At 38.1% G+C, this 56,873-nt stretch carries 59 protein-coding genes and 1 pseudogene (1 of these 60 running past the window's edge); 45 read left to right on the forward strand and 15 right to left on the reverse strand.

Annotation, left to right across the window (positions count from 1 at the left end; genetic code table 11):
• Positions 1-353 precede the first annotated feature (353 nt).
• The 11 genes and pseudogenes from PWP26_RS01405 (at position 354) to PWP26_RS01460 (ending at position 10,158) form a co-directional block, all read left to right on the forward strand.
• Positions 354-980 (forward strand): class I SAM-dependent methyltransferase, encoded by a 627-nt coding sequence (locus PWP26_RS01405; protein ID WP_301398865.1) that lies wholly within the window; start codon positions 354-356, stop codon positions 978-980.
• A 5-nt stretch (positions 981-985) separates the two neighbouring features.
• Positions 986-2,182, forward strand: a complete 1,197-nt coding sequence (locus PWP26_RS01410; protein WP_301398826.1) for a glycosyltransferase family 4 protein — start codon at positions 986-988, stop codon at positions 2,180-2,182.
• 17 nt (positions 2,183-2,199) lie between these two features.
• Positions 2,200-3,232: pseudogene (gene gmd / locus PWP26_RS08185) on the forward strand (GDP-mannose 4,6-dehydratase).
• Between the two features lie 271 nt (positions 3,233-3,503).
• Positions 3,504-4,604, forward strand: a complete 1,101-nt coding sequence (locus tag PWP26_RS01425; protein WP_301398829.1) for a glycosyltransferase family 2 protein — start codon at positions 3,504-3,506, stop codon at positions 4,602-4,604.
• A 1-nt stretch (position 4,605) separates the two neighbouring features.
• The gene (locus PWP26_RS01430; protein WP_301398830.1) at positions 4,606-5,781 is read left to right on the forward strand and encodes a hypothetical protein; all 1,176 of its coding nucleotides are present in this window, start codon (positions 4,606-4,608) and stop codon (positions 5,779-5,781) included.
• Complete coding sequence (locus PWP26_RS01435) at positions 5,778-6,875, forward strand: glycosyltransferase family 1 protein (protein WP_301398831.1); 1,098 nt, start codon at positions 5,778-5,780, stop codon at positions 6,873-6,875. Before PWP26_RS01430 ends, PWP26_RS01435 begins: the two co-directional genes overlap by 4 nt.
• Positions 6,872-7,330 carry a glycosyltransferase gene (locus PWP26_RS01440; RefSeq protein WP_301398832.1) on the forward strand — a complete coding sequence of 153 codons (459 nt, stop codon included), beginning with the start codon at positions 6,872-6,874 and terminating at the stop codon, positions 7,328-7,330. Before PWP26_RS01435 ends, PWP26_RS01440 begins: the two co-directional genes overlap by 4 nt.
• 30 nt (positions 7,331-7,360) lie before the next feature.
• Positions 7,361-7,981 carry a glycosyltransferase gene (locus PWP26_RS01445; RefSeq protein ID WP_301398833.1) on the forward strand — a complete coding sequence of 207 codons (621 nt, stop codon included), beginning with the start codon at positions 7,361-7,363 and terminating at the stop codon, positions 7,979-7,981.
• A 26-nt stretch (positions 7,982-8,007) separates the two neighbouring features.
• Positions 8,008-8,781: a YveK family protein gene (locus PWP26_RS01450; protein WP_301398834.1), complete on the forward strand. Its 774-nt coding sequence runs from the start codon at positions 8,008-8,010 to the stop codon at positions 8,779-8,781.
• Positions 8,782-8,840: 59 nt separating this feature from the next.
• Positions 8,841-9,041 carry a hypothetical protein gene (locus PWP26_RS01455; protein ID WP_301398835.1) on the forward strand — a complete coding sequence of 67 codons (201 nt, stop codon included), beginning with the start codon at positions 8,841-8,843 and terminating at the stop codon, positions 9,039-9,041.
• A gap of 46 nt (positions 9,042-9,087) precedes the next feature.
• The gene (locus PWP26_RS01460) at positions 9,088-10,158 is read left to right on the forward strand and encodes a glycosyltransferase (RefSeq protein WP_301398836.1); all 1,071 of its coding nucleotides are present in this window, start codon (positions 9,088-9,090) and stop codon (positions 10,156-10,158) included.
• Positions 10,159-10,194: 36 nt separating this feature from the next.
• On the opposite strand, the gene waaF is transcribed toward PWP26_RS01460, so the two are convergent.
• On the reverse strand, positions 10,195-11,160 hold the full coding sequence (gene waaF, locus PWP26_RS01465; protein ID WP_301398837.1) for a lipopolysaccharide heptosyltransferase II: 966 nt from the start codon (positions 11,158-11,160) through the stop codon (positions 10,195-10,197).
• Positions 11,141-12,313, reverse strand: a complete 1,173-nt coding sequence (truD, locus tag PWP26_RS01470; RefSeq protein WP_301398838.1) for a tRNA pseudouridine(13) synthase TruD — start codon at positions 12,311-12,313, stop codon at positions 11,141-11,143. The genes waaF and truD overlap by 20 nt, the downstream gene beginning before the upstream one ends.
• A gap of 141 nt (positions 12,314-12,454) precedes the next feature.
• Between truD and secA the strand changes: the two genes are divergently transcribed.
• Together secA and PWP26_RS01480 are read left to right on the forward strand one after the other, a co-directional pair.
• The gene (gene secA / locus PWP26_RS01475) at positions 12,455-15,211 is read left to right on the forward strand and encodes a preprotein translocase subunit SecA (protein ID WP_301398839.1); all 2,757 of its coding nucleotides are present in this window, start codon (positions 12,455-12,457) and stop codon (positions 15,209-15,211) included.
• Positions 15,198-15,440, forward strand: a complete 243-nt coding sequence (locus PWP26_RS01480; protein WP_022855408.1) for a hypothetical protein — start codon at positions 15,198-15,200, stop codon at positions 15,438-15,440. Before secA ends, PWP26_RS01480 begins: the two co-directional genes overlap by 14 nt.
• Before the next feature lie 31 nt (positions 15,441-15,471).
• On the opposite strand, the gene PWP26_RS01485 is transcribed toward PWP26_RS01480, so the two are convergent.
• The 6 genes from PWP26_RS01485 to PWP26_RS01510 all read right to left on the reverse strand — a co-directional run bounded on the left by PWP26_RS01485 (position 15,472) and on the right by PWP26_RS01510 (position 19,057).
• Positions 15,472-16,254 carry an outer membrane protein assembly factor BamD gene (locus PWP26_RS01485; RefSeq protein WP_273025847.1) on the reverse strand — a complete coding sequence of 261 codons (783 nt, stop codon included), beginning with the start codon at positions 16,252-16,254 and terminating at the stop codon, positions 15,472-15,474.
• Between the two features lie 5 nt (positions 16,255-16,259).
• Entirely contained in the window at positions 16,260-16,583 is a 324-nt protein-coding gene (gene trxA / locus PWP26_RS01490) for a thioredoxin (protein WP_273019028.1), read from the reverse strand.
• A 67-nt stretch (positions 16,584-16,650) separates the two neighbouring features.
• Positions 16,651-17,340: a MotA/TolQ/ExbB proton channel family protein gene (locus PWP26_RS01495; RefSeq protein ID WP_301398840.1), complete on the reverse strand. Its 690-nt coding sequence runs from the start codon at positions 17,338-17,340 to the stop codon at positions 16,651-16,653.
• Complete coding sequence (locus PWP26_RS01500) at positions 17,341-18,168, reverse strand: 1,4-dihydroxy-6-naphthoate synthase (RefSeq protein ID WP_301398841.1); 828 nt, start codon at positions 18,166-18,168, stop codon at positions 17,341-17,343.
• Positions 18,150-18,770: a hypothetical protein gene (locus PWP26_RS01505; protein WP_287568137.1), complete on the reverse strand. Its 621-nt coding sequence runs from the start codon at positions 18,768-18,770 to the stop codon at positions 18,150-18,152. Before PWP26_RS01505 ends, PWP26_RS01500 begins: the two co-directional genes overlap by 19 nt.
• Complete coding sequence (locus PWP26_RS01510) at positions 18,770-19,057, reverse strand: hypothetical protein (RefSeq protein ID WP_038060131.1); 288 nt, start codon at positions 19,055-19,057, stop codon at positions 18,770-18,772. The genes PWP26_RS01505 and PWP26_RS01510 overlap by 1 nt, the downstream gene beginning before the upstream one ends.
• A gap of 104 nt (positions 19,058-19,161) precedes the next feature.
• Here PWP26_RS01510 and PWP26_RS01515 point away from each other — a divergent pair, with 104 nt between their 5' ends.
• Positions 19,162-19,887, forward strand: coding sequence for a DUF72 domain-containing protein (locus PWP26_RS01515; protein WP_287568135.1), 726 nt, complete (start codon positions 19,162-19,164; stop codon positions 19,885-19,887).
• On the opposite strand, the gene PWP26_RS01520 is transcribed toward PWP26_RS01515, so the two are convergent.
• From PWP26_RS01520 to smpB, 4 genes are read right to left on the reverse strand one after another with little or no spacing between them, the layout of a single operon-like run.
• Entirely contained in the window at positions 19,884-21,047 is a 1,164-nt protein-coding gene (locus PWP26_RS01520; RefSeq protein ID WP_022855416.1) for an HD domain-containing phosphohydrolase, read from the reverse strand. The genes PWP26_RS01515 and PWP26_RS01520 overlap by 4 nt on opposite strands.
• Positions 21,029-21,661, reverse strand: a complete 633-nt coding sequence (locus tag PWP26_RS01525; protein ID WP_301398842.1) for a molybdenum cofactor guanylyltransferase — start codon at positions 21,659-21,661, stop codon at positions 21,029-21,031. The genes PWP26_RS01520 and PWP26_RS01525 overlap by 19 nt, the downstream gene beginning before the upstream one ends.
• Before the next feature lie 4 nt (positions 21,662-21,665).
• A complete protein-coding gene (locus PWP26_RS01530; protein WP_287568129.1) occupies positions 21,666-24,668 on the reverse strand; it encodes an SMC family ATPase in 3,003 nt (1,000 codons plus the stop codon).
• Between the two features lie 4 nt (positions 24,669-24,672).
• Positions 24,673-25,122, reverse strand: coding sequence for an SsrA-binding protein SmpB (gene smpB, locus PWP26_RS01535; RefSeq protein ID WP_022855419.1), 450 nt, complete (start codon positions 25,120-25,122; stop codon positions 24,673-24,675).
• 112 nt (positions 25,123-25,234) lie between these two features.
• On the opposite strand from smpB, the gene ppsA reads away from it, so the two are divergent.
• The 25 genes from ppsA to rbr all read left to right on the forward strand — a co-directional run bounded on the left by ppsA (position 25,235) and on the right by rbr (position 49,990).
• Entirely contained in the window at positions 25,235-27,670 is a 2,436-nt protein-coding gene (gene ppsA, locus PWP26_RS01540; RefSeq protein WP_301398843.1) for a phosphoenolpyruvate synthase, read from the forward strand.
• On the forward strand, positions 27,667-28,512 hold the full coding sequence (locus PWP26_RS01545) for a hypothetical protein (protein ID WP_301398844.1): 846 nt from the start codon (positions 27,667-27,669) through the stop codon (positions 28,510-28,512). Before ppsA ends, PWP26_RS01545 begins: the two co-directional genes overlap by 4 nt.
• 152 nt (positions 28,513-28,664) lie before the next feature.
• On the forward strand, positions 28,665-28,844 hold the full coding sequence (locus tag PWP26_RS01550) for a septum formation initiator family protein (protein WP_200870694.1): 180 nt from the start codon (positions 28,665-28,667) through the stop codon (positions 28,842-28,844).
• 15 nt (positions 28,845-28,859) lie between these two features.
• Positions 28,860-29,336 (forward strand): 6,7-dimethyl-8-ribityllumazine synthase, encoded by a 477-nt coding sequence (gene ribE / locus PWP26_RS01555; RefSeq protein ID WP_038060139.1) that lies wholly within the window; start codon positions 28,860-28,862, stop codon positions 29,334-29,336.
• A gap of 12 nt (positions 29,337-29,348) precedes the next feature.
• On the forward strand, positions 29,349-30,518 hold the full coding sequence (gene pgk / locus PWP26_RS01560) for a phosphoglycerate kinase (protein ID WP_038060140.1): 1,170 nt from the start codon (positions 29,349-29,351) through the stop codon (positions 30,516-30,518).
• A gap of 23 nt (positions 30,519-30,541) precedes the next feature.
• Entirely contained in the window at positions 30,542-31,303 is a 762-nt protein-coding gene (gene tpiA / locus PWP26_RS01565; RefSeq protein WP_038060141.1) for a triose-phosphate isomerase, read from the forward strand.
• 30 nt (positions 31,304-31,333) lie between these two features.
• The gene (locus tag PWP26_RS01570) at positions 31,334-31,783 is read left to right on the forward strand and encodes a CoA-binding protein (protein WP_287568123.1); all 450 of its coding nucleotides are present in this window, start codon (positions 31,334-31,336) and stop codon (positions 31,781-31,783) included.
• Positions 31,784-32,485 carry a hypothetical protein gene (locus PWP26_RS01575; protein WP_038060143.1) on the forward strand — a complete coding sequence of 234 codons (702 nt, stop codon included), beginning with the start codon at positions 31,784-31,786 and terminating at the stop codon, positions 32,483-32,485.
• A gap of 119 nt (positions 32,486-32,604) precedes the next feature.
• Positions 32,605-33,033 carry a 4Fe-4S dicluster domain-containing protein gene (locus tag PWP26_RS01580; RefSeq protein ID WP_038060144.1) on the forward strand — a complete coding sequence of 143 codons (429 nt, stop codon included), beginning with the start codon at positions 32,605-32,607 and terminating at the stop codon, positions 33,031-33,033.
• Complete coding sequence (locus PWP26_RS01585; RefSeq protein WP_038060145.1) at positions 33,034-33,387, forward strand: NADH-quinone oxidoreductase subunit A; 354 nt, start codon at positions 33,034-33,036, stop codon at positions 33,385-33,387. It abuts the gene before it with no gap.
• Positions 33,378-33,893: an NADH-quinone oxidoreductase subunit B gene (locus tag PWP26_RS01590; protein WP_273010643.1), complete on the forward strand. Its 516-nt coding sequence runs from the start codon at positions 33,378-33,380 to the stop codon at positions 33,891-33,893. Before PWP26_RS01585 ends, PWP26_RS01590 begins: the two co-directional genes overlap by 10 nt.
• A 3-nt stretch (positions 33,894-33,896) precedes the next feature.
• On the forward strand, positions 33,897-34,409 hold the full coding sequence (locus PWP26_RS01595) for an NADH-quinone oxidoreductase subunit C (protein WP_301398845.1): 513 nt from the start codon (positions 33,897-33,899) through the stop codon (positions 34,407-34,409).
• Between the two features lie 3 nt (positions 34,410-34,412).
• The gene (locus PWP26_RS01600; RefSeq protein WP_038060149.1) at positions 34,413-35,642 is read left to right on the forward strand and encodes an NADH-quinone oxidoreductase subunit D; all 1,230 of its coding nucleotides are present in this window, start codon (positions 34,413-34,415) and stop codon (positions 35,640-35,642) included.
• 9 nt (positions 35,643-35,651) lie between these two features.
• Complete coding sequence (nuoH, locus tag PWP26_RS01605; RefSeq protein ID WP_273010642.1) at positions 35,652-36,632, forward strand: NADH-quinone oxidoreductase subunit NuoH; 981 nt, start codon at positions 35,652-35,654, stop codon at positions 36,630-36,632.
• A gap of 13 nt (positions 36,633-36,645) precedes the next feature.
• Positions 36,646-37,197, forward strand: coding sequence for an NADH-quinone oxidoreductase subunit I (locus tag PWP26_RS01610; RefSeq protein WP_273010641.1), 552 nt, complete (start codon positions 36,646-36,648; stop codon positions 37,195-37,197).
• 2 nt (positions 37,198-37,199) lie between these two features.
• Positions 37,200-37,745, forward strand: coding sequence for an NADH-quinone oxidoreductase subunit J (locus PWP26_RS01615; RefSeq protein WP_051754537.1), 546 nt, complete (start codon positions 37,200-37,202; stop codon positions 37,743-37,745).
• A gap of 7 nt (positions 37,746-37,752) precedes the next feature.
• Positions 37,753-38,055: an NADH-quinone oxidoreductase subunit NuoK gene (nuoK, locus tag PWP26_RS01620; RefSeq protein WP_038060150.1), complete on the forward strand. Its 303-nt coding sequence runs from the start codon at positions 37,753-37,755 to the stop codon at positions 38,053-38,055.
• Positions 38,056-38,060: 5 nt separating this feature from the next.
• Positions 38,061-40,013 carry an NADH-quinone oxidoreductase subunit L gene (gene nuoL / locus PWP26_RS01625; protein WP_273019124.1) on the forward strand — a complete coding sequence of 651 codons (1,953 nt, stop codon included), beginning with the start codon at positions 38,061-38,063 and terminating at the stop codon, positions 40,011-40,013.
• Between the two features lie 16 nt (positions 40,014-40,029).
• Positions 40,030-41,499, forward strand: coding sequence for an NADH-quinone oxidoreductase subunit M (locus PWP26_RS01630; protein ID WP_273010639.1), 1,470 nt, complete (start codon positions 40,030-40,032; stop codon positions 41,497-41,499).
• A 13-nt stretch (positions 41,500-41,512) separates the two neighbouring features.
• A complete protein-coding gene (locus PWP26_RS01635; protein ID WP_287568112.1) occupies positions 41,513-42,961 on the forward strand; it encodes an NADH-quinone oxidoreductase subunit N in 1,449 nt (482 codons plus the stop codon).
• Between the two features lie 178 nt (positions 42,962-43,139).
• A complete protein-coding gene (locus PWP26_RS01640) occupies positions 43,140-44,780 on the forward strand; it encodes a flagellar hook-length control protein FliK (RefSeq protein ID WP_038060154.1) in 1,641 nt (546 codons plus the stop codon).
• Between the two features lie 14 nt (positions 44,781-44,794).
• A complete protein-coding gene (locus tag PWP26_RS01645) occupies positions 44,795-45,475 on the forward strand; it encodes a flagellar hook assembly protein FlgD (protein WP_287568111.1) in 681 nt (226 codons plus the stop codon).
• Between the two features lie 3 nt (positions 45,476-45,478).
• Positions 45,479-46,882 (forward strand): flagellar hook protein FlgE, encoded by a 1,404-nt coding sequence (locus PWP26_RS01650; protein WP_301398846.1) that lies wholly within the window; start codon positions 45,479-45,481, stop codon positions 46,880-46,882.
• Between the two features lie 32 nt (positions 46,883-46,914).
• Positions 46,915-49,191: a flagellar hook-basal body complex protein gene (locus tag PWP26_RS01655; protein ID WP_301398847.1), complete on the forward strand. Its 2,277-nt coding sequence runs from the start codon at positions 46,915-46,917 to the stop codon at positions 49,189-49,191.
• Between the two features lie 223 nt (positions 49,192-49,414).
• Positions 49,415-49,990 carry a rubrerythrin gene (gene rbr, locus PWP26_RS01660; RefSeq protein WP_038060158.1) on the forward strand — a complete coding sequence of 192 codons (576 nt, stop codon included), beginning with the start codon at positions 49,415-49,417 and terminating at the stop codon, positions 49,988-49,990.
• Positions 49,991-50,037: 47 nt separating this feature from the next.
• Here rbr and PWP26_RS01665 read toward each other — a convergent pair whose 3' ends face one another.
• The 3 genes from PWP26_RS01665 to PWP26_RS01675 all read right to left on the reverse strand — a co-directional run bounded on the left by PWP26_RS01665 (position 50,038) and on the right by PWP26_RS01675 (position 53,012).
• Complete coding sequence (locus tag PWP26_RS01665) at positions 50,038-51,807, reverse strand: TonB-dependent siderophore receptor (protein ID WP_038060159.1); 1,770 nt, start codon at positions 51,805-51,807, stop codon at positions 50,038-50,040.
• Between the two features lie 275 nt (positions 51,808-52,082).
• Positions 52,083-52,316, reverse strand: a complete 234-nt coding sequence (locus PWP26_RS01670) for a helix-turn-helix domain-containing protein (RefSeq protein WP_038060161.1) — start codon at positions 52,314-52,316, stop codon at positions 52,083-52,085.
• Between the two features lie 12 nt (positions 52,317-52,328).
• On the reverse strand, positions 52,329-53,012 hold the full coding sequence (locus tag PWP26_RS01675) for a peroxiredoxin (protein ID WP_038060162.1): 684 nt from the start codon (positions 53,010-53,012) through the stop codon (positions 52,329-52,331).
• A 220-nt stretch (positions 53,013-53,232) separates the two neighbouring features.
• Here PWP26_RS01675 and PWP26_RS01680 point away from each other — a divergent pair, with 220 nt between their 5' ends.
• The 6 genes in view from PWP26_RS01680 to feoB are tightly spaced (at most 60 nt apart) and all read left to right on the forward strand, a layout consistent with a single transcriptional unit that may run on beyond the window.
• Positions 53,233-53,511 carry a DUF2325 domain-containing protein gene (locus PWP26_RS01680; RefSeq protein ID WP_301398848.1) on the forward strand — a complete coding sequence of 93 codons (279 nt, stop codon included), beginning with the start codon at positions 53,233-53,235 and terminating at the stop codon, positions 53,509-53,511.
• 60 nt (positions 53,512-53,571) lie between these two features.
• Positions 53,572-53,904: a FeoA family protein gene (locus tag PWP26_RS01685; protein WP_038060163.1), complete on the forward strand. Its 333-nt coding sequence runs from the start codon at positions 53,572-53,574 to the stop codon at positions 53,902-53,904.
• Between the two features lie 20 nt (positions 53,905-53,924).
• Positions 53,925-54,683: a GGDEF domain-containing protein gene (locus PWP26_RS01690; RefSeq protein WP_051754534.1), complete on the forward strand. Its 759-nt coding sequence runs from the start codon at positions 53,925-53,927 to the stop codon at positions 54,681-54,683.
• Between the two features lie 5 nt (positions 54,684-54,688).
• Complete coding sequence (locus PWP26_RS01695) at positions 54,689-55,363, forward strand: HD-GYP domain-containing protein (RefSeq protein WP_038060164.1); 675 nt, start codon at positions 54,689-54,691, stop codon at positions 55,361-55,363.
• A gap of 16 nt (positions 55,364-55,379) precedes the next feature.
• Positions 55,380-55,610 (forward strand): ferrous iron transport protein A, encoded by a 231-nt coding sequence (locus PWP26_RS01700; RefSeq protein ID WP_038060166.1) that lies wholly within the window; start codon positions 55,380-55,382, stop codon positions 55,608-55,610.
• Positions 55,607-56,873, forward strand: the 5' portion of a protein-coding gene (feoB, locus tag PWP26_RS01705; protein WP_301398849.1) for a ferrous iron transport protein B. The gene runs 878 nt beyond the window's last position; the window shows 1,267 of its 2,145 coding nt (coding positions 1-1,267); it begins with the start codon at positions 55,607-55,609; its stop codon lies off the right edge, out of view. The genes PWP26_RS01700 and feoB overlap by 4 nt, the downstream gene beginning before the upstream one ends.

The following is a 56,873-nucleotide window of genomic DNA, read 5'->3' on the forward strand; positions in this document are numbered from 1 at the left end:
TGGTATAGTAAAAGTCCCTCGCTCCATCCTCCCATGTGGCAGAGGCTTAGGAAGCCTAACCAACTTATTGGGAGTTGAGGGACAGGGGGACAGACTCCTTTTGAGGCTTTTAAGCCTAAGGCACATGGAGTCCTTGTCCCTCTTTTTTTTGAGGTATCTCATGCTTTTACTCTATAACACAAAGTGCATTAAACAAAACCTAACATAAAAAATTGCAGGGGAAATAAATGAGCAGGAATTTGATAACTCAATATTATTCAACGCACTATGAGCGATTTATACCAAAAACATCTGAAGAATGGGAATGAGTTTTAAAGAGAATTGAACTAAACTTTGGTAACTTCTTTGACTCTATTCCTAAAAATAGCTTAATACTTGATATAGCCTGTGGTGTTGGATATATGGAACATTATCTTCTAAAGAAAGGTTTTACACAAATTCACGCTGTTGATATCTCAGAAGAGCAAATTCAAGTTGCTAAAAGCAAACTTAATGAGCACGGGTTTGATTTTGCTGATAAGGTTCAATTCTACCTCTCAGATGCCTTTGAATTCCTAAAAAGAAAAAATAAAAACAGTTACGATGTGGTAACAATAATTGATTTCCTGGAACATCTTGAAAAAGATAAAGTCATTGAATTGTTAGACCTTGTCAATAATGCCTTACATTGCGGTGGATTTATTTTTGTGAGAGTTATTAATGCGGACAATCCTATGTGGGGACGCTATTTTTATCATGATTTCACACATCAAACACCTTTTACCCCGGATGCTTTACAACAATGCCTAAGTGCCACGAATTTTGAGGTTGTCAAGTTAAGTTATGAGGTGATGCCCTTGATGAAGAAAAACAAGTTAGACCTGATAACGGAACTTAAGCGGTCTATTCGGTGGGCTGGCCTTTGGTTTTTGGGGAAGTTTCTTGGCATTCCACCTCAAGCTTTTACAGAAAATTTAATAGCTGTGGCAAAGAAAAGGTAGAAAACATGAAAGTAGCTGTTTTTCATAATTTACCTTCTGCTGGAGCTAAAAGAGCTTTATATGGCTTGATAAAATATTTAATCAAGATGGGCTGTAATGTAGATGTGTTTATTCCCTCTACTGCTGATGAAACATTCCTTCCACTAAAGCAGCTTACACAGAATATTGTGATTATGCCTGTCTTTAGAACATTTAAGGGTTTCTTAAAGTCATCATTATTCTATATCCCACCTATTAGAATTTCCTTGGCTGATCTTGAGGAAGCCCAAAAAAAGCTCGCAGCTATTATTAATAATGGAAAATATGACGTGGTTTTCGTCGAACAGGATCAGTATACAATGTCGCCATTTATCCTTAAATATCTTGAAAAACCTCATGTTTATTATTGTCCGCAACCTGTAAGATTAAACGAAGTTATACTAACCAAAATAACAGAAAATAAAATTCCTTCTAGTGTGTTAAAGAAGATATGGAAAAAGTATGCTACACTTAGATTAACTCAGATTGATAAGGAAAATGCTTCTTTTGCCAAGATGATCCTTACCAATTCTTACTTTTCAAGGGAAGCGATTCTCAGAGCTTATGGAATGAATTCATTTGTCTCCTACCTGGGAGTAGATACAGAAATATTTCGACCTCTTAATTTGAGCCGTGAACCATATGTTATATCAGTAGGATCGATCTCCCCAGCAAAAGGTTTTGACTTTATCATAAAAGCTATTGGTTTAATCGAAGAAAGAATACGACCACAACTAGTGATTGTTGGAAATATGGAATGGAAATCTTGGAGAGACTATCTTGAAAATCTCGCAGTCCAAAGAGGAGTTAAGTTAGAAATAAAAAATCTTATTGATGATTCAGAGTTAGTAAAGCTGTATAACCAAGCTAAACTATGTGTATATGCTCCCTATCTTGAACCCTTCGGTTTAGTGCCACTGGAGGCTATGGCTTGTGGGACACCTGTGGTTGCTGTGAAAGAGGGCGGAGTTAGAGAAAGCGTGGTTCATGGTGAAACAGGAATATTAACGGAAAGGGATGAAGCTATGTTTGCCGAAGCTATCACAGAGCTTCTATTAGACGATAAAAAAAGGGCAAACATGAGCCAAAAGAGTATAGAAATGGTCCAGGATTTTTGGAGCTTGGAACACGCTAGTAAGAGATTAGCTTGGCATTTGAAGCGTGCTATAGACTTATACAAATAAATAAGGAGGAAACAAAAATGACTAAGAAAGCACTGATCACTGGGATTACAGGGCAGGATAGGGTATATCTTGCAAAGTTATTACTTGAAAAGGGCTATGAGGTTTACGGGGCTTATCGCCGAACTACAGGCATCATGTCCTGGCGGCTTGAGGAATTGGGCATCTTGGACAAGATCAAGCTTGTCTACATGGATCTATTAGAACTCACCAATGTCATGCGAGTGATTAAGTCCATAAAACCAGACGAAGTCTACAATCTGGCTGCTCAGAGCTTTGTTGCCGTATCATTTGAGCAGCCTATTCTGATGGCCGAGATCAACGCCATTGGAGCTTTAAGGCTTCTGGAGAGCATAGGACTATTACTCTGAAAACTAAATTCTATCAAGCGTCCTCTAGCGAGATGTTTGGCAAGGCGCTAACTGACCGTCAGAATGAAGATACGCCTTTCTATCCAAGGAGCCCTTACGGGGTATCCAAGCTATTTGCCCATTGGATAACCGTAAATTACCGCGAGGCCTATAATATCTTTGCTGTTTCGGGCATCTTATTCAATCATGAATCGCCTCTGCAAGGTATGGAATTTGTTACACGGAAGATCTCCAATGGAGTTGCTAAAATTAAGCTAGGCCTGCAAGACAAGTTTGGTCTTAGGAAATCTGGATGTCAAGCGTGACTGGGGCTATGCTCCCGAGTAAGTTGAGGCTATCTACCTAATGATGCAGCAGGATGAACCTGATGACTATGTTATCGCGACAGGAGAGAGAGAATCATTCCGTACGTGAGTTTGTGGAAAAGGCCTTTGAGCTTATAGGAATCGAGATAGAATGGGAAGGTAAAGGCGTAAACGAAAGAGGTATTGACAAGCGCTCAGGGAAAATACTTGTTGAAGTCAGCCCAGAGTTCTTCCAACCAGCTGAGGTGAACACATTATTGGGTGATTATTCTAAGGCGAAAGCCAAACTGGGCTAGCAACCCAAAACGTCGTTTGATGAACTAGTGAGAATCATGGTAGAAAAGGATTTGGAGAGGGAACGTAGGAGAATACAATGATGGATTTAGAGGCTTGGCCCAAGGTGGCGATCATCGTCCTGGGCTGGAGCGGCTGGCGGGAGTCAGAATATAGCGTCGAAACGGCCTCCTTCTTGGCAGTACGCTCCAAAGACAGAGGCTTTTGCTGAGGCTTAAGGAGGTAGTGTTTCAAGTTGTAGAACATGGACTGTGCATGATCAAAGATGTAGGTGAAGAAATTGTGCTGGTGGCAATGATATATAATAATTTTAGAGGCAATTAACCAACGAAGCTTTTAGAAGACAAGAAGGCGATGGAATCTAAAAACATGGCCCAGAAGAATTATCAAGAGCTTAAAGCTTGGTCTTCTAAAGTGGCAATCATTGTTCTCAATTATAATGGCTGGCAAGACACGATTGAGTGTTTAGAAAGTGTGTTAAGGAACGATTATCCTGAATATCAAATAATTGTAGTTGATAATAATTCTCCCAATAACTCCATGGAGTATATAAAAGCATGGGCAGAAGGGAAGATTGATGTATGGGTTAGGCCAGACAATCAGCTAAGATATTTATCTTTCCCACCAGTTGGTAAACCTATACCTTACGTCTTTTATACAAAAGAAGAAGCAGAAAAAGGTGGAAATAAACATTTAGAAGAAATACTATCTAATGATATACCAGAAGGTATAACAACAAAATATCCACTTGTTTTTATCCAATCTGGTGCCAACTTAGGTTTTGCTGGTGGTAATAATATTGCAATACGATATGCATTAGCTAAAGATGATTTTGATAGCATAATTTTATTAAACAATGATACTGTTATTGAGAAAGATTCAATCAAGAAGTTAGTAGAGACAAAAAATCAATTTGGAGATAATGCAATCTATGGAGGAAGAATATATTACTACACCAATCCAAGTAAAATATGGTACGATGGAGGTAATTTTAACCAATGGCTTGGAAGAACTATCCATATAAATATGGGAAAAATCAATATACCAGAAAAACCTATTCATGAGGTAAATTTTATCACATTTTGCTATGTTTTAATTCCAAACAAAATAATAAAAAATATTGGCTTACTTGATGAGTCATATTTTATGTATGTAGAAGATCTAGATTATTCTTATAGAGTTTGGAAAAATGGGTATAAACTTTACCATGTCAGTAGTTCTAAGATATATCATAAAGTAGGTTCAAGTTCTGGCGAAGAAGTTTCTGAGTTTTCAGCGTATTGGTATTATAAAAATAGTCTATTATTCAGACTCAAAAAATTGAAATCAATTTATAGGATATCATCAACGATGTTTTATTTTGCAAGATTACCATTAATAACAATTAAATGGTTATTTAAAGATAAATCTATTTTAAAATCAATGTTTAAGGCTCTAAAGGATGCTATTTTATAAATTGTCGTTATTTTTGTTTGGATTAACCTCTTTATTTGTATTACCATCAATTGGTAAATTCATATTAGGACACTTTTTTCTATTGTTATCTATTTATTTTGGGATTATAGTTTTATTAAAAAAACCTGTAAAATTTAGTAATGATGATTTATTAATATTGTCCATTACTATTTTATACTCCTCTGCTACGCTAATTGGTAGTATATATAGCGACAATATTAGTGGAGCAATTACTACGTTTATATTTTTAATAGTATTTTTCACTATTTTTATTTCATATAAATTAGATCAATTAATTATCTTTATAAAAGGATTTATTTTGAGTGCTGTTGTTACGGCTCTATTTTCTCTCATTGATGCATATCAATTTTATTTTATAAATCAAAAACCATTATTAAGTTTTTTACCTACTTATTTATTAGGAAAGGCTAGTGAACATACAATAGAAAATTTTACTTATATTCCTTTACTTGATTTGATTGCTTACAGAGCTACTGGTTTATCTTGGGATCCTGGTTTGAGCATTACAGGTATAGTAATAGCTTATGTTATTTTAGATAATTTTTATTTTTTTAATGAAAAATTAAGAAAAATATTTAAATTCTTATTCATAGTCGCTATACTACTATCAGTTTCTAAAACTTCAATAATAGCTATGATATTTTATTTTCTTGTAAAGTTGTTTATAAAGTACTACAGTTTGAAAGTCTTACATATACTCCCTGCTTTAGTATTTATAGGTTTTCTGTATATAGGCTTAGTATTTGAATATAACGATGCATATTCTCAAGGTAATATAAGACATTTGAAATACTTATCCTCCTTATTCTACTATTTTTATCAAGATTTAATAGGAATCATTTTCGGATATGGTTATACAGGAGTTGGAGTTTTTTTTAATCATTATGTTGAATGGCTTTACAGTGTACCTGGATTTAAGTTTGAAGATGGGTTAAACCCTGAGTCAACATTAACAAATATATTTTTCTATGGTGGAATATTAGGAGCTATATTTTGGCTGTTCACTTTTATAAAATCTTACTTCTATGGAGATTATAGATTAAAATTATTACTGCTTGTTTTAATTGTTATTTCTTTTGGATATGCTATTAATTCTATTTGGTTTAATGGAATTTATTTTAGTATTTATTTTTTAGCTACAAGGAGGACAAATTGACGAGTTTATACATCAACGGTCTCTTTTACAAAGGATCAGGAATAGGTAGGTATTATGAATCTATCACAAAAGAGTTGGCTAAGAGAGGAGTAAGTATAATTACAAGTGTACCCAAAAGGTTAAAGGATGATTTTGAAAAAGAATTTGTAGATATTCCAAACATTACGCCAATATTTGTAGATTACGAAAAATTCTCTATAAAAGGATTTTTTGAACATTCAAGATTACTGAAATCTTTAGAAAAAAAAATTGATTTATTTTTTTATCCGCATATAAATTTGCCTTTATATATACCTAAGAATACAATAGTAACAATTCATGACTTAATACCTTTGACTGAATATTGGGATAGAAGTTTATTAAAAAAACAGATATTTAAATTTTATTTATATAGAGCTATAAAACACTCACAAAAAATTATAGCAATTTCTCGGGTAACGAGAAATGACTTAGTAAAGTATTTTCCAGAGACTGAGAAGAAAATTGATATAATTTATGAATACATAGATGACAAATTTTTGAATAAAAAAGAATCAAAAAGAGTAATTAAAGAATCTTACATTTTATTTGTAGGAAATAGGAAAAGGCATAAAAATTTAAAAAATTTAGTATTGGCTTTTGATAAAATAAAAGAAGAAATAGGTGTTAAACTGGTCATAGCTGGCGCAAAAGATAAAAATATTAATCAAAAGGATGAGATCAATTTATTAGTAGATAAACTAAACTTGAAAGATTATGTAATAGAAATTATCAAACCCGATGATGAAACTTTAATAAATTTGTATAAATATGCGGAATTATTTGTATTTCCGTCTCTTTATGAAGGTTTTGGTTTACCACCTTTGGAAGCAATTGCTTGTGGTTGCCCTGTTATTGCTTCAAACATACCAATTTTAAAAGAGATTTTAGGTGAAGAAATAGCTTGTTTTGACCCTTATGACCCTGACAATATTGCAAAGGAAATAAAAAATGCTCTATTAAATGATTCTAAAAAGAGGAAACTTCTTGAAATAGGAGAAAAAAGATTAAAAATTTTTGATAAAGATAAAATAATCCAGCAATACATAAACCTTTTTAAAGAGGTTATTAGATGAAGATATTACATTTAGGTAAACTTTGCCCATCAAATGAAGGTGGAATTGAATTATTTTCATATGATTTACTTGAATACTTAAATTCAAAAGGCGTAAAAGCTGATTTGTTATGTTTTGGTAGTGAAACAAAAAAAAATTCTTATAAAGGATTTGACTACTTTTCTTGTAAAATGAATATAAAACTAAATTCAGCTCCTATTTCTATTGATTATGTAAGAAAATTTAGAGAAATTATAAATGTTTATGATATAATTCATGTTCATTCTCCTAATCCATTAGCAGAATTGCTTTCTTTGTTTGTTCCAAAAAACAAAAAAGTTATCGTACACTGGCATTCTGATATTGTAAAGCAAAAAATAACTTACCAATTTTATAAACCTATCCAACAAGCTTTTCTTAAAAGAGCAGATAAAATAATTTGTACATCTCCACAATATTTAGAAACATCAAAATAATTAAAAAATTTTAAGGAAAAAGCCGTAGTAGTGCCATTAGGATTAAATATTGAAAGATTAAATACAAAAGATAATGATTTAAAGTACGAAAATATAAAAGATAAATTAAATGGGAAAAAAGTAGTTTTATCTATTGGAAGGTTTGTAGAATATAAAGGTTTTGAATATCTTGTAGAGTCTGCAAAATATTTTAAAGAAAATACAATTTTAGTAATAGTAGGTACTGGACCGTTATTTGGTAAAATAGAAGAAATGATTAAGAGAGAAAATTTAAATGATAAAGTTATTTTAACTGGTAAAGTTAAGAATATAAATAGCTTCTTATCAAAATGTGATGTTTTCTGCCTGCCATCTATTTCAAGGAATGAAGCTTTTGGGCTTGTTTTAGTAGAAGCTCTTTACTTTGGCAAACCACTTGTTACAACAAATGTTGAAGGCTCTGGGATGAATTTTGTAAACATAGATAACTTTACTGGATTTGTTGTAGAACCAAGGAATCCAAAAGCCTTGGCAGAAGCTATTAATAAAATTCTTTCAGATGAAGATTTATATAAAATATTATCACAAAATGCTAAAAAAAGATTTAATGAATTTAAAATTGAGGCTATAGGAGACAAAATAATAAATCTTTATAAAGATATTCTCATATAATCATAGTACAGAAGGAGGTATTAAAAGTGGAAGAAAAAGTTGTTAAAGAGACCTGTAAAGATGAAATTGATCTTTATGAGCTTTTACTTGTTTTAAAGAAAAGAGCTAAATTGATAGGAGCTGTTGTTTTTGCTTCGGTTGTAATTGCAACGATTGCAGTGTTTTTAATGCCCAATATATACCAGGCGAGGGCTACTGTTTGGGTAGATTCGTTTTTAACACCAGCTTTGATACAGAGTTTGCAAACAGTTCAGTCAACGGAGCCTAAAAATGTTTTTCTTAGTCTACCAAACTCACCGCCAAACGCAAATAATTTAGCTCTTTCTATACTAAATAGTATAGAATTTAAAAAAAATGTTTTAAAAATTTTAGAGAGCTCCTATGGCAGTCTAAAAAAAATAGGACTTGATAACATAGATGAAGAAGATTTAGAAAAAATATTACAATCAAAGGTTGACCCAAAGACTCAGTCTATTATGATTACAGCTATTCATCAGGATAAAAAAATTGCAAAAGATATTGTATCGGCTGCGGTGGAGGAGCTGGACAGGGAGTTAAAAAGAGTTTCAGAAAACTATAAAACTACGTTTATTAAAAATCCAGATAAAAACAGGGAATACAACTTTTTTGTTTTAAATGTAATTGAAAAGCCTACATATTTTGACCAGCCAGTAAAACCTAAAAGGAGATTAATAATAGCTGTTTCCGCAGTTAGTTCACTTTTTGTTGGGATGTTTTTAGCTTTCATTCTTGAATGGTGGGATAACGCAAAGAGAACGAGAGCTAAGGGAAATAATTAATTATTAAAGATTCAAGGAAGGTGAAATATAAACTCAGTTATTCTTGCTGAAGGTCTTGGATGAGGCTTTATCCGGTGACTCAGGTTATCAATAAACATCTTCTTCCTATCTATTATAAGCTTAATAAGCTTAGCCAAAGGGTACAAACTCAGGAATACCTCAGGATTGTCTGTCCTGCCAAAATACCACGAGTTTCTGCGATGAGTAATGGTAAAATATGTAAAACACCTGAGATAGAAATAACGCACTGGAAAGATTAGATGAAACAAAGATTGATTTATTTTGATTTTTAGCTAAAATTTACCCATGCCTTATCTTATTTTTTCTTTTTTTGTAAGTTTTTTGCTTAGTCTGATTTTTATAAGAGTTTGTGTTGGGGTTGATTCGACCTGTGGGGTTCAGAAGTTTCACTGTCGGCCTGTGCCAAGGGTTGGTGGGGTTGCCATTTATTTGAGCCTCGTCTCCTTAGGTTTTGCCTTTTTTTATGGTAACAAAGATTTTACCTTAGACTACTTAAAAGTCCTGATATGTGCCTTTCCTGTGGTTTTCGCAGGTTTACTTGAAGACTTGACTAAAAAGGTCTCTCCTAAGGTTAGGCTTTTTGCCGGTTTTATTTCTGGGGCCTTGCTTGTTGTCTTGTTATCTACCTCTGTGCCAAGGGTTGACCTTCCTTTTTTTGACGAGCTTTTAAAAATAGCTTTTGTAAGCTATGCCTTTACCGTTTTTGCTGTGGCAGGGGTAGCTCATGGATTTAACATCATAGATGGTTTTAACGGACTTGCATCAGGGGTTGCACTTTTGAACTTCTTGGCTTATGCCTATGTCTCTTTTCTACACAACGATTTCTTTCTCCTCTACCTTAGCTTAGGCTTTTTTGCAGCCACCTTAGGGTTTTTTCTCTGGAACTATCCTTTTGGGTTGATTTTTCTTGGGGATTGCGGGGCTTATCTTCTTGGGTTTGCTAATGCCTTGCTTGCTGTCCTTATGGTTGATCGATATCCTGATGTCTCCCCATGGTTTCCTTTCCTTCTCTGTGCCTACCCTGTCTGGGAAACCCTTTTTTCTGCATATAGAAAAAAATTTCTAAGAGGTTCTTCTCCTTTTCAGCCAGATCCTCTTCATTTTCATATGTTGATTTATAAAAGGGTAACCCAAATCTTTTTAGGAGATGAATCCGAAAGATTACTTAAAAACGCCCAAACAGCCCCTCTTATCTGGATTATCCACTTTATTTGCTATCTACCAGCCATCTTTTTCTGGAAACATACCCTGGTTCTTATTTTGTTTTTTCTGTTTTTTGTTTTTCTATACCTTTGGGTGTACTTTCGAATCGTCAAGTTTAAGTTTCAACCTTTGTTTAAAAACCGCTCTAAGTAAACCAAAAAACCGCGTAATCAAAACTTGTATTCAAAACTAATTTTTTATGCCAAAAACTTTATCTAAGGCTTTAAGCACCTCATCTACTGAGATAGATCTTAAACACTCATAGTGGTTATACGGGCAGGTTCTTTTAAAACAGGGACTGCAAGGCATTTTATGGTGTAATACGATAGCCTTTGGGTTTAGAGGCCCTGTTTTTTGGGGATCTGTTGAGCCAAAGATGGCAACTTGAGGTATCCTTAAGGCTGCAGCAAGGTGCATAAGCCCTGAGTCGTTAGAAACCACCGCTTTAGCTAACACAAACATGCCTGCAACTGCTATTAAGTCAGTTTTGCCACAAAGGTTGTATACTCCTTGCAAATCTTTCTTGATAAACTCACCTACCTCTTTTTCTTTTTCTCCACCTGCAATTACCACAACAAACCCTTGTTTAACCAGCCTTGAGGCAAGACTCTTATAATATTCCTTAGGCCACATCTTGGCTTGCCCATAGGCTGCACCAGGTGCAAGGATCACAAAGGGATTTTCTCCTGTAGGTTTTAAGAGGGTTTTTGCTTTTTCGATAGCCTCTTCTCCCAGAGGTAAGACAAGGTCTTTATACTCACAAGGAAGACCCAAGGTTTTTAAAAGGTATAGATAGTAGTCCCTTTGATGGAACTTTTGTTTAGGTGGTTTTATGGCCTTAGTTAGTAAAAAACTTCTTAAGTCCTTGGCATAACCCCATCTTTCTTTAAGCCCTGCCCTAAAAAACAACCAGGCTGAGGAAAAAGAGTTGGTTAAAAGAAGCCCTGTTTCGTTTTTAAAGGGTTTTAGAGTTTCAAGGTTTTGCGAGGTGTTACCTTTTTCATAAGGTAGAAGGCCTACGTTTGGGAAAAACTTAAAAAGGTTTACAAGAGGTTGTGGACCAAAAAGATAGATTTTGGTCTTTTGACTGAGGTTGTAGTAAACAGGGGTTGCCATCAAGGCATCGCCTAACCAGTTAGGAATGCGCACAACCATAAAAAAGCCTCTTCACCACCAGGGTTGCATAAGAACCTTTTTCTAAAAAGAAGATAAGTTTGATCTCTTGGTCGTTTAGTTTTTCCCAGACTAAGTTTTCTGGAAAGATAACTGCTGGTCTGGGATAGGTTTTAAAAACCATACCTTTGATAAAACTTCTTAGTTGCGTTAGGTCTGTAAATCCTTCCTTTTGACAGACCTTGTCATAAAATCTTCTGAGGTCAAAAGGTGAGTTGTTTAACTCAAGACGCAGTTTAGGTGAGGGAAGAGGAAGCTTTAAGTTTTTGAGAATTTTCCATTGATCCTCATTAACCTCACGGTAAAAGAAAAATTCTCCTAACAGATAGGGAGCCTTAAAGTGGTTTAGGCCTAACTCTTGCAGTATCTCTTTTAATATCTCGTTCCAGATATAACTCTGGTAGGCATTACCTAAGAAAAACAGGTATTCCCGGTCTACCAGGTTTAAAGCCCTCTTAAAGGTTCGTTTAGAGGGTTTATGCTCTGACAAAAATTTAAGCAAGTTTTTCTCCCAGGATAGATGGGCAAACTCTACACATCTTTTAAAATCCCCCCAGTGTTTTTTTAGACAATCTCTGAGTTTTCTTGTTTTTTCTATCTCTGAGGGGCTTGCCTCAGCAAGCATAAGATAAAGTGCCTTTTCGTAGTTTCCTTTGATGATCTCTTTTGCCGCAAACTCCTTAGAGGTTTTGACTGAACCAAATCTCTGTTCGTCAAAATAGTTGGCTATCCCATAGGTCTGGATAAGTTTAACTTCTTGGTCTAATCTCTTAGGGTCAATCGGGAAGTTTTTTACCCTTATCTCAAAGCGATTCCCTAAGAGAAGGTTTTTGGACATGGGTTTGTTGGTTTGGCCTAAATAAGTCAGTTCAAATTCCCTGGTTTTTATGTCTTTTTTGGGACCGTTTTTGATGGTTATAAACTGCTGGGCTATGGCTTTTTTATCCTTTAGCCCTCCAAACCCTATAGAATCCATCGGAATTCTGATGAGCTTGGCTATTTTCCCCAAGGCATCCCAGGTAGAAACGTTGTATTTTTTTAGCAAGTATAAAGAATATTCCCCTTTCCCCTCTGGGAAGATTTCTGCAACCTCTGATACGATAAAATCTTCGATGTTTTCTTTTATTTTTATCATGGCTTCTCTCGAGATAACTTTCTTCAATATAGCATATAAGTGCGGGTTTAGTAAGGTGGTTGTTTTATGCTTAAAAGGTATTAAATTTAAAACACGATACTTATACACGAACATAAATTTGCAGGGAGGAAAGATAAGCCGATGATTATCAAGCTTTTGTCCAAGATTGTTGGGACAAAAAACGAAAGAGAGTTAAAGAAGATAAGGCCTATCGTTGAAAAGATAAACAGCTTAGAACCTGAAATCAGAAAACTTTCTGACGAGGCACTTTCTCAAAAAACCATAGAGTTTAAACAGAGATTAGAAAACGGGGCAAGTTTAGACGACCTTTTGCCTGAGGCCTTTGCGGTGGTGAGAGAGGCTGCAAGAAGGGTTTTAGGGATGAGACACTTTGATGTGCAGCTTATCGGAGGTGTGGTTTTACATCAGGGTAAAATTGCTGAGATGAAAACAGGAGAAGGAAAAACCCTGGTTGCCACCCTTCCTGCATATCTTAATGCCTTAACAGGAAAAGGCGTTCACATCGTTACTGTAAACGACTATCTTGCTAAAAGAGACGCTGAGTGGATGGGTCCGGTTTATAGATTTTTAGGTTTAACTGTAGGATATTTACAGAACCAGATGGATGATGAAGAACGGAAAAAAGCCTATCAGTGCGACATTACCTATGGAACTAACAGCGAGTTTGGTTTTGACTACCTGAGAGACAACATGAAGTATTCTTTAGACGATATGGTGCAAAGAGGTCATCATTATGCCATCATAGACGAGGTAGACTCAATCCTTATAGACGAGGCAAGAACCCCTCTTATCATCTCAGGACCTTCTGAAGAATCTACCGATATCTATTATTTTGTAGACGAAATCGTAAGAAAGCTGAAAAAGGACATACATTTTACGGTAGATGAAAAGACCAAAAATGCTACCCTAACTGAAGAAGGGATTGCTGAATGTGAAAAACTTTTGGGTATAAAGAACCTTTACAACCCTCGTTATGTTAGGTTAGTCCATCATATCCATCAGGCCTTAAGGGCTCATCATCTGTTTAAAAGAGACGTAGACTATGTGGTGAAGGATGGAAAGATCATCATCGTGGATGAGTTTACAGGAAGGCTCATGCCAGGAAGAAGATGGAGTGATGGGCTTCATCAGGCTATAGAGGCAAAAGAGCGGGTAAGGATAGAGGCAGAAAACCAGACTTTGGCGATGATTACCATCCAAAACTATTTCAGGATGTATGAAAAACTTGCAGGAATGACCGGAACGGCTGAAACCGAAGCGGCAGAGTTTAAACAGATCTACAACCTTGACGTGGTGGTTATCCCTACCAACAAACCGATGATAAGGATTGACTATCCAGATGTGGTTTTCAGGACGCAGAAGGAAAAGTTTGAAAAGGTAGTAGAAGAGATAGAAAACGCCTACAAGCAAGGAAGACCGGTGCTTGTTGGTACTACCAGCATAGAGAAAAGCGAGCTTTTATCTAAGATGTTAAAGAAAAGGAAGATTCCTCATCAGGTGCTTAATGCCAAACATCATGAAAAAGAGGCAGCTATCATCGCTCAGGCAGGAAGATCCTATGCAGTTACCATCGCAACCAACATGGCTGGTAGAGGGGTAGACATCCTTTTAGGTGGTAATCCTGAAGGGCTTGCTAAGGCTCAGCTTGAGGCTGAAGGCTATGACCTTTCTGAGATAGACGAAAGGGCCTGGAACGAAGTTCTGGCCATGGCAAAACAGGGCTTAGATCCAACAGAAAAGTATAAGGATTACTGGGCTAAGGTGCTTTATGAAAAATATCTTGAGTGCCAGAGAGACGCAGAAAAGGTAAGAGCACTTGGTGGACTTTATATTATAGGTACAGAAAGGCATGAATCAAGAAGGGTTGACAACCAGTTAAGAGGTAGGGCAGGAAGACAGGGTGACCCAGGGGCATCCAGATTTTTCTTATCGCTTGAAGATGACCTTTTAAGGCTTTTTGGGTCAGATAAACTAAAAGGCCTTATGGAAAAAATAGGCCTTCCTGAGGGTGAGGCTTTAGAGCATCCCTGGTTGTCAAGGGCTATAGAACAAGCTCAGAAAAAGGTAGAAGCCTATCACTTTGAGATAAGAAAGCATCTCCTTGAGTATGATGACGTGATGAACCAGCAAAGAGAGACCATCTATGCTCAGAGAAAAGAGGTTTTGAAAAGTGATTCGGTAAAAGGCTGGATAGTATCTATGATAGAAGAAACTTTGCAGGAGCTTGTAGAAGACACATTTTTAGAAAGGAAGGAACTTACCCAGGAAGATTTGCAAGGTCTGGTAGAAAGAATAAAAGAGATTTTTGCCTTTAACGTAGCCTTTGCTGAAGGTAAACACTCAAAGGACAAAGTTTTAGAGTTTTTAAAGAACACCCTGTTAGAGGTTTACGAAAATAAAGAAAAGGTCATAGGTCCTGATAACATGCGGGCTATCGAGAAGTATTTCTTACTAAACACCATCGATACCCTTTGGAGAGAACATTTACTCATGCTTGACCATCTCAGAGATAGCGTAGGCTTAAGAGGGTATGGGCAGAAAAACCCGCTTCAGGAATATAAAAAAGAGGCCTTTCATCTTTTTGTAGAACTTATGAGAAAGATAAGAGAAACCACCCTTTCCTATCTTTTCAGGGTGGAGATAAAAGAGGCAAAAGAGATAGAGGAGGTCCTTGAGTTAGAGGAAGAAGTAGATACTCAGAAGTTAGAATATAAAAGAGAAGACGTGTTTGAAGAAAAAGAGACCTCTGAAAAACCTCAGCCGGTTAAGGTGCACAAGGTCGGAAGAAATGATCCTTGCCCCTGCGGGAGTGGTAAGAAGTATAAAAAATGCTGTGGTAGAAACTTAGAAGAGGGGGTTAAAGATGAAATGTCCTAAGTGTGGTTATGTGTTTTCTGAGGAGTATACCCAGTGTTTACGATGCGGGAACAGTATGACCCTTATCCTTGAAGTTTTGGGCCACTTCCCTCGCCCTGCTAACGAGCCTTTCTTATCGATTGATGACTTTGAAGAAAAGCCCTCTATCCAGGAAGGAATTTCTATAGGAGAAGAACCTAACACAGAAGAAAAACCACCTAAAGAAATTGATTTTAAATTTCCCGAATAAACGAAATAGGATTTATTTTATTTAAAAAATCTTAAGGGAATCTATCCCCCCAGAAGTCTTTTTTAGTCCCTTCAGCAAGTTCTTTGGTTTCAAGCAGAGCCTTTTGATAATAAAGAGAAGCTACCTTTTGGGCTTGTTGATAGATGTTGGTCCCAGAAAAGTTGTTCAGGATATAAAGCACACGGTTGTAAGCTGCACGATAGTATCCTAATTTGTAGTAGAACTGCGCTACATAAAATTCATGGGTAGCTAACTGTTCTCGGAGTTCCTTAATCCTTTTAGCAGCCTCAGCCCTGTAAGGGCTCTTGGGATAGTTTTGCAGTAATCTTTCATAGGTCTCTATCGCCTTTTTGGCATAAGATTGATCGCGGTCATAACTTAGCTTAAGCTTATAGTAGCATGTTCCTATTTGGAAAATCACATAGGGAATGGCCTCGTTGTTAGGATAAAATTTTTCAAAAGATTCATAAAGAGAGAGAGCCTCTAAATATTCACCTGCCCAGAACTTGGAGTCAGCCATCCTGAGCTCAGCCAGGATGGCCTGAGGACTCCCAGGATACATATCGCTTATTTTTTTATAGTACTCATAGGCAAGATCATAACTTCCTCTGTTAAAAAACCTTTCAGCCTCTCTTAAAAGGGTAGCTAAGTCTTCTTCCTCTTCTTTATCTGCTTTCTTAGAAACTTCTTTTTCTAACCTTGAGGTAAGCTGTGAGCCAATCTTAGAGATAGTTCCACAACCATAAAGACCAAAAAGCAGTCCAAAAACTAAAAACCAGCAAAGGATAATGGTTAGATTGTTTTTTTTATCCATATCATTTAAGCTAACGCCTTGTTTAAGGCGTTTACTATGGTGTTTTTAGAAACCGCACCTACGATTACCTCTACAGGCTCCCCATTTTTAAAGATGATAAGGGTAGGGATGGCTCTTATACCATATTTTCCTGGAGTAACTGGGTTTTCGTCCACGTTTAATTTCATTACCTTAACTTTACCTTCGAACTCTTCGGCCAACTCGTCTATGATGGGTGCAATAACCCTGCAAGGACCACACCAGGCAGCCCAAAAATCTACCAGCACAGGAATAGGAGATTTAAGAACCTCGGTTTCAAAAGTCTCATCAGTTACCTTTGGTGCCCCCATGTTACCCTCCTTTTAGTATTTTAGTAAATAAATACACTACCTCAAAAACCTAAAACTGCAAGAACCCTCAACTCAAAAATCCTCTTTTTAATCCCAAGAAAAACTTTTTTAGTACAACCTCCAGTTCCTTGTTGACCCTTTCGTTTTTTAACAAAAAGTAGTTATAAGCCATCACAGCCGGGATAGCACAGAAAAGTCCCATGGCGGTGTTGATAAGAGCCTCTGCAATGCCAGGAGCAACGGTAGCTAAGCTTGCACTTCCTTTTAATCCGATGTCATGAAAAGCCTTCATGATGCCCCATACTGTCCCAAAAAGTCCTATAAAGGGAGCCACATTGCCAGTAGTTGCAAGAAAACCTAAACCATACCTTAGGTTTAAAAGCATCCGTTCCTTTTCTAATAAAATTAAATCTTCAAGCTCTTTTTCAGCAAAGGTGATTTTTAACTTCTCATCAGAGATTTTAGGTTGATTGTTGCGAAAATAATAATCATAGATTTCTCCAAAGCTTGCTACCAACCTTTTTATACTCTTTGAAATCAGGCTCTGGTCTAAGGATTTGACCATTTTGATCAAGCTAACAAAGTCTCTGGTGTTTTCGAGGTTTCTGTTAAAGTCTGAAAGTTCGTTGATAAAAGCTCTATACCTGAAGTAGTTGGCAAGGATATAATACCAGCTCTGGACGCTAAAAAAGACCAGTACCAAAAGTACAGCCTTACCAACGTATCCTGTTTGCCAAAAAAGCTTCCAGAATTCCATTTAACCTCTCCAGATTAATTTGTTGATGTCTTTTTCTATTTTTAAGAAGTTTTTTAAATACGTCAACCCTTTTAAAGAGTTTTCTTTGAAATCAAAGCTGTGTTCAGTTACATAGGTTTCTACATGAAGTTTTATGACCTTTTCGTCAAGTTCCTGGGCGTAAAACTTTAATAAGGGTAAAACTTCTTCCCAGTTTTTTTGAGCCCAAAGAAGGCTTTCTCTAAAGGCATTGACAAGTGTTTGTTTTACCTCAAAAGGAAGGTCTTTTTTGATAAAAAAACCTCCCAAAGGCACCGGAGCTTCAGTTTGTTTTTCCCAGTAATCTCCAAGGTCGCATATCTTGTAAAGACCGTATCTTTGATAAACAAACCTGCCTTCGTGTATCAAAACCCCAAGCTCGGTTTTGTTTTCTAACAGATAAGGGATAACCTGGTCATACCGAATAAACTCTTTTTTTATTTCTCCCTGATAAAAAAAACGAAAAAGCAGATGAGCGGTGGTATGCTCCCCTGGTATAGCCACAGTAAGCTCAGGGAAATCTTCCAAATCATAAGGTTTTAACCCCACAACCAAAGGCCCAACCCCAAAACCCAAGGCTGCCCCTACAGGCATAAGGTCATACCTTTGATAGAGTTTATCCCAGATGGCAAAAGAGGTCTTGATAACAGAGATTTCTCCAGCTAACCCTAACTGATTAAGGGTTTCTATGTCTTCAAACCGGAAAGCTAAGTTTATACCAGGGTCTACCTTTTTTAAGATAAGCCCAGACAAGATAAAAACATCGTTTGGGCAGGGAGAAAGGGCTATCTCTAAAGCTTTTTCAGGCATAAAACCACCTCTCTTAAAACTTTAGAAGCAAACTGAAAATCCCAGGGTTTCTCAGGACTTTCTAAGAGATTGCTTATCACCCTAATCTCTAAGAGGTCAACCTTAAATGTTTCTGCAGCCTTAGCTACCCCAAAGCCTTCCATGTTTTCAGCAACCACGTTAAACTCTTTTCTAAAAAAAAGGCTTCTTTCAGGGTCATAAGAGGTAGCACAAACCGTAGCCATAGGACCAACCACAGGCCTAAATCCTTTAGCTTTAAGCAAGTTTTCTGCCCTTTCGGTCAAAACCGGGTTAAACTCTATCTCTCTTTTTACTTTTAGTTTATCTGGTAGGCCTTCATAACGGTCTTTATAGCACCTTCCAAAGTCAACCCACACCTCTTTTGAGGCAATGACTATGTCTCCTTCCTTTAATCCGGTATCAGGATAACCTCCTGCCCATCCGATAAGCACAAACCTCTGGTTGGGTTGTTTTTGAAAAAGAAGTATAGAGGTAAGAGAAGCTTCAACCAACCCTATACCTGTTAAGCCATATTTTACGTCTAAACCCGAAAGGGCTGAAGCTTCAAACTCTGAAGGTACAAGAAAAAAGGGTTCTTTCATCACAGCCCCTTTAACTCAAGTCCTTCTAACTCAAGGCTGTCGTCAAGATAAACCACCTCAGCCTTTATCCCTAAGTCCATCAGCTCCTCCACAAAAAAATCCACTTCATTGCATCTGATAAGATTCCCCTCAGAATAAAAGGGAAGAAAAATCCTCACCTGAGGCGGGTTTATTTCTAAAGCCTCTACCTCTATTTTAACCCCTTCAGGCAATCCTTTAAACCGTTCTTTGAATAGTTTTTTGGTAAAAAGCTTTAAATCTTTAAGACTTTTAAAACTTTTTTTCATCCTGCGATGTCTGTTGCTGGTTGATTGTAAAATTCAAAAAACATTTTACCTTTAAAAACAAAAACTATCAATCAAAGAGGCAATATAAAATTAAGACCTATAGAATGAAATGCTACGTAGGGACTTCAGGTTGGAGCTATTATTCTTTCAAAGGAATTTTATATCCTTTAGAATCAAAACCTAAGGATTGGCTTTCTGTCTATGCTAATCATTTTAACACCGTAGAGATTAACGCAACGTTTTACAGGCTTCCTTCTGTTAAAACCTTAGAAAAATGGTATCAAGAAACCCCTGCTGATTTTGTCTTTTCAGTGAAAGCTCCCAAGGTTATTACCCATGTAAAACGGTTAAAAGACATCTCCGAAGACCTAACAGAGTTTTTGAAAAGGGTAAGTGCCTTAAAGGAAAAGGCTAAAGTTCTTTTGTTTCAGCTTCCTCCTTCTTTAAGGTTTGATAAGGATTTGATAGAAAGTTTTTTAGAGGTGCTACCTTTAGATTATCAGATAGTTATCGAAATAAGAAACCAGTCCTTTCATAACGAAGTATTTATAGAGTTACTTAAGACAAAAGGGGTGTGCCTTTGTTTTTCTGACTGTGGGGATAGGTATCCTTCGTGGTATGAGGTGCAAACCGCTGATTTTTTGTATCTGAGGCTACATGGAAGAAAGCAGCTTTATGTTTCTAAGTATGAAGAGGAGGAGTTCCAGGGTTTGGCTGAAAATTTAAAGAAGTTTGAAGTAAAAGAGATTTGGGCTTACTTTGACAACACAGCTTTAGGACATGCGGTTTCAGACGCTTTAACCTTCAAAAGGTTTTTGTCATCGATTTAAGATTCTTCCTCTTCTTCAAGTTTTTTGTAAAGTTTAAAAAGATGAGGTATTTCTTCATCTTGAAACAGGACTTTGATTTCTACAAGTTCTGGCTTGATTTTAAGGAAGATATCTACCAGTTCTGGATCAAATCGTGTTCCCTTTTCGTTTTTGATCACCTGAAAGGCTACATCATAAGGTAAAGCTTTTCGGTAAGGTCTTTTGGAGGTAAGGGCATCAAATACATCCGCGATGGCAACGATCCTTGCAAAAAGGGGAATTTTTTTACCTTTTAAACCAAAGGGATACCCTCTGCCGTCCCATCTTTCGTGATGGTAAAGGGCAATTTTCTGTGCAGCCTTCAGGTATTTTAAGTTAGAACCTTCTAAGATCTGGGCTCCAATTACCGTATGGAGTTTCATTATCTCCCATTCTTTTTGAGTAAGAGGTCCAGGTTTGAGTAAGATTTTATCTGGGATACCTAATTTCCCTATATCATGGAGGGGAGAGGCATACTGAAGGATTTCTATCTGGTCCTTAGAAAGGTTTAAGGCCTCTGCGATTTTTGTACAGTAAAAGCTTATCCGGTGGATATGAGCCCCGGTATGTTCGTCTCTGTATTCAGCTGCCCTGGCAAGTCTTTGGATGAGTTCTAACGAAAGCCTTCTTATCTCTTCATGGGCTTCGCTTAGGCCTAAATAGATTTTTTGTAGTTCTCTAGTTTTTTGTATGACTTCCTTTTCGAGGTTGTGCTGGTAGTTTTTAAGAAATTCCCGGTATTTTTTGTTTTTGCTTAAGGTTTTAATCCTTACAAAAAGTTCTGGGATAAATACCGGTTTGGTTAAGAGGTCGTCTGCCCCTGCGGCAAGGCACCTCATCTTGGTCTCTAAGTCGTTTACTCCTGTGATGATGATTACCCCTATGTCAAAGGTTTTATAGTCGTTTTTGATGATTTTGCAAAGAGAAAGGCCATCTAACCCTCCTGGGAGCAGGTAATCTATAAGGGCAATGTCTGGGTCTACCTCTTCAAGTTTAGCCAAAAATTCCTGCCCAGTCTTAGCAGAAAAAACCTGAAATCCCTCTAAACTTAAAACCTCAGAAAGAGAAGCTCTTATCTGGTCGTCATCGTCTACCAGAAAAACTTTGGTGTTTTTGGGGTCCTCTATCTCAGGTAAAAACATTTCTCCGCTTCCTTAATATCTTCCAAAGTGTTCAGGTTTAAGAAGTTCCTGGGGTTTATATAAGAGTCCTCTAAGGTCAAAACCCTTCCTTTATCTATAAGATAATTGAAAAGCCTAAAAAGGCTATACTTGGGAGAAATTTTTATAAAAATTTCTATCTCTTCGTTTAGCCACCCAGGATAAATACCTGGGAAAGGTTTAATTTTTTCTTCTCCCTTAGAAAGGATGACAAAACCATGACAAAAAACCTCTGAGAGGGAGATTAACCAGTTAAGAAACTCAGGCTCTACCAGAGGTTGGTCTATCGCTAAGAAAAGGACAGCCTCATCTTTAAACTCCGAAACCCCAGACCATATCCCAGAAATAGGCCCTTCGAGCTCAGGATGTTTATCTAAGATAAAATCGATCGTTTGTAGAGGAACGTTTAGCCTTTGTAAAACCTCTGCTATTTTTTGGGCTTGGTCTGTGTTTTTTACTGAAAAATATACAGGCAGACTAATCTTTTTAGCGATGTTAAACACCCAGTAGGCTAAAGGTTTCCCTAAAAAGGTTTTTAGAGGTTTATCTCCTCCTATCCTTTCTCCTTTTCCTCCGGTTAATACAATTACTTTCATCAAGTTATTTCTTTATCAACCTGATTTTACTTCCAAGGCTACTGTCTTTTACCACCTCTAAGATCACGGGAAAAACCTCTTTCATGTATTCAAGATGGGAGATAACCCCGATAATCCTTCCACTTTTTTCAGACAGACCAAGCAGGATGGTTATCACTTTTTCTAAGGTTTTTTCATCCAAGCTACCAAACCCTTCGTCTATAAACAGAGACTCAAAAGGCTTGGTTTTAAAAAGATAGGTGATAACGTCTGAAGTTCCAAGGGCAAGGGCAAGGGTAGCTATAAAAGACTCACCTCCTGAAAGGGTCTTAACCTCCCTCTTGGTTCCTGTATAAACGTCAAACACCTCGATTGAGACGTTTTTTTGCAAAAACATGTCCTCTACAAAGGTATACCTTCCAAAGGAAAACTCCTTCAGATATTCGTTAGCCCTTTGAAAAATAGCCCTTGCAAACATAGAAACTACAAAGGAATGAAAAGAGATCCCTTTAGGGTTTTTCCCTGAAATGAGATCACAGAGTTTACTTAAAAAACCAAATCTTTTTTCTAATCTTTCTCTTTCTTTCCCTAACTCTTGGTATTCTTTGAGATAACCCTCAAGTTGCTCTAACTTTTGATAGGCTATCCCTATTTCCTGATTTAGGCGTTTAAAGGTAAGTTCTAACCTTTCTTTTTTTTGGGTCAATGCTTCTAAATTCTGACTGATTACCTCAAGTTGGGCTTCTATTTCCTCTAAGTTTTTTAGGCCTAAACTTTCAAGCTTTTGGGTTAATTTTTCCTTTTCTGCTGTAAGCCTTTCTTTTTTCTGATAAAAATCTTTTATTTCAGCTTCTAAGGTTTGGATTTTACCTATCTCAGGTTTTAGTTCCTCAAACTCGTCCCACCGGTTTATAATTTTTTGTCTTTTTAGGGGTAACAGTTTAAAAACCTTAGCTTTATAGTTTGTTAAAAGATGCTGCAAAAATTCTTTTTGGTTTTTTAAGTCCTGTTCTATCGCGGTTTTTTGGTTGGTAAGGCTGTTTATCTGTTTTTCTAAGTCGGTTTTTTGGGTTTCAAACTCAGTAATCTTTTTTTCTTCGGTAACGATTTTTCTTTTTAAAGCTTCTAAACTTATCTCTTCTGTAAGGAGAGCTTTTAAACTATTTGTTAATTCTTCCAGGCGTCCTTTTGATAGCAAAAGCTTCTTTCTTTGGTTTTCTAAGGCTAAAGAGAGGTCTTTTTCTTCTGTTTCTTTTTTAGAAAGGATATTTTTTTGTTCTTTGATTTTACCTTCAAGGATTTTAATGATCATAGGATTCTTTTGATACTGGGAAACAAGCTCTGGATAAGCACTTTTTTGTGCTTCTATTTGGGCTAATTTTTCTTTTAATTCTTCTTCCTGATAAGGGGAGAGCTCAGTTTGTAATGTGTCAATCCTTATCTCCAAGGTTTGAAACTGAGTTTTGTAGTGTTCAAAATCCCTTTTTTTCTCTGTTAAAATTTTTTCTAGATTGTTTAATTCTTCAGTAAAGTTTTTATCGGTGATGGGAGAGGGATGAGAGGTTGACCCACAGACAGGGCAAGGTTTTCCTTCTTCTAAAGCTTTAGCAACCGTTAAAGCAAGGTTTTTAACCTCAAACTCCTGTTTTTGCTTTTCTAACTTCTCTATTTCAGTAGAAAGATTAGCTACTTTGTTTTCTAATTCAGGTTTTTTACTTAAGAAATGGTTTAGTTTAGTAAACTTTTCTAAGAGCTGTCTAATTTGTTTTTCTTCGTTAAGCCAGCTTTGAATTTTTAATAAAAGGTTTAATTTTTCTGAGTTTTCCTCAAGGAGTTGTTTAAGTTTTTTAATTTCTTCCCGGATTGAAAAAATTTCTTCGTCTTTAGACTGAACCTCCTTAGAAAGTTGATCGACTGATATTTCTAACGCTGTTTTTTCTTTAAGCTTTTCTTCTAACTGTTTCAACTCCTTTACTTTTAACTTCAGGTCTTCTATTTCTGGAATTTGAGATAAAACTTGGGAGAGATTTTGGGAAAGGGTGTTTAAAACTGCAGATAGTTTTATTTTTTTGGCAGAAAGATCTTTGATTTTAAACCTTACTTTCCATATTTCCTGTTTAAATTTTTTAAAGTCTTCATAAAAAGGCAAATAATCTTTAACAGTGTTTAAAAGTTCTAACCTGTTTTCTTTTTGTTTTATCTCATTTTCTAAGGCAAAGAGATTCTCTAACCCTTGTAAAACCTCACGAAAGGTTTTTAGGTCAGACAAGAGGGTTTGTTTGGTTGATATTTCCTGACTTAGAGTTTCTCTTTCCTTAGTAAGGTTTTTAACCTCTGCCTCTAAGGTTGAAAGATTTTTTTTGGTTTCTTTTATTTGATCTTCCAGTTCTTTTAATTCGTTAATGTTAGCCAGTTTTTTGATCTGGTTTTCCCGGTCTAAGTTTGACTTGATCTGGTTTTGGAGTTCTTTTAGACTAAGTTTAAAAAACTCTTCTAACTCGGCAAACAAAAAGGTGTCAAAGATGATCTTAAAAAGCTCTTCTCTTTCCTTTTTTTCTGCAAGAAGTATTTTACGATACTCTCCTTGAGGAATAAGAAAGACCTTTTTAAACTGCTCGGCATTAAGCCCTATCAAAGACTGTATTTTACTGTTGACCTCTTTTTCTTTGTCAGAAAAAAATTTGCCTTCTATCCATAGACTTAATTTTTTACCTTTTTCTTTGAAAGGAAGCCTTCTTATGATTCTGTATTCTTTTCCGTCTAAGAAAAACTTAAACTCTATTTCTGGCAGGAGGTTAGCCTGGTGTTGGACAAGGTGAGAAACAAGGGCCTTTGGGTCTCGCTTTTCTATGGTAGTGGTTCCGTAAAGAGCATAAACGATGGCATCGAAAAGTGTGGTTTTCCCTGCACCTATCTCTCCTGAGATCAGAAACAACCTGCTGTCGTTTAACTTTTTAAAATCCTGTTCGCTGATTTTAACGTCTAAATAAGGACCAAACCCTTTGATAGAAAGAAATAAAGGACGCATTCTTTTATTTTATTTTATATTTTCTTGAAAGTTCTCGTTCAAGATCCCTTTTTTTGATGTCTTCTCTGCGGTCGTAGACTTTTTTCCCTTTAGCCAAGGCGAGTTCCACCTTAGCCAACCCTCTTTCGTTGAAATAGACTTTGGTAGGAATAAGGGTATAACCTCTTTCCTGTACCTTTCCTGCCAACCTTTTGATTTCGGATTTTTTAAGTAAAAGTTTTCTTGTGCGGGTAGGGTCAAGGTTTTGAGCTTCTCTGCTGTGAGGATAGGGGCTTATGTGCATGTTATAGAGGAAGACCTCTCCGTTGACAACCCTGGCAAAACTGTCGTTAAGGTTAGCCCTACCTAATCTTAATGATTTTACTTCACATCCATAAAGCTGGATCCCAGCTTCATAGGTTTCTTCAATGTTGTATAGATGATAGGCTTTTTTGTTGGTGCACACTACCTTCATATGTTTTACTAAATTAACACAAATAGTTTGCCTTGACAAGATAAATAATTTTGCTAATATCCTTGTAAAGGGTTAGTAAAGGTTGTTAAAGATCAATTAACGGGGGTTTGTCATGAGTGCTCAGAAACCTTTAATTCTATGGTTTGATCAGATTTCCAAAGATGACATTTCTTTGGTTGGTGGTAAAAATGCTTCTTTGGGAGAGATGTATTCAAAACTTACAGAAAAAGGGATTAAAGTGCCTTATGGTTTTGCAGTAACCGCAGAGGCATATCGATATTTTATAAAAGAAAACCATTTAGACGATAAGATAAAAGAAATTTTAAAAGGGCTTGATACTCATGACGTGTTAGATCTACAAAAAAGAGGTAAGAAGATCAGGACCCTTCTTCTTAAGGCTAAAATGCCAGAGAAACTTGAGGCTGCTATAAGAGAGTCCTATGCTGAGCTTGAGAAAAGATATGGCAAGAATACCGATGTGGCTGTCAGGTCTTCTGCGACTGCCGAAGATTTACCAGATGCCTCTTTTGCCGGACAGCAAGAGACCTTTCTTAACATCAGAGGGGTAGATAACGTCGTAAAATATGTCCAAAAGTGTTTTGCCTCTCTTTTTACCGACAGAGCCATTTCCTACAGAGAGGATAAAGGGTTTGATCATTTTTCTGTTTATATCTCAGTAGCCATACAAAAGATGGTAAGAAGTGATGCCGCTTGTTCAGGAGTTATGTTTACCTTAGATACAGAAACCGGTTTTAGAGATGTGGTCTACATCACAGGCACCTGGGGATTAGGAGAAGCCTTGGTTCAGGGTAAGGTCACCCCTGATGAATATTATGTTTTTAAGCCTACCCTTAAACAGGGGTTTCGTCCTATCCTTTCTAAAAAGTTAGGTTCGAAACACCTTAAGATGGTTTATGGAGAGGACCCAAAACATCCGGTTAAGACAGTTAAAACCACCAAAGACGAAAGATTAAGCTTTGTGCTTTCTGATGAAGAAATTTTAAAACTTGCCAAATGGGCGATGATCATCGAAGAACACTATGAACGGCCTATGGATATAGAGTGGGCTAAAGACGGAGATGGAAAAACTATCGGCACAGGAGAGATTTTTATCGTTCAGGCAAGACCTGAAACGGTACACGCCATCAAGGAGTATAAATATTATGAAGTCTATAAACTTAAAGGAGAAGGTAGGGTTATCTGCACCGGTAAGGCTGTAGGAAGTAAGATAGGGCAGGGGAAAGCTCGAGTTATCCTTAGCTTAAACGAAATTGCAAATTTTAAACCAGGGGAGATTTTGGTAACTGAGATGACAGACCCTGATTGGGAACCTATCATGAAAAAAGCCTCTGCCATCATTACCGATAGAGGCGGAAGAACCTGCCATGCAGCCATAGTTTCTCGAGAATTGGGAATACCCTGTATCGTAGGTACAGAAAATGCTATCAAACTTATCAACACCGGAGATAAAATTACCGTTGATTGCTCTCAAGGCGAGATAGGAAGAGTTTTAGAAGGGTTGGTAGACTATGAAGTTGAAAGGATAGACCTTGAGAAACTCCCTGAAACCAGGACCAAAATCATGATGAATGTAGGTATCCCTGAACAAGCCTTTGCTCAGGCACAGATACCAAACGATGGAGTAGGTCTTGCTCGTATAGAGTTTATCATCGGGTCTCATATAGGGATCCATCCTCTGGCGTTGCTTAACTATGAAAAGTTGAAAGAAGAGGCTAAAAAGGATAAGGAAATCGAAAAGGTAGTAGCTGTGATCGAAGAAAGAGCTTATAACTATGCCAATAAGGCTGATTTTTATGTAGATAAACTGGCTCAAGGTATTGCGATGATAGGTGCTGCCTTTTATCCTAAGGATGTTATCGTGAGACTTTCAGATTTTAAGACCAATGAATATGCTAACCTGGTGGGAGGATATCTCTATGAGCCAGTAGAGCATAACCCGATGTTAGGTTGGAGAGGGGCTTCAAGGTATTATGACCCTAAGTTTGAACCTGCCTTTGCTTTAGAGTGCAAGGCTATCAAGAAGGCCAGAGACGAAATGGGGCTTACCAACATCAAAGTTATGGTGCCCTTCTGCAGGACGGTAGAAGAAGGGGAAAGGGTTATTAAGGTGATGGAAAAATATGGGCTTAAACAGGGAGAAAACGGGTTAGAGATATATGTGATGGCTGAAATACCAAGCAACGTTATCTTGGCAGAAGAATTTGCCAAGATTTTTGACGGTTTTTCGATAGGGTCTAACGACCTGACTCAGCTTACCTTGGGATTAGACAGAGACTCAGAGCTGGTCTCTCACATCTATGACGAAAGAAACCCAGCCATCAAAATTTTGATAAAACAACTTATTGAAACTGCCCATAAGTTCGGAAGAAAGGTCGGAATCTGTGGACAGGCACCCAGTGATTTTCCTGATTTTGCTGCGTTTTTGGTAGAATGTGGGATCGATTCTATGAGCCTTTCCCCAGATACTGTAATTAAAACCAGGCTTTTGGTTGCTGAGAAAGAAAAGGAGTTAAAAAAGAAAAAGTGAAAATTTTAAGGCTTATCTTTTTTTGGTTTTTTGTTTTTTGTAGTTTTGCCTGGGCAGAACTAAAAGTAGGTATATTACCCTTAAAACTTGAGGCACCTGCAGAATACGGTTATTTAAGAGAAGCTTTACAAAACCATATTTATCACAGGCTGTGGGTGCCTTCTAAGGTAAAAACCGTGTCGTTAGAAGATGGACGAACGTTATCTGGATTAGACTATCTCCTTTCCTCAGAGATAAAGGTGGAGAAAGAACAGGTAGCATTAAAACTAAAGCTTGATAGCGTAAGTCCGACCCCTAAAGAGGTTTGGACTAAAGAAGAAAAGGTAGCAAGAGATCAACTTTTTTCTAAGATAGCCGTTTACTTGGAAGAGATAAAAAGGATTTTGGTTGAGGGTAGTCCTCAGCCTCAAACCTTTACTTCTTTTTCTGGACCTTCTCAGTCTCAGGTTAGTACTCCTGCGGGAGGAATTACTCCTTTACCTAAGAATCTATCCGAGACAAAAGAGTATAACGTTCAGATAATAAAAGAAAAGAAATCTTTTTTTAGTAAGTTAAACCCATTTGAAAAGTTGTCAGACTGGATGTCTAACCTTTTTGCTAAAGAAAGTGAGTTTAAAATAAGCATTCCCATCCCTCCCCCTCCCCCTCCCCCTCCTCCTGGGGTGGTGGTTTCTCATCAACCTTTAGAGGTAAACCCTCAGACGTCTTTAAAAACTCCTCAGAAAGAGGCGTATACCGTTAATCCGGCTTTTTCCAAACCTCAACCTCAAATTCAACCTCAACCTCAATCCTTGATGCAACCGCAGACCCAACCACAGCCATCACCCTGGCAATGGTTTTAGCCATGAGGAAGAAAGGTCCTCAAATTTATATCAAACCTTATGCTAAGAAAAAAAAGAGCAGGTTTAAAAAGGTTTTTTTTACCTTACTCTTGATTTTTTTAGGCCTTACATGTGCTGTTTTTTTAACGCTAAATTTTTTAATCAAAAAGGAGATGGAAGAGGTGGAACGAGTCAGAAGAGAAAATGTATATTATGAAGGTGAAATTAAAAGGTTAACCTCTTCTGATGAGCCTTATGAAGAGATCTTACGGACTAAATATGGATACATAAAAGAAGGAGAAAAAATCATCATCTATTCTTCTCCTCAGGCAAAGGAAGAAAAAAAACCTTAATCAAGGGGGCTTTTTATGAACTATAAAGTTTTAGAGGGGTTTTTTGAGGGAGAAGACGTCAAAGTAGGTATAGTGATCAGCCGTTTTAACGTGTTTATTACCCAAAAACTTTTAGAAGGTGCATTAGATGTGCTAAAAAGACACAAGGTAAAAGAGGAAAATATCTATGTAGCCTGGGTGCCAGGGGCTTTTGAAATTCCTCTTGTGGCTAAAAAGCTTGCAAAGACCCAGAAGTTTGACGCAGTCATTTGTTTAGGGGCTATCATAAGAGGAGCTACCCCTCATTTTGAATACGTAGCCGCTGAAGCTTCAAAAGGGGTAGCTCAGGTGATGTTAGAAACGGAAATCCCTATTATCTTTGGTATCCTTACTACAGACACGATAGAGCAGGCGATAGAAAGAGCTGGCACCAAAGCCGGTAATAAAGGGGCTGAGGCTGCTCTAAGTGCCCTTGAGATGATAAACCTTTTAAAAAAGATAAACCAGGTTTAAGGGGAAGGAGCCATGCTTAAAACCTTAAGGGATTTTGACCTTAAAGGTAAAAAGGTTTTTATAAGGGTTGATTTTAACGTCCCTTTAGAAAACGGCAAAATTTTAGACGATACTCGTATAGTAGAAAGCCTTTCTACCATTACCCATGTGTTGCATTCCTATGGTAAGGTTATCCTTTGTTCTCATTTAGGAAGACCTAAGGGAAAAAGAGTGCCTGAATTTTCTTTAAGGCCTGTTTATGAATATTTGAAAACGGTTTTTAAAGACAGAGAGGTCAAGTTTTTAGAGGATTTTTTGAGTCCTGAGGCAGAAAAAGAACTCGAAAACCTGAAAGAAGGGGAGATTTTGCTTTTAGAAAACATAAGATTTTACGAGGGAGAAACCAAAAACGACCCTGATTTTGCCAAGGCTTTAGCCAAGTTTGCAGACATCTACATCAACGATGCTTTTTCTGTCTCCCACAGGGCGCATGCCTCTGTGGTAGGTGTTCCTCTTTTGGTTAAAGAAAAGGGGATTGGTTTTCAGATGGAAAAGGAACTGAAATATCTTTCCAAGATTGTAGGAAAGCCTGAAAGGCCTTTTTATGCGGTAGTAGGAGGAAGTAAGGTTTCCACCAAAATAGGGGTTTTAAAGAGCTTACTTAACAAGCTTGACAAGCTTATCATCGGTGGGGCGATGGCCAACACCTTTCTTGCAGCCAAAGGGTATTCTGTAGGAGATTCTTTTGTAGAAGAAGAATACATAGAGGTGGCAAAGGAAATTCTTAAAGAAGCTAAGGAAAAGGAGGTTAAAATTTATTTACCGGTAGATGTAGTGGTTGAAAACAACGGACAGGTTTTAGCTAAGGGCTTAAGGGAAATCGTTAAAGAAGATAAGGTGTTTGACATAGGAAAGGAGACGGTAAAACTTTTCTGCAGAAGCCTTGATGGAGCTAAAACTGTGGTCTGGAACGGACCTTTAGGGTATTTCGAAAAGCCACCTTTTGACTATGGAACTGTCGAGATAGCCAGAAAGATTGCCTCTCTTACCTGTACCACCATAGCAGGGGGAGGAGATACCCTTTCTGCCATAAAATATGCCTGCGTAGAAACAGGATTTTCCTATGTTTCTACCGCAGGTGGGGCCTTTTTAGAGTATTTAGAAGGAAAAGACCTGCCAGGAATTTTAGCTTTAACGAAGTAACGTTGAAAAAAGGGGTTAGATTTATGAAAAAGGTTCTTTTAGCTGGAAACTGGAAGATGCACAAAACTTTGTCTGAAGTAAAGGCCTATTTTGAGAAGTTTCTTAAAGACTTAGAAACAATAGACCTTTCAGCCAAAGAAATAATGATAGCTCCACCTTTTACAGCATTAGCTTACTCAAGAAAACTCACCGAGGGCTCACCGATAAAGTTAGGTGCGCAAAATGCTTGTTGGGAGGAAAAAGGGGCATTTACTGGAGAGGTTTCTCCTTTGATGCTTAAGGAATTAGGGGTTGAGTATGTGATAGTAGGCCATTCAGAAAGAAGACATATTTTCGGAGAAACCAATGAACTGGTAGGAAAAAGAGCAGAAGGCGTTTTTCGTTTTGGGCTGACCCCTATTCTTTGTGTTGGAGAAACCCTCGAAGAAAGACAGCAGAATAAAACCTTAGAGGTAATAAAATCACAATTAGAGGCAGGTTTAAACGGGATTAAAGAGGTGGGTGGAAGGGATCTGGTGATAGCTTATGAACCAGTTTGGGCTATAGGAACAGGAATTACCGCAACCCCTGAACAGGCTGAAGAAGTCCATGGTTTTATCAGAGATTTTCTTTCAGGTCTTTATGGAAAAGAGAAGGCAGAAACCATAAGAATCCTTTATGGAGGAAGTGTAACCCCTGAAAACATAGAAAGCCTTATCAAACAACCTAACATAGATGGGGTGTTGGTAGGTGGAGCTTCTTTAGACCCTGATAAGTTCTTAAAAATTTGTGCTGTAGCCCTTTAAGGAGCCTTTTACAGAGGGGGAGAAAAAGATATGACAGAACAGTGTAGTTTACCTGATTATACCGACCTTTCTCAAGAGATTTTAGAAATACCTAAGAAATACAAAAGATTGGCCATAGTAGGGGCAAGTTATAATCCAGATCGACCAAGCTATCAGGTAATGGAATATCTACTAAAAGAAGGTTTTGAAGTAGTCCCTATAAACCCGGTAAGGGAAGAAATCCTTGGGAAAAAGGTATATCCTTCTTTATCTCAACTCCCTGAAGAGCTTTATCCTGAAGTAGTGATTATTTTTAGAAAGCCTGAGATGGTTTTACCGATAGTAGAAGAGGCATTGGCTTTAAAACCTAAGGTGATCTGGATGCAAGAGGGGGTGATTAACGAAGAAGCTAAAAAACTTGCTGAGGCCCACGGGATAAAAGTGGTGATGAATAAATGTTTTAAAAAAGTCCATTTAATAGGCAAAAAGATGGGTCAATAGATGACAGAAAACTTACGCGAGGTAGAGGTATACACAGATTTAGAGCAATTTAGAAGAATTTTTACCAAAAACAAACAAGAGGTTTTAAAGTATAATCTTTCAGAATTTGTGGCACTCCTATCAACCGTCCCTCTTCCCAAGCTTTTTTCTGGTTTATTTTTAGAGCTTATAGTTAAACTTTCTGAAGCCCTTTACTGGAAAAGCTGTTTTTTGTTAAACACACGTCCTCAGGAGGAACCTCAACCTTCTGAGGAATCTTATCCTGAGGAAGAGATTTCAATAAAAAGACAGTTTCACTACTATAACCTTATTCCCTTAGACCGGGTTCTCGAAGATAAAGTTTTTTTACCTAAAAGTTCAGAGGTTCAACTACCTTCAGATGAATTTTTAACCAGTCCAGAAAGTCAACAGGCCTTCAACCTTCTTTTACAGGCTCTTCTTAGGGTGCTTCAACGGGAAACCCTTAAAACAGAAGTCTTAGAAAGGCTGCCACAGGTTTCGATAGAAGATTACATAGATGAGGTCTATCAGTTTTTACAACAAAATCCTTCTTTTTATTTTGAAGATTTCCTAAAAACCAGAGATCTCGATGTGTTAAAAGTGGTTTGTTATTTTTTGGCTCTTCTTTTCATGTGTTTCTATGAACAGTGTAGACTGGTGCAAAATAGCGAGTATGAAGATATACTGGTAATTAAGGTCTAAGGTTAAAAGTTCTTTTTAAGATATGTGAAATATTTAACAAGTGGTTTAAAAAGGGGTAGCAGAGATTAAAGATTTAATGATAAAGCCAACAAGTTATCCTGGTTAAAGAGAGGTTATAGATGAAATATAAGATAAAGCATTATCCTGAACGTTGTTCTGGTTGTGGGGAATGTGTTAAGGCTTGTGCAGAAAATCATGAAGGATTGAGCAATTGTGCTATTTATGAGATAGAGGGCAAGTTTTACTATTTTTCATGTCTTCAGTGTAAAAGGCCTCAATGTGCGTCGGTGTGTCCTGTAGGTGCTATAGAAAGAGAAGGAGAGGTGGTAAGGCTTTATCCGGAGCTGTGTGTGGGATGCAGAAACTGTGAGGAGGCTTGCCCGTTTGGTGTGCCTAAGTTTAACAAAAAAACAGGCAGGATTAACAAGTGTGACCTTTGTTTAGAAAGGGTAAAGGCAGGTCTTTTACCTTATTGTGTAGAGGCTTGTCCTAATCAGGCTTTAGAGCTAGTTAAAGAAACTCCTAAACCTAAGGAGGAAGAAAAATAAATGAGTGGATATCAAGGGATTTTTTTGTTTGGTTTTTTGCTTTTCCTTCTTGGGGCTTTATTGGTGATAGCTAACAATTTTTTTGCCTTAAGAAGGTTTAACCCTGCTAAGTTTAAACCTTATGAATGTGGGATAGATGTTTCGTGGGATGCAAGGATTCCGCTTAAGGTAAAGTTTTATTTGATAGCTGTGATTTTTTTGGTTTTTGATGTTGAGCTGGTTTTTCTTTATCCATGGGCAGTAGTTTTTGAAGACCTTGGTTGGTTTGGTTTTGTAGAAATCGCGGTTTTTGTGTTTTTGTTGTTGGTAGCCTATGTTTATGCCTGGAGAGAAGGAGCTTTAAAATGGGAGTAGAAAAATCTACCATAGAGATAGCACCTGGAGTAAGACAGGTTCCTGGAGCCCCTGTGGTGGTGACTACCATAGACAAAGTGATAAACTGGGCAAGAGCAGGGTCTTTGTGGCCTCTTACCTTTGGGCTTGCCTGCTGTGCCATAGAGATGATGGCAACTGGAGCCAGTCACTATGACCTTGACCGGTACGGTATAATCTTTAGAGCTACCCCTCGTCAGGCAGACCTTTTGATAGTGGCAGGTACGGTAACCAAAAAGATGGCTCCGATCGTAAGAAGGGTATATGACCAGATGCCAGAGCCTAAGTATGTGATTGCCATGGGAAGTTGTGCCTGCTCTGGGGGAATTTTTAGAACCTATTCAGTAGCTCAGGGGGTAGACCAGTTTTTACCGGTAGACATCTATCTACCTGGTTGCCCTCCCCGTCCTGAAGCCCTGATTTATGCGTTGTTGCAACTCCAGGAAAAGATTAAAAAAGAGACCAAAAGATGGGGTTACTGGAGATAGTGTATGGGACTTTATGAAGAGTTAAAGGTCAAGTTTCCAGAGGTAGTGAAAGAAAGTTTTCTGGAAGTTGACGGCGAAGTGGTGGTTTGCAATAGAGAAGGTTTTTTAGACCTCATAACCTGGCTTAAACAAGAAAAAGGTTTTATCCATCTGATAGACCTTTGTGGGGTTGACTACTTAGGATATAAACCTAAAACCTTTGAGGAAAGGTTTGAGGTGGTTTATCATCTTTTTAATTTAGATGAAAGAAAACTTTTAAGGTTAAAGGTTAGGGTTCCAGAAGAGGACCCCTGGCAGTATTCTGTAACCTCTCTATGGAAAGCGGCTAACTGGTTTGAGAGAGAGTGTTTTGATATGTTTGGGATAGTTTTTAAAGGTCATCCTGACTTAAGAAGGCTGCTTATGCCTGAAGACTGGAAGGGTTATCCTTTAAGAAAGGATTATCCTCTTTTCTCAGAGGAAGAAGACTGGGAACCATACAAGGCTTTGGTAGAAAAGTATAAGAGGAGAGGCTAAAGGATGTCTTTAGTTTTAGAGGTTAATAAAAAACAGAAAGGCAAAGACAGCTGGGAAGAGCCTTTTTATCTAAACATGGGTCCTCAGCACCCTTCTACTCACGGGGTTTTACGCCTTTTCCTTGAATTAGAAGGGGAAACCATCGTTAACTGCGACCCTATCATCGGGTATCTCCATAGAGGAATAGAAAAACTTGCAGAAAACCTTAACTACAACCAGACCATCGTTTTAAGTGACCGGTTAGACTATATTTCTTCTGCGGCAAACAACGTAGCCTTTGCCCTTGCCTTTGAAAAACTCTTCAAACTTGAGGTGCCAAGAAGGGCTAAGCTGATAAGAACGATCGTTTCAGAGATGGCAAGGATATGTAGTCATTTACTCTGGCTTGCAACCCATGCCCTTGATATAGGGGCGATGACTGTTTTCCTTTACTGTTTTAGGGACAGAGAATGGTTGTTAAACATTTATGAAAGGATTTGTGGGGCAAGGCTCACCCATACCTACGTTAGAGTAGGTGGGGTAAGAAGAGATTTTGAGCCTGAGGTTATAGAGGAACTCTATCGGTTTGTAGAGGAATTTCCTAAAAGGATTACCGACTACGAGACCTTGATCGATACCAACCGTATCTGGCTTAAACGAACCAAAAACATAGCGGTAGTTTCTGCTGAAGAGGCTTTTAACTTAGGGCTTACCGGTCCTTGTTTAAGGGGATCTGGTGTTCCTTATGATGTAAGAAAATTTAGACCCTATGATGCCTATCCTGAGGTAGAGTTTGAGGTTCCTGTAGGACAAAATGGAGATACTTACGATCGTTATAAAGTAAGGATGAGGGAGCTTCGTCAGTCTAACTGGATTATCAAACAGTGTTTAGACAAGCTATCTGAAACCGAAGGGGAGCCGGTGTTGACTGAAAATGCTCCTGACCTTCTTATGCCAGAAAAGGTGAGAGAAGTTTCTGCTCAACCCCATCCTAAGCTTGGAGTTATGTTTAAACCAAAAGAAAAAGAGATTGTCCCTGTAGGGGAGGCCTTTGCTTCCATAGAATCCCCTAAGGGTGAACTTTCGGTTTATGTGATAAGTGACGGTTCAAGTAAACCCTGGAGGCTTAGGATCAGGACTCCCTCTTTTGTACATATCTCTGCCATTCCTCATATGACAAAAGGGCATATGATTGCTGATCTGGTAGCCATTATAGGGACCCTTGACATAGTTTTAGGGGATTCTGACAGGTAAGGAGGATATATGGAAGACCTTTGGTCCAATCTGTTTTGGTTTTTGGCAGGAACGGTGATCCTGCTTATAGTAAGCCTTTTACACGTAGCCTATCTTACCTACGCAGAAAGAAAGATCATTGCCAGGATGCAACAAAGGCTTGGACCTAACAGGGTAGGACCAAGAGGGCTTTTACAACCCATCGCTGACATGTTAAAACTGCTTACCAAGGAAGACATCATTCCTGCTCAGGTAGATAAGCCTGTATTTTATATCGCCCCTTTTATTTCTCTGGTTTGTGCTGGAACAGGGATAGCGTTGGTGCCTCTTTGGGAAAATTTTGTGATAAGCAACATAAACGTAGGTCTTTTGTTTATTCTGGCTTTAAGCTCTTTAAGTGCTTACGGAGTTATACTGTCAGGATGGGCTTCTAACTCAAGGTATGCCTTTTTAGGAGGGCTCAGAGCCAGTGCTCAGGTGATAAGCTATGAGATAGCAATGAGCCTTGCCCTTTTAAGCGTGGTTTTGATGGCAGGGTCCCTTAACCTCGGAGACATCGTAAGAGCTCAGATAAACTCACCTTTTAAGGTTTATCTTATCCCTCAGTTGCTCGGATTTTTTGTTTTTATCGTTTCAGCGGTAGCTGAGTGTAATCGCACTCCCTTTGATTTGCCTGAGGCAGAGACAGAGCTTGTTGCAGGGTATTTTGTAGAATACTCAGGAATGAGGGTTGCCCTTTTTTATCTGGCAGAATATTTTGGAATGCTTGTGATGAGTGCCCTTGCAGTTACTTGTTTTTTAGGTGGTTGGGCAGGGCCCTTTGAGGTTCCTTATGTTCCCTTTTTCTGGTTTGTGGTAAAGGTTTATGCCTTACTTTTCTTTTACATTTGGATAAGGGCTACCCTCCCAAGATATCGTTATGACCAACTTATGGACCTTGGTTGGAAGGTGCTTATCCCTCTTGGTTTGATAAACCTGTTTTTAACAGCCTTGATAAAACTGATTTTTTAGGAGGAAATGGAAGGTGAAAAGCTTGTTTGAAAAGCTTTTTTTGATAGAAATTTTAAAGGGATTAGCCTTAACCCTTAAAAAATTACTGTTTGAAAAGCCTGTTACCATAGAATGCTACGACAAGGTAATCCCTCAACCTTATCCAGGATTTAGAGGAAGACATGCTTTGGTTAGAAGTGAACTTACCCAGGGACCTATCTGTGTGGCTTGCCATAGGTGCGAAAGGGTTTGCCCTTCAAGATGCATCTACATCAAAACTGTAGAGATAGAAGAAGGAGGAAAGAGAAAAAGACAGTTAGCTGAGTATGCGATAGATGCTTCAAGATGTGTGTATTGTGGGTATTGTGTAGAGGTTTGCCCGGTAAATGCCCTGGTGCTTACAGAATTTTATCAATACATAGGAGAAAAAAGAGAGGACCTTTATTTTGACCAGGAAAGGTTGCTTAAAAACTGGGATGAGTTTATCGCTAAAGCTGAAAGGCCTTACTTTAATCCATTCTGGAAACCTAAGGGTATCCCAGAGGGATTTTTCTCTATAGTAAAAAGAAAGGCTAAAGGGGTTTAAACATGGGATTAGGCATAGATCTTAACAGCCTTATTTTTGGGTATCTGGCTTTTGCGATGGTAGTTTCAAGTGTGCTTGCGGTTTTCTCGAAAAATCCAGTACACACCATACTTTTGGTTTTGGTGATGGTGGTGCATCAGGCTTTTTTGCTTTTAACCCTTGGCTCTGAGTTTTTGATGGCTGTACAGCTGATTGTATATGCAGGGGCGGTGCTGGTTTTGTTTTTGTTTGTGGTTTATCTGATAAACCTGAGAAAAGAGACAAAACACAGTATCTTTGTTAAACGTTTTTGCCTCTGTAGTTTGGTTTTCTTGCTGTTTTTAGGTTTTATGGGGGTTAATCTTTACCTGATATACGGAGCCAAAAAGTTTGAGCAAGCAGTACTACCCTTTAATCCTTTAGAAAAAGACAACCTTTGGTGGATAGCCCATTATCTTTTTAACTATTATCTTTTGCCTTTTGAGATTATAGGAGTGATATTGCTGGTAGCGGTTTTAGGGGCGGTCTTTTTGGTAAGAAAAGTTAAAACTACAGAGGAGGAGGTTTAGTAAAAAAATGGTACCTTTTGAGGCATATTTAATCCTATCATCGGTCCTTTTTCTGATAGGGCTTTTTGGTTTCTTGATGAGAAGAAATTTGATAGTAGTTTTGGTTTCCATAGAGATTATGCTTAACGCCATCATCATCCTTTTTGCTGCCCTTTCTTATTTTAAAAAAGACATAACTGGTTATGTGATGGTGTTTTTTATCATAGCGATGGCTGCGGCTGAGGCTGCGATCGGATTGACCTTAGCTATATTGATCTACAAAAAACTTAAAACCGTTTATACAGAAGAAATAAACCATTACAAGGGGTAGTTTTTATGGCAGAACATCCTTATGAGTTGATTACCCATTTTAACCTCTGGGTTTTTCTTATTCCATTTATACCCCTTTTAGGTAGCCTTTTTACCCTTATCTTTGGGAAGAAATATTTACAGGAAAAGGCCCATCAGATTCCAGTTTTAGCTATTTTCATAAGTTTTCTGATCTCTTTAAAGGTTTTGTTTGAGGTGCTTTCAGGAAAGATTTTTGATTTTGACCTTTATACCTGGATTTCTGCTTCCAACTTGAAAGTAGGATTAGGTTTTTTGGTTGACCCTCTTTCTATAGTAATGACCACGATGGTGCTTTCGTTATCCTTTCTTATTCATGTTTACTCTATCGGCTACATGTATGGAGACCCTGGGTATTATCGATTTTTTTCTTACATCTCTCTTTTCACGTTTAGCATGCTGATGCTTGTTCTTTCTAACAACGTGGTTCAACTTTATTTAGGGTGGGAGGCAGTAGGGCTTTGTTCTTATCTTTTGATTGGTTTCTGGTATGAGAAAAAGAGTGCAGCCAACGCAGCCAAAAAAGCCTTTATCGTTAACAGGGTAGGTGATTTTGGTTTTGCCCTTGGGGTGTTTGCCCTGTTTTATTTTACAGGAGCGCTTTACTATCAGGATGTCTTCTCTAAGCTTCCTCTTTTGTCTGAAAAATATATAGACTTTTTAGGTTTAGAAATCCATGTGCCTTTTCTGATAGCCTTTTTACTTTTTTGCGGGGCTATGGGTAAAAGTGCACAGTTTCCGCTTCATACCTGGCTTCCTGATGCGATGGAAGGTCCAACCCCTGTTTCAGCACTTATCCATGCGGCTACGATGGTTACCGCAGGGGTCTTTATGGTAGCAAGGCTCCATGGTCTTTTTGAGCTTTCTTCTTATGCCATGGCTATGGTAGCTTTTGTGGGGGCTTTTACCTGTTTCATGGCAGCAACCATCGCCCCTACCAGGTTTGATATCAAAAGGATCATCGCTTACTCTACCATGTCTCAACTGGGATATATGTTTATGGCCTGTGGGGTAGGAGCCTTTGCTGCAGGAATTTTTCACCTCTTTACACATGCCTACTTTAAAGCTTTGCTTTTTCTCGGTGCTGGTAGTGTGATCCATGCGGTTCATACCAACGACATAAGGCAGATGGGTGGGTTAAGAAAGTATATGCCCTATACATTTGTTACCTTTATGATAGGTGCATTAGCCTTGGCTGGTTTCCCAGGGCTTTCCGGATTTTTTAGTAAAGACGAAATACTTGCGATGGCCTATTTCTCTCAATATCCCTGGGGTAAGTTGGTTTGGGCTACAGGGCTTTTGGTGGCGTTTTTAACGGCTTTTTATACCTTCAGGTTGGTTTTTCGAGTGTTTTTTGGAGAGTATAACGGCAGAAAGGATTTTCATCCACATGAGTCTCCGAGGGTAATGATAATTCCTCTGGTTTTAATAGCTGTAGGAGCGGTTTTTGCTGGTTGGTTAGGGGTGCCTCATTCCTTGGGTGGAAACCCTGTGTTTTTAAACTTTTTAGAACCGGTTTTAGGGCACCCTAAAACCTTACCGATAGAACACCATACCGAGTATCTTTTGATGGTGCTTTCAGTAATGGCTGCTTTTTTAGGTATCTTTTTAGCCTGGGTAGTCTATCTTAAAAAACCTAGTCTTCAGTTTTGGTTATCACAAAAATTACCTTTGGTCTATCGGTTTCTTTATGGTAAGTGGTATTTTGATGAACTTTATGATGTACTTTTTGTGCGTTCTACGTTATGGACAGCAAGATGTATAGTAAATAAGATTTCAGACGGTATTTTGATAGAAGGGGCTATAAACGGTACTGCTAAACTGATAAGCCTTGCAGGTTCTGGTTTAAGGATAGTGCATTCAGGGGTGGTGAATCATTATAATACTTTTATTTTGGTAGGTGTTATCATTTACTTTATTTTGTATTTTTGTTTAAGATAGAGGCGGAGGAAGGTTTATGGAGTTTTTACAGAATAATTTGCTTTCCTTGATACTATGGTTTCCTTTATTAGGAGCTTTACCGATTTTCTTTTTAGGAAAAAATTCTGCACATACAGCTAAATGTATAGCCCTTTTAACGATGATTATAGATTTCGGCTTGTCTCTTTTACTTCTTTTTTCTTTTGATTTTCAGAATCCTGGTTTTCAGTTTGTAGAAAAAAAAGTTTGGATAGACTTTTTAAACAGCTATTATTTCCTTGGAGTAGACGGGATAAGTATTCTTTTTATACCACTTACTACTCTCACTACTTTACTTTGTATAACCATTTCTTGGAACTCAATCAAAGATAAAGTAAAAGAGTTTTATTTAGCCCTACTTTTTACTAACATAGCCATTGTAGGCACCCTTTGTGCTCTTGATTTGCTGCTTTTTTATGTTTTTTGGGAAGCTATGCTTATTCCGATGTATCTTATTATCGGTATTTGGGGTGGTCCCAGAAGGATATATGCTACCCTTAAGTTTTTCCTCTATACTTTTTTTGGTTCGGTTTTTATGTTAATCGCTATCGTTTATCTTTTCATTAAGTTTGGCACGTTTGATTATACTAAGCTTTTGGGAGTAGTAAACGGTGGTTTGGTAGAGAAGTTGTTGTTTTTAGGGTTTGCTTTGGCTTTTGCGATTAAAATTCCTATGTGGCCTGTTCACACCTGGTTACCTGATGCCCATACTGAGGCTCCTACTGCAGGTTCAGTTATTTTAGCAGGAATTTTGATTAAACTTGGGGCTTACGGTTTTATTAGGTTTGCTTTGCCGATGTTTCCTCATGCAGCCCAGGAGTTTGCTCCGTTGTTGCTTTTACTTTCGGTGATAGCTATCATCTACGGAGGTTTGGCCTGTCTTGCTCAGGATGACTTAAAAAGGCTTATTGCCTATAGCTCGGTTAGTCATATGGGTTTTGTAACCCTGGGAATTTTTGCCTTTAATCCTATAGCTATGAAAGGAGCTATCTTACAGATGATTAACCATGGAATCGTAACCGGTGCTTTGTTTATGTGTGTAGGCATTGTTTATGACCGTACTCATAGCCGTGCGATAAGCTATTATGGAGGGCTTGCCTCTGTCATGCCTGTTTATGCTGCCTTTTTTATGATTTTTACGTTAGCCTCGATCGGCCTTCCAGGAACCAACGGTTTTATCGGGGAGTTTCTGATCCTTTTAGGGACTTTCTTTACCAACAAACTCTTGGTTGTGTTCGCTGCCTTAGGTCTTATCATCGGGGCAGGTTATATGCTTTGGCTTTACCAGCGGGTATTTTTTGAAAGGGTAAATCCTAATATAGAAAGGTTAGCACCTTTAAGGGTTAACGAATTTTTATCCTTGCTGCCTATGTTGGTTCTGGTGTTCTTGATAGGGCTTTATCCTAAACTCTTTTTAGACTACATGACCACCTCAATCGAGCATTTACTTAATAACCTAAGGTTTTAGGAGGCTAAAAGTTATGACCATAGAGCTTAACTTTGGAGTAATACTTTCTGAGATTCTTCTTTTGCTAGTAGGTTGTTTTGTTTTTCTTTTTGATAGATTTTTTAAAAACAAAGGATATGCCTTTTGGTTAACCCTTTTGTCTCTTTTGATAGCAAGTGGTGTGCTTTTAATCTCGCCTTTTGGAGGGTTTACGTTAAGTTATCAAAACGATTTTTTCTCGATAGTCTTTAAGTTTATCGTTTTGTTTGGTGCCTTTTTGGTTGTTATCCTTTCTAAGAACTATCTTACCTATCATTCACAGCTTAACTACGGGGAGTATTATGGGTTTTTGATCCTTTCTCTGATAGGTGCTTTTTTGATGCTTTCTTCTATGGATTTGATCACCATGTATCTTTCGATGGAGCTGATGAGTTTCCCTGTATACCTTTTGATAGCGTTAAACTTTGCCCAACAGCGTAAATCCTTAGAAGGTTCTTTTAAATACTTCCTGGCTGGAGCTATGGGGTCGGTATTTTTACTTTTGGGTATGGGGTTGGTTTATAGTGCTACCGGATCTTTGTTTTTTATGCAGATTGCCCAAAGTCTGTTTGGTAAGGCAGAGTTAACCTATGTGCTGTTAGGATTTTTGTTTATTTTGGCAGGTTTTTCGGTGAAGATACCCTTTGTGCCTTTTCATATGTGGGCTCCTGATGCTTATGAAAGCGCACCCTTGCCTATAACCTCCTTTATCGCCTCCATAATCAAGTTTGTGGTTATAGCCTGTCTGATAAAGTTGCTTATGGTAGCCTTTATTCCTTTAAAAGCCAAGATAGGGCAAATACTTATTCCTGTGGTTTTGTTAACCATTCTTATCGGAAATGTGCTTGCTATCAAGCAAGACCATCTGATAAGGATGCTTGCCTTTTCCTCTATTGCACATGCAGGTTATGCTGGTTTAGGCCTGATTACTGGAGACCTGATAGGCTATAGCTTTACGATTTTTTACCTTTGGGTTTATCTTATCATGACCATAGGAATGTTTAGTATAGCGGTGTTTTTGGCCAACTACCAAAAGGATCTTCTTTATATACCTAAACTGTCAGGCTTGAGCCAAATCTCCCCTGGGCTTAGTTTTTTAACCTTGATTTTTATGTTTGCTTTAGCAGGGATTCCTCCGACAGCAGGTTTTATGGGAAAATTTTATCTTTTTATCGGTTTGGTTAAGTCAGGATATATCTGGGTAGCTATCTTAGCTGTTCTTTTTTCAGTGATAGGGGCTTATCCTTATCTTAGGGTTTTAAAGTTTATCTACATGGAAAAAACTGAGGAAACCTTTTCCTACCGTTGGGAACCTGGGGTTTGGTTCCCTGTGAGTATAACCGCTTTTCTTACCCTTTTGATCGGTATCTACCCCAAACCTTGGGTAGACATGGTTTACAGAACCCTTTATCTTTATCTTACCTTTCTTTTTTATCCATACTAAACACCTTTAGGAAATCTTTTCCCTTCTCTTTATCAATAAACAGGACTAATTTTTCCTGCCCTGATCTAACTCCTTTTCGGCTAACCTTTCATTTTTCTTAAGTTTTGCCAAAGCCTAAGTTTTCAAATTTAGGCACACTTTTTGATTTTAAATTAAAAAAGCCTTGAGGGGAGCTAAGATGAAGATAAATTTAAATTCAAATAATTGTTCCTGTGGCAACCTTTTTTTATCTAATGGGGGTATTTCAGGAGAGATTAATCAGGAATTTAACTTTCTACAAGTTATCCTTCTTTATTTGCTTTCTAACGGAGATCCTTCTTCTCAGCTGTTGAGTTCTCAGGGTATAAACGCAGACCAAGTTCAGGGTTTAATACAGACTAAAGGAACACAAACTGAAGGTCTGTCTCACACTAAGATTTTTCAAAAAGACCAAGCTCAAGATGAGGACCTGCAAGGTGTGTGGAGTTTTTTGTTTTGGGGATATTTGGTTGATAGGACAGGTATTAACTTGGATGGAGTTATTCAATCCATATCTAAAGAAGGATTAACAGAGGTTTCTGGGTTAAATCTAAACCAAAAGGGCTTGGGAGAACTTTTGGATAAATTTTTAAATAATCCCTCAGAAAAACTTAGGGTTTATGAAGAATTGAACAAACTTTTATTTTTGCCTGACCTTAAAAGCGATTTTCTAATCTGGCTAAATCATAAGATAGAAACTGGATTTCAGCCTAACGAAGAGATGACATCTCTTTGGGCTTATTCGTTTTTTAAGATAAAAAATGATCTGTCTGTTACGGAGGAAGAGCAAAATTTACTCCAAGGAGAAAAATTACAAACAGTTTTAGGGAAGGAAGATGTTTTATCTTTTCAGAACTTGATACAAAAACTTGAAGAAAAGCTAAAGAGTGAGGTTTTTTCTGATAAAAACTTTTTAGAGTTAAAGCCAAGGTTGTTAGAGGTTGTAAATCAAGCTGAGGCACGTTTAAAGGAAGGTTTTATAACCAATAATCAGGTTGTTGATAGTTTGTTTAATAAGTTGAGAGAAAGATTGTTTGAACAACAGACTATTTTAGGGGAGAGAAATGCAGAAGTAAAGGGTTTGAACTTAACTGAAGCCCCGTTTGAGGTGATTAAGGGATTATCTACTAAGCCTTCAGGTCCTCAAGAGGTTTTAGATAAAACTGCCGGGATGTTTGAAAGATATTTTGAAAGAGTTAAAGAAAAAGGATCCTTTTTAGCCGAGGGTATTGCTTTATTAAAAGAGAAACAAGGGTTTTCTCAAGAAGGACAGGGAGGGTTAACTCGGTTCCAATTTTTTTATCATCAAGTGTCTCACCTAAGGTCTAACGACCAGCACCTGGTAAATATAGAGACTGTAAAGTTTTTAGAAGGAGATAAGATGTCTCCTCAGTTTTTTGAGTTTGTGAAGAGGTTTTCGGCAGAGGTTCTTCCAGAAGGAGAAAAGAAGGCTTATGTAAGGCTTGAACCTCCCCATTTAGGAGGTCTTGATTTAGAGATTAAGGTTAAAGAAAAAGAGGTAATCATCGTAGCCAGGGTGGAGAAAGAAGAAGCCTTTCGTGAACTTCAAAATAACGTTGAAGCCATAAAAGAAAGTTTAAAAGAACTTGGGCTCTCTCTTAAAGATTTCCAGACTCAGCTCAACTGGGGTTATCAGGGTTTTGCAGGTGGATCTGGAGAGAAAAGAGAGGGGACTAAAGGGTTAAAGACTGATTTAGAAGCACAAAATCAAGATCTTAATATTTTACCTCTTGAGAAAGGGTTCAAAAACCTAAAAGGGAAACATTATTTTATCGTTTAAGGAGGAAAAAGGTTATGGCTACCACCCCGGTTAACACCAATAGTTCTACCATTAGTTCAGTAAACAGCTCTTCTCAGAATACCCAGAGAACACCTAAAAAAGTTTTACAAAAAGATGATTTTATAAAACTTTTTGTTACTCAACTTCGGTATCAAGACCCTATGAAACCTCTTGAAAACAACGATATGGCTATTCAACTTGCTTTGTTCAATCAGGTAGACCAGCTTTTTAACATAAACGACACCTTAAAGAGTTTGGTTGACCTTGGTAAAAACCTTAATCTTACCTATGTCTCAAGTTTGGTAGATAAAAAGGTAAAGGTAGATTCAAACATAGGAAGGGTAGAGCAAGGTCAGTTTTTAGGGGGTGAGTTTAAGGTTGAGGGGTTTGTCACCGGAGGAGAAATAGTTATAAGGGATTCTAAAGGTAATCTGGTAAAAAAGATAACCCTTACAGACCTTAAAGAAGGGATCCATAAGATAGAATGGGATGGAAAGGATCAGGCGGGAAATCTTGTGCCTGATGGTAACTATACCTTTTCTGTCCTTCTTTATGACGGTAAAACAGTCAATTCGGTAAAACCTACGATGGTAGCTAGGGTAACAGGAGCTAAGTTAGGGGAAGAAAACAGGCTTGTGATAAACGGAGTCCAGGAAATCCAACTTTCTGACATCAAAGAATTGATAGGAGGTTAAAGGATGGGACTTTTTGGTGTCATGTATATAGGATATAGCGGGGTGTTAACCACTTCTATGGGGATGAACGTTTCTGCAGACAACATCTCTAACCTTAACACTACCGGGTTTAAAGGAGGGAGATATGAGTTTGCCAATGCCCTGGTAGAGGCTTATGGAGAAACTTTTAGGAAGGAAAAAGGGTTGGGAAGTAACGTAAAGGCTATAAGAACGCTTTTTAACCAAGGGGCTATCGTAACCACAGATTCTCCAACTGACCTTGCCATCTCTGGTAAGGGCTTCTTTGTGGTTTCAGACCAAAAAGGAAATATTTTTTATACTCGAGATGGACAGTTTTTTGTTAACCAGGTAGACGAACAACACTTGGCCTTACAAAACAGTATGGGACTTTACCTTTTGGGTTCAGATCCAGATGCAACTTCAGCCGATTTAACCAATCTTAAACCATATCTCATCCCTAAGGTTATGCCTCCTAAAAGCACATCTAACATAGACCTTCAACTTATCTTCGATAGCACCAAACCTGTTGAACCTATAGACGATCCCCTTTGGCAAAGTTATGATGCAACCTCTTCTGATATAATAGAAAACCAGAAGTTTGACTACGTCTTTGATCTTTATGGTTATGATGCCTTTGGGAACAAGACTAACTTTAAACTTTATGTAGACCGCACGGCAAATTCTAATGAATATGAGCTTTTGTTTGCCCTGGAAGATCCAGCCTTAGATGGAAGAGGTTCAGGGAAATATCAAGGGGCATTTCTGTATGGAAGGCTATCTTTTGGAGGTAACGAAGATATAGTGGGGGCTAATTTTTGGGAGATAACCAACCCTTCTTCCTTTGACCCCACAGTTGACCCACCGATGGATTTAACCACTCTTGGAAGACCACAGTTTCAGGTAAACATAGGAGGGGCTACCCACTCCATAACCTTAAATCTTGGTTTTAGAGTAGAACCAGACGGAAGTATAACGAGATTTGTTAACTCCAGTAAGCTTCAAGCTAATCCTTTTGCTCAGCTGTATTTTAACCAAGATGGCTATCCAATGGGAGTGTTTGACAAGATAGAGGTGATTACTGAAGAAGGTAAGGTGGTTGCCTGGTATACCAACAATAAGAACATAGAGGTTTCAAAGATTTTCTTGGCAGATTTTTCTGGTTATGAAGAAAATTTAATTAAGGTAGGAAACGGACTTTTTATGGCCAGAGAAGGTGCTCAGCCGTTTATCTTCTCTCCTGGGGTGTTTGAAAGAGGAAGACTTCTTTCTGGAGCCCTCGAAAACTCAAACGTAGATTTAGCTTCGGAGATGGTGAGTTTAATTACCTTGCAAAGGGCTTTTCAGAGCAATACCAGGGTGATAACCACCGCAGACCAGATGTTAGAAGATTTTTTAAGTAAACGATAAAAAATCCGATAAAAATATAAGGGGGTGTTAATATGGGTTTGACCGATGCCTTGTTTACAGGAACAAGTGGATTAAGAGCCCTTGGCCATGGGATGAGTGTAATCGGAGACAATGTTTCTAATTTAAATACCACAGCTTTTAAAGGTGCTAGGATCTCTTTTAGCGATGTTATGGCACAAAGTATCAATACTGGGGCTGGTTCAGGACAACTTGGAAGAGGAGCAAGTATTCAGGCACTTTATCCGCTTTTTACTCAAGGGTCTTTTGAATCAACAGCTAACCCAACTGATATGGCTATAGCCGGAGCAGGTTTTTTTATCGTAAAAGATCCTAAAGGCACAGGAAACACCTTTTATACCAGAGATGGGCAGTTTGTGATAGATAAAGAGGGATATTTAGTTAATGCAGGTGGGTTAAGGGTGCAAGGATGGAGGATAGATGAGGTAACCGGAGACATAACCGGTGCTATCACCGACATTCAAATAGACCGCTCTTCTCCTCCGGTTAAAACTTCCAAAATAGATGTTATCACAAACTTGGATGCAAGAGAGGAAACGAGAACCAAGCTTATTTTTTTAAGCGGAAATCTATACGACGACCCTTCAGACGGGAACTATACCTATTTCCCTCCTACAGGCTATTATGAAGTAGTAATAAGGGACGTAGACGGTAAAGACAATAAGATAGGAATAAGACTCGGGTATAATGCAGCAACCCAAAAATGGGCTTACGAAATTTATAATTTGGAAACCAATCAACCGATAGTTAGTGCGGTAGACAGCACCTCAACCAGAGTCTCCTTTGAGCTCCCTTCTACCAAAGAGGTGATAAGTTTTGACTGGAGCGGTGTTACCCATGTAAACGGTCCCAACGACATTAAGATGCCAGGAAGAACAGGAAGGATAGAACTGTCAGGTGATGTAGACCCAGATACCTGGGAATATATAGACTTTATTGCTCCTACTGATCCTCAGGTAATAGATGCTAACGGAACGCAAAGGAAGATACGTGTTTATATAAGGTATGATAGTACGGATAGCAGATGGGACTACAGGGTTTTTGAAAATCCTGCCGCAACTCCAGCAACTAACCCTGATGACCCTACTCAAGAGACAGGGACCCTCCTTGTAAAAGGTGATAAATCTGATGAAACGAACATTTTCTTTTTTCTTGATGGAACCACTCAAAGGATCAACTTAGACTGGTCTAATTTAGGGTATGGTGGTGGTACACCAACTGCCACAGTGTTTACTTTACAGGAAACTGACACCCTTCTTTCATACTGGGATGCAAGACAGGATGTTCCTATACCTTCTACTGCCTATTCTTACAGAACAACCCTTACAGTTTATGATTCTCTTGGAACCCCACATGAGATTACGGTTTACTATAACCCTACCACCAAAGATAACGTTTACGAATTTTTGGTGGCTTGTAACCCTAATGAAGATATGAGAGATTTTACCAAAGATACTCTTCCTATGCAGTGGCAATACGAAGAAGGAACGATTACTCAAAAACTTCAAATACTTTCAGGTAATGTACAGGCTAAGAGTTTAAAAGGGGTCTTGATGTATGGTAGGCTTGAATTTGATAACCAAGGAAATGTAAAAAAGTTTTATGAAACTTACAGAGTGGATGCAAACACTGGGGCTTTAGTTCAGGTAGTAGATACCTCTGGTAATCCTGTTCCAGACCCGGTGGATAAATTTTCAGCCCTTGGTCCACATGGTTACCCCCTTATGATAGCCGACTTTTTGGGCATAGATTTTCCATATGATATTTACCCACCAAACTCGCAAGATCAAGGTCTTGTAAGAAATGACCTTCAGCAAATAGAATTAAACTTTGGATACTTTTTTAAAGACTCCTGGAGGTCTGAATCTGTAAGAACTACGCAATACGCAACCTCTAATGCCACCATTTTTTACGACCAAGACGGTTTTGGCCCAGGAGCTCTTGAAAGTATAACTGTAGACAACCAAGGTATTATCACCGGCAATTATTCTAACGGAAGGGTTATTCCTCTCTGGATGGTTTCTTTGGCAAACTTTAACGCTCCTGAAAGGCTCCAAAAAGTAGGGGGTAATCTCTTTAAAGAAACCACCCACTCAGGGCCTCCTGTGACAGGTAAACCAGGTAGCAATGGCCTTGGAACGATAGCTCCTAACTCGATAGAACAGTCTAACGTAGACCTGGGAGAACAGTTTGTAAAAATGATTATCTTTCAGAGAGGCTTCCAGGCTGATTCCCGTATCATCACCGTCTCAGATACTATGCTTGAAGAACTGATAAACCTTAAGAGATAATTTTTTGGTTCTCCCTGGGAAGGCTAACTAACCCTTCCCAGGGTATCTTTCTTTTTCCCTAATCTAACCCTTACATCTCCTAAATAAGATTGTTATCTATTGGTTAGATGAAGGCTCAAAGATTATAAAAAAATAATTTAAAAAACCTGTAAAGATGTCTTGACTTTTAGAGAAAATATATTATAATAATTCTTAAATAAAAAAAATAATAAGGAGGTTAGGTATGAAAAGTCTAAAGGGCACCCAGACAGAAAAGAACATTTTGACTGCCTTTGCTGGAGAGTCCCAGGCGCGTAACCGTTATACCTTTTACAGCTCTATAGCTAAAAAAGAGGGATTTGAACAGATTTCCTTTATCTTTGAGGAGACTGCTAACCAGGAAAAGGAGCATGCAAAAAGGCTTTATAAGTTTTTAGAAGGAGGAGAGGTAGAGATTACCGCTAAGTTTCCTGCAGGAAAATTGGGAAACACCCTTGAAAACCTGCTTCATGCAGCAAGTGGAGAAAACTATGAATATAAAGTAATGTATCCTACCTTTGCTAAGATCGCAAGAGAAGAGGGTTTTGAGGAAATCGCCAGAGTGTTTGAAGCCATAGCTATAGCTGAGCAGTTTCATGAAAAAAGATACCTTGCTTTAGCCAACAACCTGAAGGAAGGAACGGTTTTCAAGAAAAAGATAGAAGTCATCTGGAGATGCAGAAACTGCGGTTATATTCACAGAGGACTTGAAGCACCTGAAAAGTGTCCTTCTTGCGACCACCCAAGAGCCTACTTTGAATTAGTCTGTGAAAACTGGTAAAAATCTTTTAAATGGTTTAAAGGGGCGTTAACGCCCCTTTAAACAGATTACTTTTTAAACTCTATTCTTAACCCAAAGGTTTGAGGCCAGGCCTTTACCCCTTTTATTTCCTCGTATTCTTCGTCAAGAAGGTTTTTTCCCCATAAACTAAGGCCAACCCCGGTTTTAAACTGTTTTTTCAATTCCAGGTTTAAAAGGTATATCTCATTAGCTCGATAGGGTTTTCTCAGGTTGGCGCTAACGATCAAATCTATATCCCAGGGAAGTTTTGCATAAACCCCACCTACTAAGTTATGTCTTAGATAAGAACCCTGGTATCTGGCTGAACTTAGGTTTTTGGCTACCTGGTTTAAGTAGGTATAGCTTAGAAACGGTTTAATCCTGTTAAATGCTATGTTTAAGTCCATGGTAGCTCCCAAGGTTTTTAGTTCCTCTATGTTTTGAGCTTGAGTTATAGCTCCTACCTTTATCCAGTCTATGATGTCTTTCCCTGTTCTATAAAAAAGCGTTCCTGAAAGAGCAACGTGTGAGGTCTTATAATCAAAACCTATTTCTGAGTTATAGGCCTTTTCGTTAGAAAGACCAGGGTTACCCTTGGTATAAGGCGAATCATAGTATAGTTCTGTAAAGCTTGGAGCTCTATAGGAAAAACTAAAAGAGGCCCTGGTTTTTAGCTTAGGGTTGATCAGATAGGCAAGCCCTAAGTAGTAAGAAAAGAGGTCTTCATTCTTAGCCAGGCTGTCATATCGAACCCCAAGGCTTGGGAAAAATTTATCACTTATCTTCGGATATATCCAAAAATAAGCCCCTAACCCTTGTCTAACATGGTCTCCCAGCCTTGAGCTATCAAGGGTTTCATAAGAAGCCTCAACTCCAACCACATAGTCAGCAAGTCTTTTTTCTAACCTTAAAGGCAAGTTTGCCCTTAATACCTGAGATTTGTGCTGGTTTTTATAAAAGTCTGGATTATTGCGATCAAGAAGATAAGTATCATAATGGATTCTGTATAGCAGTGCAGGCTCAAAAAACCATGAATTTCCGTAAAAATTCTTTTTGGCTACAAAAAGATGGGTCCTTGTTTCTTCCCATTCTGTGTTGTATTTAGTGGTATAAAAATTTCTTGCCCCAAAGTCTTTTTCCTGAAAACCATAAAAAATTAGTTTACTTTGGTCTTTTACGTAGGTATTAAAGGTTCTTATGTCAAAATCTCGGTTCCAGATAAAACCGTTTGATTTCTGCTGAGAAAGATTAATTCCTAAAGGGGTGTTTCCTAATTCAAAACCTAAGCTACCTTTCATCTCCCATAGGTCATAGCTTCCGTATCCTCCTGATAAAAAAACTCCCTTTTCTGGCTTTTTGAGGTTAAAGTTGATGGCTCCACCAAAACCACCAGGGCCATAAAGGGCACTTGCTCCTCCTGCCAGCAACTCTACAGAAGAAAGCTCTTCTTGAGTGAAAGGAAGGTTCATAAGATGATGCCCTGTTTGAGGGTCAGAAAGTCTTATACCCTCAAAAACTACCAGATTTTGCTCAAACGTAGAACCTCTGATAGAAAGATCCTGCTGCACCCCAAACTCTCCTCTTTCTCTAAATTGCAAATTAGAAAACCTCTCAGGCCCGATCTTTAACTCCCAACCCTCTTTCAACACTTTTACCTCTTGAGAGACACGTTCAACCGTTTCAACACTTGCCGGGGCTGTAACCTTGACCTCCTCAAGAAAAACTGAGGTAATCTTTTCGCTGTTTTCAGCCTCTGCATTTGTGTTAAATAAAAACCACAAAACCCCTCCTAATCCTAAAATCCTGCCTATCCCCATCTTTGCCCCCATACCAAAGGAGATTTTGGTTTTTAGATAAAGGGTTTAAATTTCGTTAACCAAAAATTTAAAAAAGGTTAACATAAAAACATCAAAAGTCAACTTCTTAGGGTTGAATTTAAAAGGGGAAAGTAAAAAGATATGTTAGAAAAGGGTTAGAAGGTAACTTTTTTAAGGAAAATTTTGGGGTTAAATTAGACCCTAAACGTGAAAAAGTTTAAACAGGAGGAAGGGAATTTTTCCCTTCCTCCTGTTTTTATAAAAATAAAAGAGCTTTAACTTAAAGCTGCACGTCCTTTTTCTGTAAGCCTGTATTTTTCCCCTTCTGATGAGGTAATAAACCCAGCCTCTGTAAGTTCTCTTAGCGAACTTCTTACTTGAAAAAGGGGTCTTTTGGTTATTTCTGCTATTTCAGCAGGGGTAAGAGCCCCTTTTTCTTCTAACAACTTTAACAGCCCAAGAGCTCTTTCGCTAAGCCTTCCGTCAGGGCTTACACAACCTGTAGACATGTTTTTTTCCCTCTAACTCAGTTTTTTCTTGCAAAAATACCAGTCGATGTATTCATATCCCTGTTTAGCCCTGTTTACTGCCTCTTCATAGGAGGTTGGAGGAGGTACTATTACCTTTGTGTTCTCCTCAGTAAACTCCCAAACCTGAGGCTCAGGAACCCAGTTGGCAGGAGTGGCTACCCCATGCTTGTCAGCAGTTTGTAAGGCATCAATCAACCTTAAGATTTCTCTCATGTTTCTTCCTGCAGAAAGAGGATAGTAAATTATAGCCCTTATCTTACCGTTAGGGTCTATGATAAAAACAGCCCTTACGGTAGCGGTGGAACTTTCTCCTGGATGTAACATCCCATAAAGCTTTGCTACTCTACCATCAGCATCAGCTACTATAGGGAAGGGAATCTCTATTCCGGTTTTTTCTTTTAGGTTCATAGCCCAGGCGATGTGAGAGAACACGCTGTCTATGCTTAAACCTAAAAGCTGAACGTTTCTTTTGGCAAACTCTTCGTTCATCTGAGCAAAGGCTAAAAACTCGGTAGAACAAACTGGAGTAAAGTCTGCCGGATGGGAAAAGAACACCACCCACTGTCCTTTAAAGTCTTCTGGAAACTTGATAGGTCCCATCGTGGTCATAGCCTCAAAACTTGGAGCTTGGTCTCCAATCCTTGGCATACTGATTACTTCTTTTACCTCTTCCATAACCCACCTCCTGTAATTATTTTTAATTAAAACTAATTTTTAATAAGAATTATAATGCAGGATAAAATTTTGTCAAGGGGTAAAAATTCAAATACCCTAAAAATTTAAAATTTAAACATTCTAAAAAGACTTGACAAAATAAAAAATATGAGTAAATTGAGATTTAATTTCAATTGCAATTTTAAAAAGCAGGATGGTAAAAACAAACAGGAGGGTAGGTATGACAGTTGTGGTCGTAGGAGGGCACGATAGGTTAAAACCTCAGTTAGAAGAATATGCTAAAGAAAACCAGCTGAAACTCAGGTTTATTAACAGATGGTCTCCTCAAGCCTCTCATACCCTTTCATCAGCTGATTACATAATCATAATAACAGGATGTGTATCTCATGAGCTTGTTAAGCTTGCTAAAAGTTGCGGTAAGAAAAAATGTATCTTTTGCCGGTCCAAAGGTCTTTGTAGAATCAAAAAACTTATTACCCAGTTAAGGGTGCATGCCTAAATTTTTTTGTCTATTTATTGCAAATGAAATGCAGAATAAATTAAATAAGGGAGGTCAGACATGGTTGAGGGTTTAAAAGAAAAGGGATTAATCCCTTTAGCTCTTCTTAGAGAAGGAGAGCTTGGCAAAATCTATTCTCTTTCTTCAGACTTAAAGGTTGATTCTTGGTATACCTGTAGAGGTTGTGGTGGTGTTAAGTGTTGTCTAAGAGGTAAAAAAGATGTTGTTAACCAAAAGATTGGGTCTATGGGGCTTAAACCCGGGCAGGTAGTAGAGGTAAAACAAAACAAGCCAGGTAATCCTATTCTTCTTAGGGTAGAAGAAACTTTTATCGCGCTAAGCCGAAAACTGGCGATGAAAATAATGGTTCTTAAAACAAACCATAAATCATAGTTAAAAGGAGGGAGGCAGGGATGAGTATACGAAAATGTCAAAAATTTACCGTTTATCCCCTGTCTAACTTCCCATTAGGAGAATTGGCTGAGGTGATATGTATTTCTTCCTTTGACTTAAGCCTGAGGTTAAAAAGCATTGGCGTTCAGGAGGGAACTTTGGTAGAAATTATCCATCAGGACCCTTTTGGAGATAGGGTGGTAGTCAGGTTTAACGAAAGTAGAGTAGCTTTAGATAAAGCATTCCTAAAGTATATCTTGGTTAGACCGTTGAAAACCTCCTATGAGATGTTGAGAGATTTTGCAAGGGTTGACCAGTTGACAGGTCTTCTAACACGACAGTTTGCTGAAAATCTCTTAAGAAAAGAGTTAGCCAACCCACCGTATTGCTTGGTTTTAGCAGATGTGGATGATTTTAAAAGATTCAACGACACCTTTGGGCACCAAGCAGGAGATAGGGTTTTAAAAGATATCTCTCAAGTCATCAAAACCAACCTCAGGAAAACAGACCTGGCTGTTAGATGGGGTGGAGAGGAAATAGCCTTGTTATTAAAAAATACTACCCTTGAGTTAGGAAAGTTGATTGCCGAGCGTATAAGAAGGGCTGTGGCTAACCATGTTGTCTGGTGGCAGGGTCAACCTTTAAAAGTTACCGTAAGTCTTGGGATTTGTGGAGCTCCCCCGGTTAGACCCCTGGAACTACTTTTTGAAATGACTGATAAGGCCCTTTATCAAGCAAAAAGGTCTGGGAAGAACTCAGTTTCTGTTTGTGAGGAGTAGGGAAGATGTTGGCCAAACAGTGCCTTTATGACCCTGAAATCGTAGAATTATGTTGTCAGATAGAAAAATGTCAACCTCTGATGGTTACTGTTCATCAAATTTGTGAAGTCTTGACCAATCTCATGGAAAGTAAAGACCTGTATACCAAATACCACTCAGAAAAAGTAGCTGTGTTAAGCTACATGCTTGCTTTAGCCTTAGGGCTTCCTCCTAAACTGGCAGACCTTATTCATATAGCAGGACATCTCCATGATATCGGAAAGTTTGCTCTACCTGATGAAATCTTGAAAAAACCAGGTCCTTTAACACAGCAGGAGTGGAATATAGTCAAAAAACATCCAGTGATTGGGGCAGATTATCTCAAAGATATCAGGATTTTTCAAGGCAAAGGTGGGGTTATAGAGATGGTGCTTTATCATCATGAAAGATGGGATGGAAAGGGTTATCCTGCAGGTCTAAAAAAACGGGAAATACCTCTTGGAGCAAGGATAATAGCTGTAGCTGATGCTTTTTCTGCGATGACAGACAATCGCCCTTACAGAGAACCTTTAAGTTTCGAAGAAGCTTTGGAAGAACTCAAAAAAGGCTCAGGTTCTCAGTTTGACCCAGAAATAGTAGACATTTTTCTTAGCATGGAGGAAAGAATAAGGGGTTGGTTAGGTTTGATAACCAAATCTTAAAAGGAGGTGAAAACCGATGCCCAAACTTTCTAAGGTTAATTTAGGGAAGAGAGTTAAAGTAGTTTCTGTTGAAGGACCGCCATCGGTAAAACAACGCCTAAAGGAAATGGGTATAACCCCTGGGGTTGAGCTTCAAATAGTTAGGATTGCTCCTCTTGCTGACCCTGTAGATGTAGAAGTGCGAGGATATCATCTTTCTATCAGAAAAAAAGAGGCAGAGTTGATAGAGGTGGAGGTGATAGGATGAAAGAAATAAAGATAGCAGTGGTTGGTAATCCTAACACAGGTAAATCAAGTTTGATAAACGCCATTGCCAAGGCTAACCTTCAAGTTGGCAACTGGCCTGGGGTAACGGTAGAAAAAAAACAGGCAAAACTATCCTATAAAAATTATATTTTACACTTCATCGACTTGCCTGGTACTTACAGTTTAACCCCTTATACCGTAGACGAAACCATTACCAGAGATTTTCTCTTTCTTGAAGACTACGACGTTATTTTATGTGTGGTTGATACCACAAATCTTGAAAGAAACCTTTATTTTGTGGTACAACTGATAGAACTTGAAAAGCCTATGGTAATTGCTTTGAATATGTTTGATGAGGCAAAAAAACTTGGATATAAGGTAGACATAGAACTTTTACAAGAAATCCTTAAAGTAAAGGCAATCCCAACGGTAGCGGTGAAAGAACAGGGAGTTGAAGAAATTAAGGAGGCCTTGATCGAAGTCTTTGAAAGGGCAATCGTGCCAACTAAGCTTCCTTATGGAGAGGAGTTAGAGGATTTAATAAAAACGATTTTATACCGTATAAAAGCGGTAAAACCGGATTTAGAAAGGGTAAGCTTGGCTGTGGTTTTTAAGTTGTTAGAGGGAGAGGAGGATCTTTTAAAAAAGTTGGGTATTGAGCTTGATAGAAGAGAAATAGAAAACATCCTCAAACACATTAAGACAGTCCACGAGGTAGAGTTTAGTGATTACTTGCTTGATGTCAGGTATGGTTTAGCAACCGGGATTGCCAAAATGGTGCTTCAACGTCCAGAAATCAGACGGGAGACCTTTACAGAAAAGATAGACAAGATAGTTTTAAACAGGATCTTAGGTATACCTCTTTTTCTTCTGGTGATGTGGCTTTCTTTTAAGGTTGCGTTTGATGTAGCTAACCCTTACATAGATTTTTTGGACAAAGCTATAAATGAAGTTTTTAGAAAATGGATAGAGGCAGGGCTTTCCTCTGCAGGGATAACAGACTGGTTAATTTCCCTTATGGTGGATGGTATTTGGGTAGGAGTAGGGACTGTGTTGTCTTTTATTCCTATCATCGGGATGATCATGTTTATGATAACCTTTCTTGAAGCTACCGGTTATATGGCAAGGGCGGCTTTTCTTATGGATAGAATTATGAGATACTTTGGTCTTCAGGGAAAAGCTTTTATCCCTCTTCTTATGGGGTTTGGTTGTAATGTTTCGTCTGTATATGCTTGTAGAACTTTAGAACAGGAGCATGAGAGAA

Origin of the sequence: Thermodesulfobacterium sp. (genome assembly GCF_030445475.1) — a bacterium.
Taxonomy (GTDB): Bacteria; Desulfobacterota; Thermodesulfobacteria; order Thermodesulfobacteriales; family Thermodesulfobacteriaceae; genus Thermodesulfobacterium; species Thermodesulfobacterium commune.

Bases quoted from the DNA above. Each gene is read 5' to 3' on its own strand.
- PWP26_RS01485 (WP_273025847.1), bottom strand. From the start codon at position 16,254: ATGGATAAAAAAAACAATCTAACCATTATCCTTTGCTGGTTTTTAGTT.
- PWP26_RS01570 (WP_287568123.1), top strand. From the start codon at position 31,334: ATGACAGAACAGTGTAGTTTACCTGATTATACCGACCTTTCTCAAGAG.
- PWP26_RS01640 (WP_038060154.1), top strand. From the start codon at position 43,140: ATGAAGATAAATTTAAATTCAAATAATTGTTCCTGTGGCAACCTTTTT.
- PWP26_RS01510 (WP_038060131.1), bottom strand. From the start codon at position 19,057: ATGAAAAAAAGTTTTAAAAGTCTTAAAGATTTAAAGCTTTTTACCAAA.
- PWP26_RS01630 (WP_273010639.1), top strand. From the start codon at position 40,030: ATGGAGTTTTTACAGAATAATTTGCTTTCCTTGATACTATGGTTTCCT.
- PWP26_RS01550 (WP_200870694.1), top strand. From the start codon at position 28,665: ATGGAAGAGGTGGAACGAGTCAGAAGAGAAAATGTATATTATGAAGGT.
- nuoK (WP_038060150.1), top strand. From the start codon at position 37,753: ATGGTACCTTTTGAGGCATATTTAATCCTATCATCGGTCCTTTTTCTG.
- PWP26_RS01505 (WP_287568137.1), bottom strand. From the start codon at position 18,770: ATGAAAGAACCCTTTTTTCTTGTACCTTCAGAGTTTGAAGCTTCAGCC.
- PWP26_RS01655 (WP_301398847.1), top strand. From the start codon at position 46,915: ATGGGTTTGACCGATGCCTTGTTTACAGGAACAAGTGGATTAAGAGCC.
- waaF (WP_301398837.1), bottom strand. From the start codon at position 11,160: ATGGTTGTGCGCATTCCTAACTGGTTAGGCGATGCCTTGATGGCAACC.
- trxA (WP_273019028.1), bottom strand. From the start codon at position 16,583: ATGGGGGCACCAAAGGTAACTGATGAGACTTTTGAAACCGAGGTTCTT.
- PWP26_RS01645 (WP_287568111.1), top strand. From the start codon at position 44,795: ATGGCTACCACCCCGGTTAACACCAATAGTTCTACCATTAGTTCAGTA.
- PWP26_RS01690 (WP_051754534.1), top strand. From the start codon at position 53,925: ATGAGTATACGAAAATGTCAAAAATTTACCGTTTATCCCCTGTCTAAC.
- PWP26_RS01590 (WP_273010643.1), top strand. From the start codon at position 33,378: ATGGGAGTAGAAAAATCTACCATAGAGATAGCACCTGGAGTAAGACAG.
- smpB (WP_022855419.1), bottom strand. From the start codon at position 25,122: ATGAAGGTAGTGTGCACCAACAAAAAAGCCTATCATCTATACAACATT.
- PWP26_RS01685 (WP_038060163.1), top strand. From the start codon at position 53,572: ATGGTTGAGGGTTTAAAAGAAAAGGGATTAATCCCTTTAGCTCTTCTT.
- PWP26_RS01695 (WP_038060164.1), top strand. From the start codon at position 54,689: ATGTTGGCCAAACAGTGCCTTTATGACCCTGAAATCGTAGAATTATGT.
- PWP26_RS01495 (WP_301398840.1), bottom strand. From the start codon at position 17,340: ATGGAATTCTGGAAGCTTTTTTGGCAAACAGGATACGTTGGTAAGGCT.
- PWP26_RS01530 (WP_287568129.1), bottom strand. From the start codon at position 24,668: ATGCGTCCTTTATTTCTTTCTATCAAAGGGTTTGGTCCTTATTTAGAC.
- PWP26_RS01525 (WP_301398842.1), bottom strand. From the start codon at position 21,661: ATGAAAGTAATTGTATTAACCGGAGGAAAAGGAGAAAGGATAGGAGGA.
- ppsA (WP_301398843.1), top strand. From the start codon at position 25,235: ATGAGTGCTCAGAAACCTTTAATTCTATGGTTTGATCAGATTTCCAAA.
- PWP26_RS01595 (WP_301398845.1), top strand. From the start codon at position 33,897: ATGGGACTTTATGAAGAGTTAAAGGTCAAGTTTCCAGAGGTAGTGAAA.
- PWP26_RS01410 (WP_301398826.1), top strand. From the start codon at position 986: ATGAAAGTAGCTGTTTTTCATAATTTACCTTCTGCTGGAGCTAAAAGA.
- pgk (WP_038060140.1), top strand. From the start codon at position 29,349: ATGCTTAAAACCTTAAGGGATTTTGACCTTAAAGGTAAAAAGGTTTTT.
- PWP26_RS01500 (WP_301398841.1), bottom strand. From the start codon at position 18,168: ATGCCTGAAAAAGCTTTAGAGATAGCCCTTTCTCCCTGCCCAAACGAT.
- PWP26_RS01460 (WP_301398836.1), top strand. From the start codon at position 9,088: ATGCCTTATCTTATTTTTTCTTTTTTTGTAAGTTTTTTGCTTAGTCTG.
- PWP26_RS01665 (WP_038060159.1), bottom strand. From the start codon at position 51,807: ATGGGGATAGGCAGGATTTTAGGATTAGGAGGGGTTTTGTGGTTTTTA.
- PWP26_RS01635 (WP_287568112.1), top strand. From the start codon at position 41,513: ATGACCATAGAGCTTAACTTTGGAGTAATACTTTCTGAGATTCTTCTT.
- PWP26_RS01675 (WP_038060162.1), bottom strand. From the start codon at position 53,012: ATGGAAGAGGTAAAAGAAGTAATCAGTATGCCAAGGATTGGAGACCAA.
- PWP26_RS01480 (WP_022855408.1), top strand. From the start codon at position 15,198: ATGAAATGTCCTAAGTGTGGTTATGTGTTTTCTGAGGAGTATACCCAG.
- secA (WP_301398839.1), top strand. From the start codon at position 12,455: ATGATTATCAAGCTTTTGTCCAAGATTGTTGGGACAAAAAACGAAAGA.
- rbr (WP_038060158.1), top strand. From the start codon at position 49,415: ATGAAAAGTCTAAAGGGCACCCAGACAGAAAAGAACATTTTGACTGCC.
- PWP26_RS01585 (WP_038060145.1), top strand. From the start codon at position 33,034: ATGAGTGGATATCAAGGGATTTTTTTGTTTGGTTTTTTGCTTTTCCTT.
- nuoH (WP_273010642.1), top strand. From the start codon at position 35,652: ATGGAAGACCTTTGGTCCAATCTGTTTTGGTTTTTGGCAGGAACGGTG.
- PWP26_RS01600 (WP_038060149.1), top strand. From the start codon at position 34,413: ATGTCTTTAGTTTTAGAGGTTAATAAAAAACAGAAAGGCAAAGACAGC.
- PWP26_RS01520 (WP_022855416.1), bottom strand. From the start codon at position 21,047: ATGTTTTTACCTGAGATAGAGGACCCCAAAAACACCAAAGTTTTTCTG.
- PWP26_RS01700 (WP_038060166.1), top strand. From the start codon at position 55,380: ATGCCCAAACTTTCTAAGGTTAATTTAGGGAAGAGAGTTAAAGTAGTT.
- PWP26_RS01455 (WP_301398835.1), top strand. From the start codon at position 8,841: ATGAGGCTTTATCCGGTGACTCAGGTTATCAATAAACATCTTCTTCCT.
- truD (WP_301398838.1), bottom strand. From the start codon at position 12,313: ATGATAAAAATAAAAGAAAACATCGAAGATTTTATCGTATCAGAGGTT.
- PWP26_RS01440 (WP_301398832.1), top strand. From the start codon at position 6,872: ATGAAGATATTACATTTAGGTAAACTTTGCCCATCAAATGAAGGTGGA.
- tpiA (WP_038060141.1), top strand. From the start codon at position 30,542: ATGAAAAAGGTTCTTTTAGCTGGAAACTGGAAGATGCACAAAACTTTG.
- nuoL (WP_273019124.1), top strand. From the start codon at position 38,061: ATGGCAGAACATCCTTATGAGTTGATTACCCATTTTAACCTCTGGGTT.
- PWP26_RS01615 (WP_051754537.1), top strand. From the start codon at position 37,200: ATGGGATTAGGCATAGATCTTAACAGCCTTATTTTTGGGTATCTGGCT.
- PWP26_RS01670 (WP_038060161.1), bottom strand. From the start codon at position 52,316: ATGTCTACAGGTTGTGTAAGCCCTGACGGAAGGCTTAGCGAAAGAGCT.
- PWP26_RS01575 (WP_038060143.1), top strand. From the start codon at position 31,784: ATGACAGAAAACTTACGCGAGGTAGAGGTATACACAGATTTAGAGCAA.
- PWP26_RS01650 (WP_301398846.1), top strand. From the start codon at position 45,479: ATGGGACTTTTTGGTGTCATGTATATAGGATATAGCGGGGTGTTAACC.
- ribE (WP_038060139.1), top strand. From the start codon at position 28,860: ATGAACTATAAAGTTTTAGAGGGGTTTTTTGAGGGAGAAGACGTCAAA.
- PWP26_RS01580 (WP_038060144.1), top strand. From the start codon at position 32,605: ATGAAATATAAGATAAAGCATTATCCTGAACGTTGTTCTGGTTGTGGG.
- PWP26_RS01425 (WP_301398829.1), top strand. From the start codon at position 3,504: ATGGAATCTAAAAACATGGCCCAGAAGAATTATCAAGAGCTTAAAGCT.
- PWP26_RS01680 (WP_301398848.1), top strand. From the start codon at position 53,233: ATGACAGTTGTGGTCGTAGGAGGGCACGATAGGTTAAAACCTCAGTTA.
- PWP26_RS01515 (WP_287568135.1), top strand. From the start codon at position 19,162: ATGAAATGCTACGTAGGGACTTCAGGTTGGAGCTATTATTCTTTCAAA.